The sequence below is a fragment of the Actinomycetospora lutea genome, from assembly GCF_028737205.1.
In the GTDB taxonomy this organism is placed as follows: domain Bacteria; phylum Actinomycetota; class Actinomycetes; order Mycobacteriales; family Pseudonocardiaceae; genus Actinomycetospora; species Actinomycetospora lutea.
In genome coordinates, this window is the sequence record NZ_JAQZAL010000016.1 from 1 (window position 1) to 55,948 (window position 55,948).

At 74.2% G+C, this 55,948-nt stretch carries 54 protein-coding genes, 2 tRNA genes and 2 pseudogenes (1 of these 58 cut by a window edge); 18 read left to right on the plus strand and 40 right to left on the minus strand.

The window, feature by feature from the left end; translation table 11 throughout:
* Positions 1 to 106: 106 nt before the first annotated feature.
* The 9 genes from PHK61_RS18025 to PHK61_RS18065 form a co-directional block, all read right to left on the minus strand.
* Positions 107 to 823 (minus strand): GltB/FmdC/FwdC-like GXGXG domain-containing protein, encoded by a 717-nt coding sequence (locus tag PHK61_RS18025; protein ID WP_274282395.1) that lies wholly within the window; start codon positions 821 to 823, stop codon positions 107 to 109.
* Positions 811 to 1,704 (minus strand): class II glutamine amidotransferase domain-containing protein, encoded by an 894-nt coding sequence (locus tag PHK61_RS18030; RefSeq protein ID WP_274282396.1) that lies wholly within the window; start codon positions 1,702 to 1,704, stop codon positions 811 to 813. The genes PHK61_RS18025 and PHK61_RS18030 overlap by 13 nt, the downstream gene beginning before the upstream one ends.
* Positions 1,705 to 1,779: 75 nt before the next feature.
* Entirely contained in the window at positions 1,780 to 2,049 is a 270-nt protein-coding gene (locus PHK61_RS18035) for a hypothetical protein (RefSeq protein WP_274282397.1), read from the minus strand.
* Positions 2,046 to 2,729 (minus strand): hypothetical protein, encoded by a 684-nt coding sequence (locus PHK61_RS18040; protein WP_274282398.1) that lies wholly within the window; start codon positions 2,727 to 2,729, stop codon positions 2,046 to 2,048. Before PHK61_RS18040 ends, PHK61_RS18035 begins: the two co-directional genes overlap by 4 nt.
* A complete protein-coding gene (locus tag PHK61_RS18045; protein ID WP_274282399.1) occupies positions 2,729 to 4,192 on the minus strand; it encodes an APC family permease in 1,464 nt (487 codons plus the stop codon). The genes PHK61_RS18040 and PHK61_RS18045 overlap by 1 nt, the downstream gene beginning before the upstream one ends.
* Positions 4,189 to 4,371, minus strand: coding sequence for a hypothetical protein (locus PHK61_RS18050; RefSeq protein WP_274282400.1), 183 nt, complete (start codon positions 4,369 to 4,371; stop codon positions 4,189 to 4,191). Before PHK61_RS18050 ends, PHK61_RS18045 begins: the two co-directional genes overlap by 4 nt.
* Positions 4,368 to 4,820 (minus strand): hypothetical protein, encoded by a 453-nt coding sequence (locus PHK61_RS18055; RefSeq protein ID WP_274282401.1) that lies wholly within the window; start codon positions 4,818 to 4,820, stop codon positions 4,368 to 4,370. The genes PHK61_RS18050 and PHK61_RS18055 overlap by 4 nt, the downstream gene beginning before the upstream one ends.
* Positions 4,817 to 5,128: a hypothetical protein gene (locus PHK61_RS18060; protein WP_274282402.1), complete on the minus strand. Its 312-nt coding sequence runs from the start codon at positions 5,126 to 5,128 to the stop codon at positions 4,817 to 4,819. Before PHK61_RS18060 ends, PHK61_RS18055 begins: the two co-directional genes overlap by 4 nt.
* A 194-nt stretch (positions 5,129 to 5,322) precedes the next feature.
* Positions 5,323 to 6,135 carry a FadR/GntR family transcriptional regulator gene (locus PHK61_RS18065; protein WP_274282403.1) on the minus strand — a complete coding sequence of 271 codons (813 nt, stop codon included), beginning with the start codon at positions 6,133 to 6,135 and terminating at the stop codon, positions 5,323 to 5,325.
* A gap of 173 nt (positions 6,136 to 6,308) precedes the next feature.
* Here PHK61_RS18065 and glnT point away from each other — a divergent pair, with 173 nt between their 5' ends.
* From glnT to PHK61_RS18090, 5 genes are read left to right on the plus strand one after another with little or no spacing between them, the layout of a single operon-like run.
* Positions 6,309 to 7,670: a type III glutamate--ammonia ligase gene (gene glnT, locus PHK61_RS18070; protein WP_274282404.1), complete on the plus strand. Its 1,362-nt coding sequence runs from the start codon at positions 6,309 to 6,311 to the stop codon at positions 7,668 to 7,670.
* A 10-nt stretch (positions 7,671 to 7,680) separates the two neighbouring features.
* Positions 7,681 to 8,967, plus strand: coding sequence for an FAD-dependent oxidoreductase (locus tag PHK61_RS18075; protein WP_274282405.1), 1,287 nt, complete (start codon positions 7,681 to 7,683; stop codon positions 8,965 to 8,967).
* 45 nt (positions 8,968 to 9,012) lie between these two features.
* Entirely contained in the window at positions 9,013 to 9,303 is a 291-nt protein-coding gene (locus tag PHK61_RS18080) for a sarcosine oxidase subunit delta (RefSeq protein ID WP_274282406.1), read from the plus strand.
* Positions 9,300 to 12,188: a 2Fe-2S iron-sulfur cluster-binding protein gene (locus PHK61_RS18085; RefSeq protein ID WP_274282407.1), complete on the plus strand. Its 2,889-nt coding sequence runs from the start codon at positions 9,300 to 9,302 to the stop codon at positions 12,186 to 12,188. Before PHK61_RS18080 ends, PHK61_RS18085 begins: the two co-directional genes overlap by 4 nt.
* On the plus strand, positions 12,181 to 12,813 hold the full coding sequence (locus PHK61_RS18090) for an aminomethyltransferase family protein (RefSeq protein ID WP_274282408.1): 633 nt from the start codon (positions 12,181 to 12,183) through the stop codon (positions 12,811 to 12,813). The genes PHK61_RS18085 and PHK61_RS18090 overlap by 8 nt, the downstream gene beginning before the upstream one ends.
* On the opposite strand, the gene PHK61_RS18095 is transcribed toward PHK61_RS18090, so the two are convergent.
* The 3 genes from PHK61_RS18095 to PHK61_RS18105 are packed head-to-tail and all read right to left on the minus strand — an operon-like array spanning position 12,705 to position 15,837.
* A complete protein-coding gene (locus tag PHK61_RS18095; protein WP_274282409.1) occupies positions 12,705 to 13,616 on the minus strand; it encodes a cyclase family protein in 912 nt (303 codons plus the stop codon). The genes PHK61_RS18090 and PHK61_RS18095 overlap by 109 nt on opposite strands.
* A gap of 11 nt (positions 13,617 to 13,627) precedes the next feature.
* Positions 13,628 to 14,569, minus strand: coding sequence for a fumarylacetoacetate hydrolase family protein (locus PHK61_RS18100; RefSeq protein ID WP_274282410.1), 942 nt, complete (start codon positions 14,567 to 14,569; stop codon positions 13,628 to 13,630).
* Entirely contained in the window at positions 14,566 to 15,837 is a 1,272-nt protein-coding gene (locus tag PHK61_RS18105) for an MFS transporter (RefSeq protein WP_274282411.1), read from the minus strand. The genes PHK61_RS18100 and PHK61_RS18105 overlap by 4 nt, the downstream gene beginning before the upstream one ends.
* A 126-nt stretch (positions 15,838 to 15,963) precedes the next feature.
* Between PHK61_RS18105 and PHK61_RS18110 the strand changes: the two genes are divergently transcribed.
* Entirely contained in the window at positions 15,964 to 16,623 is a 660-nt protein-coding gene (locus PHK61_RS18110; protein ID WP_274282412.1) for a TetR/AcrR family transcriptional regulator, read from the plus strand.
* A gap of 7 nt (positions 16,624 to 16,630) precedes the next feature.
* On the opposite strand, the gene PHK61_RS18115 is transcribed toward PHK61_RS18110, so the two are convergent.
* Together PHK61_RS18115 and PHK61_RS18120 are read right to left on the minus strand one after the other, a co-directional pair.
* Positions 16,631 to 17,329 carry a DUF3159 domain-containing protein gene (locus tag PHK61_RS18115; protein ID WP_274282413.1) on the minus strand — a complete coding sequence of 233 codons (699 nt, stop codon included), beginning with the start codon at positions 17,327 to 17,329 and terminating at the stop codon, positions 16,631 to 16,633.
* An 83-nt stretch (positions 17,330 to 17,412) separates the two neighbouring features.
* Positions 17,413 to 18,159: an enoyl-CoA hydratase/isomerase family protein gene (locus PHK61_RS18120; RefSeq protein WP_274282414.1), complete on the minus strand. Its 747-nt coding sequence runs from the start codon at positions 18,157 to 18,159 to the stop codon at positions 17,413 to 17,415.
* Between the two features lie 49 nt (positions 18,160 to 18,208).
* Here PHK61_RS18120 and PHK61_RS18125 point away from each other — a divergent pair, with 49 nt between their 5' ends.
* The 4 genes from PHK61_RS18125 to PHK61_RS18140 all read left to right on the plus strand — a co-directional run bounded on the left by PHK61_RS18125 (position 18,209) and on the right by PHK61_RS18140 (position 22,848).
* Complete coding sequence (locus PHK61_RS18125) at positions 18,209 to 18,439, plus strand: hypothetical protein (protein ID WP_274282415.1); 231 nt, start codon at positions 18,209 to 18,211, stop codon at positions 18,437 to 18,439.
* Positions 18,440 to 19,614: 1,175 nt separating this feature from the next.
* Positions 19,615 to 20,409, plus strand: a complete 795-nt coding sequence (locus tag PHK61_RS18130; protein ID WP_274282416.1) for an alpha/beta hydrolase family protein — start codon at positions 19,615 to 19,617, stop codon at positions 20,407 to 20,409.
* 155 nt (positions 20,410 to 20,564) lie between these two features.
* On the plus strand, positions 20,565 to 20,729 hold the full coding sequence (locus PHK61_RS18135) for a hypothetical protein (RefSeq protein ID WP_274282417.1): 165 nt from the start codon (positions 20,565 to 20,567) through the stop codon (positions 20,727 to 20,729).
* Between the two features lie 94 nt (positions 20,730 to 20,823).
* Complete coding sequence (locus PHK61_RS18140) at positions 20,824 to 22,848, plus strand: HNH endonuclease signature motif containing protein (RefSeq protein ID WP_274282418.1); 2,025 nt, start codon at positions 20,824 to 20,826, stop codon at positions 22,846 to 22,848.
* Positions 22,849 to 22,995: 147 nt separating this feature from the next.
* Here PHK61_RS18140 and PHK61_RS18145 read toward each other — a convergent pair whose 3' ends face one another.
* Together PHK61_RS18145 and PHK61_RS18150 are read right to left on the minus strand one after the other, a co-directional pair.
* A complete protein-coding gene (locus PHK61_RS18145) occupies positions 22,996 to 24,936 on the minus strand; it encodes a heavy metal translocating P-type ATPase (protein ID WP_274282537.1) in 1,941 nt (646 codons plus the stop codon).
* 2 nt (positions 24,937 to 24,938) lie between these two features.
* A complete protein-coding gene (locus tag PHK61_RS18150; RefSeq protein WP_274282419.1) occupies positions 24,939 to 25,298 on the minus strand; it encodes an ArsR/SmtB family transcription factor in 360 nt (119 codons plus the stop codon).
* Positions 25,299 to 25,381: 83 nt separating this feature from the next.
* Between PHK61_RS18150 and PHK61_RS18155 the strand changes: the two genes are divergently transcribed.
* Together PHK61_RS18155 and PHK61_RS18160 are read left to right on the plus strand one after the other, a co-directional pair.
* Positions 25,382 to 25,675, plus strand: a complete 294-nt coding sequence (locus PHK61_RS18155) for a hypothetical protein (protein WP_274282420.1) — start codon at positions 25,382 to 25,384, stop codon at positions 25,673 to 25,675.
* 230 nt (positions 25,676 to 25,905) lie between these two features.
* The gene (locus tag PHK61_RS18160; protein ID WP_274282421.1) at positions 25,906 to 27,525 is read left to right on the plus strand and encodes a DUF1996 domain-containing protein; all 1,620 of its coding nucleotides are present in this window, start codon (positions 25,906 to 25,908) and stop codon (positions 27,523 to 27,525) included.
* Between the two features lie 31 nt (positions 27,526 to 27,556).
* Here PHK61_RS18160 and PHK61_RS18165 read toward each other — a convergent pair whose 3' ends face one another.
* From PHK61_RS18165 to PHK61_RS18200, 9 genes and pseudogenes are all read right to left on the minus strand, one after another.
* Complete coding sequence (locus tag PHK61_RS18165) at positions 27,557 to 28,186, minus strand: trimeric intracellular cation channel family protein (protein WP_274282422.1); 630 nt, start codon at positions 28,184 to 28,186, stop codon at positions 27,557 to 27,559.
* A gap of 24 nt (positions 28,187 to 28,210) precedes the next feature.
* A pseudogene (locus tag PHK61_RS32090) lies at positions 28,211 to 28,486 on the minus strand (cytochrome P450); the annotation flags it as partial.
* Positions 28,455 to 29,366, minus strand: coding sequence for a cytochrome P450 (locus PHK61_RS18170; RefSeq protein ID WP_274282423.1), 912 nt, complete (start codon positions 29,364 to 29,366; stop codon positions 28,455 to 28,457). The pseudogene PHK61_RS32090 and the gene PHK61_RS18170, both read right to left, overlap by 32 nt.
* A gap of 11 nt (positions 29,367 to 29,377) precedes the next feature.
* Positions 29,378 to 30,511 (minus strand): cupin domain-containing protein, encoded by a 1,134-nt coding sequence (locus PHK61_RS18175; RefSeq protein WP_274282424.1) that lies wholly within the window; start codon positions 30,509 to 30,511, stop codon positions 29,378 to 29,380.
* A complete protein-coding gene (locus PHK61_RS18180) occupies positions 30,508 to 31,818 on the minus strand; it encodes an MFS transporter (protein WP_274282425.1) in 1,311 nt (436 codons plus the stop codon). Before PHK61_RS18180 ends, PHK61_RS18175 begins: the two co-directional genes overlap by 4 nt.
* A gap of 16 nt (positions 31,819 to 31,834) precedes the next feature.
* Positions 31,835 to 32,755, minus strand: a complete 921-nt coding sequence (gene dapA / locus PHK61_RS18185; protein WP_274282426.1) for a 4-hydroxy-tetrahydrodipicolinate synthase — start codon at positions 32,753 to 32,755, stop codon at positions 31,835 to 31,837.
* Entirely contained in the window at positions 32,752 to 33,666 is a 915-nt protein-coding gene (locus PHK61_RS18190; protein WP_274282427.1) for an ornithine cyclodeaminase family protein, read from the minus strand. Before PHK61_RS18190 ends, dapA begins: the two co-directional genes overlap by 4 nt.
* Positions 33,663 to 34,520, minus strand: a complete 858-nt coding sequence (locus tag PHK61_RS18195) for a fumarylacetoacetate hydrolase family protein (RefSeq protein WP_274282428.1) — start codon at positions 34,518 to 34,520, stop codon at positions 33,663 to 33,665. Before PHK61_RS18195 ends, PHK61_RS18190 begins: the two co-directional genes overlap by 4 nt.
* Entirely contained in the window at positions 34,517 to 35,659 is a 1,143-nt protein-coding gene (locus PHK61_RS18200; RefSeq protein ID WP_274282429.1) for an LLM class flavin-dependent oxidoreductase, read from the minus strand. The genes PHK61_RS18195 and PHK61_RS18200 overlap by 4 nt, the downstream gene beginning before the upstream one ends.
* 100 nt (positions 35,660 to 35,759) lie before the next feature.
* Between PHK61_RS18200 and PHK61_RS18205 the strand changes: the two genes are divergently transcribed.
* Entirely contained in the window at positions 35,760 to 36,683 is a 924-nt protein-coding gene (locus PHK61_RS18205; RefSeq protein WP_274282430.1) for a LysR family transcriptional regulator, read from the plus strand.
* Here PHK61_RS18205 and PHK61_RS18210 read toward each other — a convergent pair.
* Entirely contained in the window at positions 36,673 to 37,881 is a 1,209-nt protein-coding gene (locus PHK61_RS18210; RefSeq protein ID WP_274282431.1) for a cytochrome P450, read from the minus strand. The genes PHK61_RS18205 and PHK61_RS18210 overlap by 11 nt on opposite strands.
* Positions 37,882 to 38,017: 136 nt before the next feature.
* On the opposite strand from PHK61_RS18210, the pseudogene PHK61_RS32095 reads away from it, so the two are divergent.
* Both PHK61_RS32095 and PHK61_RS18215 read left to right on the plus strand, forming a co-directional pair.
* Positions 38,018 to 38,155, plus strand: a pseudogene (locus PHK61_RS32095) (hypothetical protein); the annotation flags it as partial.
* Positions 38,156 to 38,588: 433 nt separating this feature from the next.
* Complete coding sequence (locus PHK61_RS18215; RefSeq protein ID WP_274282432.1) at positions 38,589 to 38,954, plus strand: EamA family transporter; 366 nt, start codon at positions 38,589 to 38,591, stop codon at positions 38,952 to 38,954.
* On the opposite strand, the gene PHK61_RS18220 is transcribed toward PHK61_RS18215, so the two are convergent.
* From PHK61_RS18220 to PHK61_RS18230, 3 genes are all read right to left on the minus strand, one after another.
* The gene (locus PHK61_RS18220; protein ID WP_274282433.1) at positions 38,955 to 39,740 is read right to left on the minus strand and encodes an alpha/beta hydrolase; all 786 of its coding nucleotides are present in this window, start codon (positions 39,738 to 39,740) and stop codon (positions 38,955 to 38,957) included.
* 61 nt (positions 39,741 to 39,801) lie between these two features.
* A tRNA-Glu gene (locus PHK61_RS18225) sits at positions 39,802 to 39,874 on the minus strand.
* Between the two features lie 48 nt (positions 39,875 to 39,922).
* Positions 39,923 to 39,994, minus strand: a tRNA-Gln gene (locus tag PHK61_RS18230).
* Positions 39,995 to 40,170: 176 nt separating this feature from the next.
* Between PHK61_RS18230 and ileS the strand changes: the two genes are divergently transcribed.
* Positions 40,171 to 43,308, plus strand: coding sequence for an isoleucine--tRNA ligase (gene ileS, locus PHK61_RS18235; RefSeq protein WP_274282434.1), 3,138 nt, complete (start codon positions 40,171 to 40,173; stop codon positions 43,306 to 43,308).
* A 41-nt stretch (positions 43,309 to 43,349) separates the two neighbouring features.
* The gene (locus PHK61_RS18240; RefSeq protein ID WP_274282435.1) at positions 43,350 to 44,144 is read left to right on the plus strand and encodes a class I SAM-dependent methyltransferase; all 795 of its coding nucleotides are present in this window, start codon (positions 43,350 to 43,352) and stop codon (positions 44,142 to 44,144) included.
* A gap of 1 nt (position 44,145) precedes the next feature.
* On the opposite strand, the gene PHK61_RS18245 is transcribed toward PHK61_RS18240, so the two are convergent.
* The 10 genes from PHK61_RS18245 to PHK61_RS18290 all read right to left on the minus strand — a co-directional run bounded on the left by PHK61_RS18245 (position 44,146) and on the right by PHK61_RS18290 (position 54,067).
* Positions 44,146 to 44,937: an ABC transporter permease gene (locus PHK61_RS18245; protein WP_274282436.1), complete on the minus strand. Its 792-nt coding sequence runs from the start codon at positions 44,935 to 44,937 to the stop codon at positions 44,146 to 44,148.
* Positions 44,937 to 45,800: an ABC transporter ATP-binding protein gene (locus tag PHK61_RS18250; protein WP_274282437.1), complete on the minus strand. Its 864-nt coding sequence runs from the start codon at positions 45,798 to 45,800 to the stop codon at positions 44,937 to 44,939. Before PHK61_RS18250 ends, PHK61_RS18245 begins: the two co-directional genes overlap by 1 nt.
* A gap of 5 nt (positions 45,801 to 45,805) precedes the next feature.
* On the minus strand, positions 45,806 to 46,867 hold the full coding sequence (locus PHK61_RS18255; RefSeq protein ID WP_274282438.1) for an ABC transporter substrate-binding protein: 1,062 nt from the start codon (positions 46,865 to 46,867) through the stop codon (positions 45,806 to 45,808).
* Between the two features lie 101 nt (positions 46,868 to 46,968).
* Complete coding sequence (locus PHK61_RS18260) at positions 46,969 to 47,961, minus strand: LysR family transcriptional regulator (protein ID WP_274282439.1); 993 nt, start codon at positions 47,959 to 47,961, stop codon at positions 46,969 to 46,971.
* 32 nt (positions 47,962 to 47,993) lie between these two features.
* Positions 47,994 to 48,854, minus strand: a complete 861-nt coding sequence (locus tag PHK61_RS18265) for an alpha/beta fold hydrolase (RefSeq protein ID WP_274282440.1) — start codon at positions 48,852 to 48,854, stop codon at positions 47,994 to 47,996.
* Positions 48,851 to 49,918, minus strand: coding sequence for an amidohydrolase family protein (locus PHK61_RS18270; RefSeq protein ID WP_274282441.1), 1,068 nt, complete (start codon positions 49,916 to 49,918; stop codon positions 48,851 to 48,853). The genes PHK61_RS18265 and PHK61_RS18270 overlap by 4 nt, the downstream gene beginning before the upstream one ends.
* The gene (locus tag PHK61_RS18275) at positions 49,915 to 51,027 is read right to left on the minus strand and encodes an amidohydrolase family protein (RefSeq protein ID WP_274282442.1); all 1,113 of its coding nucleotides are present in this window, start codon (positions 51,025 to 51,027) and stop codon (positions 49,915 to 49,917) included. Before PHK61_RS18275 ends, PHK61_RS18270 begins: the two co-directional genes overlap by 4 nt.
* Entirely contained in the window at positions 51,024 to 51,461 is a 438-nt protein-coding gene (locus PHK61_RS18280; RefSeq protein ID WP_274282443.1) for a Rieske (2Fe-2S) protein, read from the minus strand. The genes PHK61_RS18275 and PHK61_RS18280 overlap by 4 nt, the downstream gene beginning before the upstream one ends.
* Before the next feature lie 60 nt (positions 51,462 to 51,521).
* Positions 51,522 to 52,835 (minus strand): MFS transporter, encoded by a 1,314-nt coding sequence (locus PHK61_RS18285; protein WP_274282444.1) that lies wholly within the window; start codon positions 52,833 to 52,835, stop codon positions 51,522 to 51,524.
* A gap of 47 nt (positions 52,836 to 52,882) precedes the next feature.
* Positions 52,883 to 54,067: a CaiB/BaiF CoA transferase family protein gene (locus PHK61_RS18290; RefSeq protein ID WP_274282445.1), complete on the minus strand. Its 1,185-nt coding sequence runs from the start codon at positions 54,065 to 54,067 to the stop codon at positions 52,883 to 52,885.
* Between the two features lie 120 nt (positions 54,068 to 54,187).
* On the opposite strand from PHK61_RS18290, the gene PHK61_RS18295 reads away from it, so the two are divergent.
* Entirely contained in the window at positions 54,188 to 54,937 is a 750-nt protein-coding gene (locus tag PHK61_RS18295) for an AIM24 family protein (RefSeq protein WP_274282446.1), read from the plus strand.
* Positions 54,938 to 55,054: 117 nt separating this feature from the next.
* Here PHK61_RS18295 and lysS read toward each other — a convergent pair whose 3' ends face one another.
* A protein-coding gene (gene lysS / locus PHK61_RS18300) for a lysine--tRNA ligase (RefSeq protein ID WP_274282447.1) crosses the window boundary here: on the minus strand, positions 55,055 to 55,948 show its 3' portion. 747 nt of this gene lie beyond the right edge of the window; the window shows 894 of its 1,641 coding nt (coding positions 748-1,641); its start codon lies off the right edge, out of view; it ends in the stop codon at positions 55,055 to 55,057.

Below are 55,948 nucleotides of genomic sequence, written 5' to 3' on the forward strand. Positions count from 1 at the left end.
GGATCGCCGCGATGCTCGCGCGGTCGAACGTCGCCGACTCGCGCAGGCCTCGTTCGACGGGGCTGTTCTGTCGGGTCGAGCTCCGCTCCGCTTCGTCTCCCGGCATCTAGTAGCTCCCCGAATGCTCGCTGGTGAAGTGGTACAGCGTCCGGCCCGACCCGTAGCGGCGGAACTCGTCGACGGAGTGCTCGAACCCGGCCGCCGCGAGCAGTTCCGCCAGCTCGGCGCGGTGCTCGTCGCGCATCGGCTTCTCGACACAGTCCGCACCCAGGGTCCCGACACTGCCGCGCACGTAGATCCGCGCCTCGTAGATCGAGTCGCCCAGCCCGTCGCCCACGTCGCCGCACACCACCAGGCGCCCGGCCTGCGCCATGAACGCGCCCATCGCGCCGATGTCGCCGCCGACGACGATGTCGATCCCCTTCATCGAGATGCCGCAGCGCATCGACGCCCGGCCCTCGATCACCAGCAGGCCACCGCGCCCCGTGGCGCCGGCCGACTGCGACGCGTCGCCGCGGACGCGCACCGTCCCCGACATCATGTTCTCGGCGACCCCGTTGCCCGCCGAGCCGTCGACGACGATCCGGCCGCGCTGGTTCATCCCCGCGCAGAAGTAGCCCGCGTTGCCGCGGACGTGCACGTCGATCTCGTGGTTCACGCCCGCGGCGATCGAGTGCGCCCCCAGCGGGTTGAGCACCTCGTAGGTCGCCGCGGTCGGCGCGTGCAGCTCGGCGTTGAGGGCCCGGACGCCCGTCTCGCGGAGGTCGACGGTGACGGGCTGCGGCACCCGCTCCTCGGCCTCCGACCGGCTCAGCGCTGCCATGTGTAGACCTTGCCGGGGTCAGGCTCGGTGACGCGGGCCTCGCCGATGCCCGGGAGGTCGGCGAGCGCCCGGAACTCCGAGGCCATCGCCACCCAGCGCGGGTGCTCGGCGATCACCGCGGGCTTGCAGGCGATCTCGTCGCGGACCACCGCGAAGCCCTCGTCGGTGGTGACGAGCAGCGTGTAGAAGCCGTCGAAGGTCTCCCCCAGCCGCAGGAGCGCCTTCTCGAGGTCGTCGCCCTCGGCCAGGCACGCCGCCACGAACCGGGCGCCGACCTCGGAGTCGTTCTCGGAGTCGAAGCTGACGCCCTGACGCATGAGGTCGCGGCGCACGGTGGCGTGGTTCGAGAACGAGCCGTTGTGCACCAGGCACTGGTTCGGGCCCACCGAGTAGGGGTGGCAGCCCTCGGGGATGATCGCCGACTCGGTGGCCATGCGCGTGTGCGCGAGCCCCTGCCAGCCGTGGACCTCGCGCAGGCCGTAGGTCACGGCGAGGTCCGACGGGTGCCCGACGCCCTTGTAGACGACGAGGTCGTCACCCCGCCCCACGACCAGGGACTCGGGGGCCGCCGCTGTGATCGCGGCGGCCAGCGCCTCGGCGGCCACCGGCGCCGTGAGCACCGTGGTGTCGCCGACGCGGGTCGCGGTGACGGTCGGTCGCCCCGGCAGGAGGCCACCGACCGCGACGTCGAGGTCCCCCGGCGCGCGCAGCACCGACACCGCCGCGTGGCCGGGCGGGTTGCGTCGCTCGTCGCCGTAGACCGCGACCCCCACCGAGTCGGGCCCGCGCTCGGAGACACCGCAGAGCATGTCGTCGAGCAGCGCGCCGAGCATCGGGTGGAGCTCGGGATCGCGGAGGTGCAGACCGATGATGCCGCACATGGGACTCAGCCTTCCTACGTCGGGAGAGGACCGGGTCGACCTACCGAGAGAGACCTTGAGCTGAAACTACGTTGCCTACGAGGAGACGTCGACCGGTGTCGCGTGCGCCCGGCGCACCGCCCACGTGTAGGCGTCGAACACGCTGACCGCGTACACGAACAGCCCGCCGGCCAGACGACCGACCAGCGAGATGTCCGGGCTTGTGAGGTTCCACGTGATCACGCCGAGCAGCAGCGTGTAGAACGCGAACATCAGCCCGCGCATCGGCAGGCGCAGCAGCACGTGCCCGCACCCCGGCAGCAGCACGGCGACGACCAGCACCGTCCACGGTCGGATCCGCATCATGACCTCGCCTCCACCACGACTCCCCCGGCCCGGTCGCCGACACGGCCGAGCACCGCGACCGCCCCGGTGAGCGCCTCGGGGCGCAGGCGCGGGCGGTCGAACACCGCCCGCCGGGTCGACCGGTAGCTCGCCTGCTCGGCCTCGGCGACCCGCAGCACGACGCGCAGCCCGCCGCGGCCCACCGCGAGCTCCTTGGTCGCCGGATCGCCCAGCAGCTCGATCGCCGGCGCCAGGACCTCGGGCGACGGGGCCCGCCCCGGGCCCGCGCATGACACGCGGACCGGCCGGGGCACGCCCGCGGGCGGCGCCAGCTCGTGGGCGAAGCCGGAGTCGGGCGAGAAGAACTCGGTGCCCGTCGGCCGGAGCAGGACGTTGAGCGTGCCCGGGACGTCGAGCGCCCGGTGCACCACGACCTCGGCCCACAGCACCGGCAGCTTGCGCAGCGCGACCGCGTCGACGATCACCCGCAGGGTCACCGGCCACCCGTCGAGCCGCCCGGTGAGCACCGGGTAGCCGCCCCGCTCGCCGACCAGCCGGGCGTCGGCGAGCAGGGGCACGACGTCGGAGAACAGCGCCCACCGCTGGGCGGCGTCCGCGCGCCGCGCCCGCCGGTGCTGCACGGCGAGCGCGACGAGCCCGGCCGCGACGAGGACGAGGACCCCGAGCGACGTCGGTGACATCAGTACCCCTGCGGCCGCGGCAGGTCCGCGGTGAACTGCGCGCCCCGGCGGACGTACTTGTAGCGCCGCGCCACGAACCAGATCGAGGCCAGCAGGTAGAAGGCCAGGATCGAGAGCAGCGCGATGCCGTACCCGAGGAACGTCGCGAAGAAGACCACCGCCGAGAGCGCCAGCAGCGCGACCGCCGGGGCCGGGTGCAGCGGCAGCGTGTAGGCCCGCGCGATCGTGCCGAGGGGCCACAGCTTGCGGAACCGCATGAAGCTCGGCCCCATGAAGCTGTACATCAGCAGGCCCGACAGGATCGAGAAGGTGATCACCGTCGAGAGCAGCGTCGGCTCGTCGAGCACCACCGGGAGCAGCGCGAACGCGATCGCCACCGGCACGAGGAACACGATCGCCCGGAACGGCGTGTGGTACCGCGGGTGCACCGCGCCGAACCACTCCGGCAGGTAGCGGTCGCGGCCCATCGAGAACCACGCCCGCGAGGCGTCGTTGATGCAGCCGTTGGCCGACGCGAGCGTCGCGCACAGCGTGCCCAGCAGGAGCAGCACCACGAGGACGTCGTGCCCGGAGACGAGCGCGGCGTCGAACAGCGGGGTGATCGCCGTGCCGAGGTAGTGCCAGGGCAACGTCCCGGCGCAGACGTACCAGGTCAGCGACGCCGCGATGATCAGTGTCATGATCCCGGCGAGGCTGCCCAGCGGGACCGACCGCGGCGCGGAGCGGCACTCCTCGGCGGCCTGCGCGGTGCCCTCGATGCCGAGGTAGAACCACATGCCGAACTGGAAGGCGGCGATGACCCCGATCCAGCCGTAGGGCAGCGCGTTCGTCGCGTCGCCCGCGAGGCCCGCCAGGTCCATCTCGGCCGAGGGCGACCACGCCTGCAGGCCGACGAACAGCACCAGGATCGTCACGAAGGCGAACCCGGTGATCACGAGGTTGAGCGTCAGCGACGCGAACACCCCGCGGTAGTTGAGGAACGCCAGCGCGAGGATCGCGAGCACCGCGAACGGGTACGGCGAGAGCTCCTGCTCGCTGCCCAGCAACCCGGACAGGGCGGTGAGCAGCGAGCTCAGCACGTTGGCGTTCGCGGCCTCGAGCATCGTGTACGCGAGCGTCAGGTACAGGCCCACGTTGAACGCCATGAGCGGCCCGACCGTGTGCTTGGCCTGCGCGTACTGCCCGCCGGCCGCCGGGATCGCCGAGGTGACCTCGGAGTTGATCATGACGATGCACGTGTAGAGCAGGCCGACCACCCAGCAGGCGACGAGCGCGCCGTACATGCCGCCCTTCTCGACGGCGAAGTTCCAGCCCATGAACTCGCCGACGAGCACGATGCCGACGCCGAGGGCCCAGATGTGCATCGGGGCGAGCACCTTGCGCAGGGCGGGGCGCTCGGTCCCGGGTCCGTCGACGGTGCCCGCCGCCGCGGTCGGGGTGGGGGTGTCCTCGGTGGCGCTCATGCCGACCTCACCTCGGTGCCGTCATCGGCCGCCGGCGGGTCCTCGAGCGGATCCGGGGCGTTGACCAGCGACGACTCGTCGTGCTGCCGGCCGATCCGCAGCAGGTCGGTCACCAGCCAGATCGCGATGATGCCGCTGAGCACCCAGGCGATCAGTTCCACCACGGCCACGGCACTCATGGCTGCCTCCCCGGATCGGTGTCGTGCTCGGCGGGACCGAACCGCTCCTCGACGACCTCGCGGTACTCGCGGAACGAGACGCGGTAGACGAAGCCGAGGTAGAGCGCCAGCAGGACGACCGTGCCGAGCAGCGCCAGCACGTCGATCTCGTACTTGTCGTCGGCCGGCTGGTTGGCCTGCACGCCCGCGGAGATCGTGTCGAGGTCGGCGACCCCCGCGTCGATCATCTTCTGGTACTGGGTGCGCTCGCCGGGCGTCAGCGGCAGCTCGGCCAGGGGCCGGGTGTCGGCCGGCGCCTCGTCCTCGGCGCTGGTGATGTAGGTCGTGGCGAAGAGCGTCACGAAGATCAGGACCAGCACGACGACGGCGTCGAGGAGCTGGCCGCCCACCGACTGCTTCGGGGGCTCGTAGGGCGCCCGCGGCGGGGCGCCTCCCCGGTCCGCGGTCACGACGTGCTCCGGGTGGCCTCGCGGGCGGCCCGCTGGGCGTCCAGGTTCTCGATGTCCGGGCGGTAGACCTGCTCGCGGGCCAGGCGGTAGCGGCGGATGAGGGCCGCCGCCGAGGCGGTGTTCAGGCCGCCGAGCAGGACGAGCGCGACGGCGAGCACCACGAACAGCCCCGTGCTCGGGACGGTCGGGGCGGAGGCGATCAGCACGAAGACCAGCACCACCCACATCGCGACGGTCGCCCCGAGGGCGAGCAGACGGTCGCGGCGCAGGAGCACCGCGATCCGGTCGTCGAGGCTCTTCATCGGCATGCCTCCTCATCCGGCGCACCGGCGTCACGAGCGGTCCGACGACGTCGTGCGTCGCACTCCGCGCTCCCAGGGTGGGCGCGGGTCGATGACGGTGTCCAGCTTTGGTCCGAAGTGAGGACCATGGACGAAGGGACAATAGGAGACCCGCGCCACACCGTGTCAACCCCGTGTGAGACGGACAGGTCCCGAACGGGTCAGGCGGGCGACCACTCCGCGTCGACACCCGGGTCGACATCGGGGCCGCCCTCCGGGTCGGCGCCGGCGGCCCCGTCGGGGTCGTCGAGGTCGTCGGGGTCGTCGGGGTCGTCGGGGTCGCCGCCGCCGAACACGATCGCCCGCAGCTGGCGGCGGGCCCGCTCGAGGTGAGCCCGCATGGCCTCGGCCGCCACGTCGGCGTCCCCGTCGCGGACCGCCTCGAAGATCGCCTGGTGGTCGCGCAGCGTCTCCTCGACCGGCTCGCGGAACGGCAGCAGGTCGCGCGGGCTGAACAGCTCGCCGCGGGCGGTCTCGACGGCGTCGGTGAGGCGCTCGTTGCCCGCGGCCCGCGCCAGCGCCACGTGGAACCGCGAGTCGGCCTGGCGGAACGCGGTGCGCCCGATGACGTCCCGCAGCGCCACGAGGGACTCCTGGATCGGGGCGAGCGTGGCCTCGGTCCGGCGCTGCGCGGCGAGCGCCGCGGTCTGCGTCTCCAGCGCGATCCGGAAGTCGACGATGTCGTCGATCTCGCCGGCCTGCTCGCGCATCCGGGCCCGCCACGCCTCGGCGGGCCGGCGCAGCTCGGTGACGTACGTGCCCCCGGTGGACCCCCGGCGGACCTCGACGTAGCCGTCCTCGCGCAGCTGCCGGATGGCCTCCCGGAGGCTGATCCGGGCGACGCCGAGCTGCTCGGCGAGCTCGCGTTCGGCGGGCAGGCGTTCCCCCGGGCTGACGTCGCCGCGGTGGATGCGCAGACGCAGGTGGTCGGCCACCGCCTGGGTCAGCGACGTGGAGGAGACCTGCCGGGCCATGGCCCGACCGTACCGCGCCTGGTCACCCTGCGTGTCGGACCGAGATCGAGGGCCCGTGAGGAGCCCGGCGGCACTGTGACGGGGTTGACACCTTTCCCCGTTCCCGGTTGCCTCTCCAAAGGTCCTAAGTCCACACCTTGATCCGCCGTCGTCGCGGCAGAGGGAGGCCCGACATGGGCAGTACTGACACCGCACGCGACGAGCTGCGGGAACGTGCGCAGGCCGACGGCATCGAGTTCTTCCTGGCGATGTTCGTCGACCTGCACGGCAAGCCGTGCGCGAAGGCGATCCCGTTCTCGTCGTTCGACCTGCTCATGGACGGCGGCGCCGGGTTCGCCGGCTACGCCGCGGGCGACCTCGGACAGTCGCCCGCCGACCCCGACGTCCTCGTCGTCCCCGACCCGCGCTCGTACACCCCGCTGCCGTGGAAGCCGGGGGTCGCGGTGCTGCACTGCGACCCGCACGTCGAGGGCAAGCCCTGGCCCTATGCGCCCCGCGTGATCCTGCAGCGCCAGCTCGCCGAGCTCGCGGACAAGCGCGGCTGGGTGTTCAAGACCGGCACCGAGCTGGAGTACAGCCTGCTGCGCCGCCGCGAGGACGGCACGCTCGATTTCGCCGACCCGCACGACACCGCGGCCAAGCCCTGCTACGAGGTCAAGGGCCTGACGCGGATGTGGGACCATCTCTCCACCGTGTCGCGCCACCTCAACACGCTGGGCTGGGGCAACTACGCGAACGACCACGAGGACGGCACCGGCCAGTTCGAGAACAACTGGGAGTACTCGGACGCGCTCACCACCGCCGACCGCACGATCTTCTTCCGCTACATGGTGCACATGCTGGCGCACGACGCCGGCATGGTCGCCACGTTCATGCCCAAGCCGTTCAGCACCGTCACCGGCAACGGCCTGCACATCCACCAGAGCCTCTGGACGCAGGACGGCACGCCGCTGTTCGACGACGACTCCGACGCCCTGGGCCTCTCGCCCACCGCGCGGCACTACCTGGGCGGGCTGATCGAGCACGGGCGCGCGGTCGCCGGGATCATCTGCCCGACGGTCAACTCCTACAAGCGCATCGGCGTCGGCGCCCCGACCTCGGGCTCGACCTGGGCGCCGGCCTACGTCGCCTACGGCGGCAACAACCGCACGGTGATGCTGCGCGTGCCCGAGGGCGGGCGCATCGAGCACCGCGGCGTCGACGGCTCGGCCAACCCCTACCTCGCCGCCACCGCGCTGCTCGCGGCGGGCCTCGACGGCATCGACCGCGAGATCGACCCGGGTGCCTGCACCGACGACAACCTCTTCACCCTGCACACCGACGAGGTGCGCGCCCGGGGCATCAAGCACCTCCCGAAGACGCTCGACCGCGCCGTCGAGGAGCTCGTCACCGACGACGTCCTGCGCGCCGCGCTCGGCAAGACCTCCGGCGGCGACTTCATCGACTACTACGCCGCGGTGAAGCAGCAGGAGTTCGACGAGTACCACGCGTCGGTGTCGGACTGGGAGGTCCGGCGCTACCTCACCCAGGCCTGAGAGGACCTCGTTGACGAACAACGGCAGTTCCCGGACCAACGGCCATCGCCTGTCGGGGTACTCGGCGTGGAGCCTGCTGCGGCACGGTGCCGTGGGCGGCACGTGGCCGCGGGCGTGGCGTGAGCACGATCTGGAGTCGTCCTACGACGCGGTGATCATCGGTGGTGGGGTGCACGGGCTGGCCACCGCCTACTACCTGGCGCGCGACCACGGCATGCGCAAGGTCGCCGTGCTGGACAAGGCCTACATCGGCTCGGGCGGCTCGGGGCGCAACACCGCGATCCTGCGCTCCAACTACCTCACCCCCGAGGGCGTGCGGTTCTACGACCGCTCGGTGAAGCTCTACGAGCACCTGGCCGCGGATCTGAACTACAACGTGATGTTCTCCCAGCGGGGACACCTCACGCTGGCGCACAACGACGCCTCGCTGCGCACGATGCACTGGCGCACCGAGGTCAACAAGCTGCAGGGCGTCGACTCCGAGGTGATCGGCCCGGACCGCATCAAGGACCTGGTGCCGTACCTGGACACCTCGCCCGACACGCGCTATCCGATCCTGGGGGCGCTGTACCACCCGCCGGGCGGCATCGTGCGCCACGACGCGGTGGTGTGGGGGTACGCGCGGGGCGCGGACGCCCACGGTGTGCACATCCACCAGCAGACCGAGGTCACCGGCATCGACGTCTCGCACGGCCGCGTGACCGGGGTGCAGACCAGTCGCGGGCCCATCTCCACGCCGGTGGTCCTCAACGCCACGGCCGGCTGGGCGACGCTGATCTCGGACATGGCCGGGGTGTCCATGCCGGTGCAGACCTTCCCGTTGCAGGCCGCGGTGACCGAGCCGGTGCGCCCGTTCCTGGACACCGTCGTGGTCTCCGGGACGCTGCACGTCTACGTCAGCCAGACCGACCGCGGCGAGCTCGTGTTCGGCGCCTCGGTGGACCCGTTCGCGTCGTACTCGATGCGCGGGAGCCTGGAGTTCACCGAGGGGATCGCCGGGCACGTGCTGGAGCTGATGCCCGCGCTGCACCGGATGAAGCTGCTGCGCCAGTGGGCCGGGCTCTGCGACATGACCCCGGACTACTCGCCGATCATGGGGCCGACCCCGGTCGAGGGCTTCTACGTCGACGTCGGGTGGGGGACCTACGGGTTCAAGGCCGGGCCGGTCTCCGGAGAGGCGATGGCCGCCACCCTCGCGACCGGCAAGCCGCCCGAAATCATCACGGCGTTCGGGCTCGACCGGTTCGCCGACGGGCGCCTGGTCGGGGAGAAGGGCGCGGCCGCCGTCGGCCACTAGCGGTTCCTGTCGGTCTTCTTCCTCTGGTTGCTGGGGTGATCGTTGATGATGTTGCTGCCGTGCCCGTGGTGCGGGCCGCGGAACTCGACGGAGTTCCGCTACGTCGGTGAGGCCGGACCCCGTCCCGACCCGGCCACGGTGACCCCGGAGCAGTGGCGCCGGTACCTCTACGTCCACGCCAACCCGTGCGGACCGGTGCGCGAGACCTGGTACCACCGGGCGGGCTGCCGGCGGTACCTGAGCGTGGAGCGCGACACGGCCACCAACGACGTCCGGTCCGCGGTCGACACGGCCTCGGCGGCTGCGGCGAGCTCGGCACCGGGGGACGCGCGATGAGCCTGCTGCCCACCACCCGCGGTCCCCGCGAGGCCGCCGCGCCCTCGGCGCGGCTGGGCCCGCAGCCCGGCGAGGTGATCGACCGCCGCCGCAGCATCCCGTTCACCTGGAACGGCGAGCCGCACACCGCGCACCCCGGCGACACCATCACCTCCGCGCTGGCCGCGGCGGGGGTGCGGGTGTTCGCCCGCAGCTACAAGTACCACCGCCCGCGCGGGCTGCTGACCGCGGACTACCTCGATCCCGGGGCGTTCCTGCAGGTCGGCGACGAGCCCAACGTGCGCGGCGCGCACCGGCTGGTCGAGGCGGGGATGGCGGTGTCCTCGCAGAACACCTGGCCCTCGCTGCGCTACGACCTCAAGGCGGTCAACCAGCTCGCCGGCCGGTTCCTGGCCACCGGGTTCTACTACAAGACCTTCATCAAGCCCGAACCGCTCTGGCCGCTGTACGAGAAGGTGCTGCGCCGCTTCGTGCACGCCGGGGCGATCACCCCCGAGCGCGGCGCCGCGGTCTACGACCACCGTCACGCCCACCCCGACGTCGTCGTCGCCGGCGGCGGCCCGGCGGGGATGGCCGCGGCGGTCGCCGCGGCGCGGGCGGGGGCGTCGGTGATGCTGGTCGAGGAGAACCACCAGCTCGGCGGGCACCTGCGCTGGGGCGACGCCGCCGACCTCACCGCGCTGGCCGAGCTGCGCGCCCGGGTCGCCGCCGAACCCGGCATCGAGGTGCTGCTCGACTCGGTGGTCACCGGCCGCTACGACGACAACTGGGTCGGCATCGCCCAGCGCGACCTGCCCGGCGTCACCGAGCGCCTGATCAAGGCCCGCGCCAAGACCCTCATCGTCGCGCCCGGGCTGATCGAACGCCCGTACGTGTTCGCCGGCAACGACCTGCCCGGGGTCATGCTCTCCACCGCGGTCCGCCGGCTGATCAACCTCTACGCGGTCCGGCCGGGTCGGCGGGCGGTGGTGATGAGCGCCAACCCCGAGGGCGACCTCGCCGTCGCCGACCTCGAGCGCGCCGGGGTGGAGGTGGCCGCGGTCCTCGACGCCCGCGACCGCAAGGGCGTGGTCCGCGCCCACGGGCGCGGCGGGCTGCGCGCGGTCGAGACCAACGAGGGCCGGCGCATCGAGGCCGACCTGCTGGTCACCGCCACCGGCTGGACCGCCCCGACCTCGCTGCTCAACCAGTCCGGCGACCGCCCGATCTACGACCCGCGATCGGCGCGCTTCGTGCCCGACCCGGCGCGGATGCCCGAGAACGTGCTCGCCGCGGGCGAGGTCGTCGGCGACGCCGGCGTCGAGGCGATCGTCGAGCACGCCGAGGCCGTGGGCCGCGAGGCCGCCCGCCGCGCCGGCCGGATCGCCCGGGCGTGGCGCGCGGCCACCCCCGCGCCCGCCGACACCACCGACCCGAGCGACGACGACCCCGTGACGATCCCGTCGCTCGCCCCGCAGCCGCACCCCGAGCTGTTTGCGGCCGGGACCGGTGGGTTCGTGGACTTCTGCGAGGACGTGTCCGCCAAGGACATCACGACCGCGGTCGCCGAGGGCTACGACTCGGTGGAGCTGGTCAAGCGCTACACCACGGTCACCATGGGCCCCACCCAGGGCAAGCTCGAGACCGTCAACGCCGTCGCCCTGGTCGCCGCCGCGACCGGCCGGAGCATCGCCGAGACCGGCACCACCACCTGGCGCCCGGTCTACTCCCCGGTGACGCTCGGGGCGCTGGCGGGCCGGCCGCACGAGCCGGTGCGGTACTCGCCGATGCAGAGCTGGCACGAACGCCACGGGGCGACGCCCCTGGTCGCGGGCCAGTGGATCCGCCCGGAGCACTACGGCGACCCGGCCGCCGAGGTCCGCGCCGTCCGCACCGGGGTGGGGATCATCGACGTCACCCCGATCGGCAAGCTCGACCTGCAGGGTCCCGACGTCCCGCAGCTGCTCAACCTGCTCTACGTGAACAAGTGGTCCAAGCTCGGGATCGGACGGGTCCGCTACGGGGTGATGTGCGCCGAGGACGGCGTGGTGATGGACGACGGGGTCACCGGCCGCCTCGGCGAGGACCACTACCTGATGTCGACCACCTCGTCCGGGGCGGCGACGGTGTGGGAGTGGGTCGAGAACTGGCTGCAGACCGCCCACCCGGACTGGCGGGTCCACGTCACCCCGGTGACGACCGCCTACGCCTCGATCAACGTCGCGGGACCGCGATCCCGGGAGCTGCTCGCCCGGCTCACCGACGTCGACCTGTCCGCCGACGCGTTCGGCTACATGAACGTCCGCACCGGCGCCGTCGCCGGGGTGCCGGACTGCGTGTTGTGGCGGATCGGGTTCACCGGCGAGCTGTCCTACGAAATCCATGTGCCCGCGTCCTACGGGCTGCACGTGTGGGAACGGCTCATGGCCCACGGCGCCGACCTCGGGGTGCAGCCGTTCGGGGTGGAGGCCCAGCGCATCCTGCGTCTGGAGAAGGGCCACTTCATCGTCGGGCAGGACACCGACGGGCTGACCCAGGGCTTCACCGCCGGCATCGACGGGCTGATCAAGCTCGACAAGGCCGACTTCGTCGGCCTCCCCGAGCTCGCCTGGCAGCGCGAGCGCGACGAGCACCCGCACCTGGTCGGGCTACGCCCCGTCGACGGGTCGGTCGTCCCCCCGGAGGCCAGCCAGATCCTCGACCGCTCCGGCGGCATCGCCGGGCGCGTGACGTCCAGCCGGATGTCGCCGACGCTCGGCCGCGCGATCGGGCTGGCCCAGATCGACCGCGAGCTCGCCGCCGTCGGCACCCGCGTCACGGTCCGCCTGCCGGACGGGCGCGACATCACCGCCGAGGTCACCGACACCGTCCACGTCGACCCCGAAGGAGAGCGCCAGCGTGTCTGACACCCCCATCGCCCGCGGTCCGGTCGCCGTCTCCCCCGCCACCGTGCGCGACGGCTGGGAGGTCGACGCCCGGGTCGCCACCGGGACGCTGACGCTCTCCGACGAGTCGCCGCTGGCCAAGGTGCACGTCCGCGCACCGTTCGACGGGGCGAGCCGCGCGGCGCTCGGGGTCGGCTTCGGCCGCACCGCGCGCGCCGACCTCGGCACCGGGGAGGTCCTGGTCGTCGGCTCCGGGCCCGGCGAGTGGCTGGTGCTCGGGGCGCCGAACACGGCGGGCGCGCTGCGGGCGGCGATCGAGGAGCGGCTCGCCGGCACCGGCGAGTTCACCACGGTCCTCGACCTCACCCACGGGCGCGGCCTGCTCCGGCTGACCGGACGCGAGGCGGCGACCGTCCTCGGGGGCGTCTGCGCGATCGACTTCGGCGACGCCGTCACCCCGGACGGCACCGCCCTGCGCAGCTCGCTCGCCGCCGTCGTCACCGACATCGTCCGCGACGACCAGGGCGGGACCCCGTCCTACCTCCTGCACGTCGAGCGCTCCTCGGGCCAGTACCTCGCCGACGCCCTGCTCGACCCCGGCCGCCCGTCCGGACTCGAGGTCACCGGGTTCCGCGGCCTCGCCTGATCAGTCGTCGACGAACGCCACCGCCCGCGCCGGGGCCGCGCTGGTGCCCGGCAGCTTGATCGGGAAGAAGCCGACCGTGAACCGGTCAGCGGCAGGGCGCCGAGGTTGGTCATCTGCTGGACGATGAACGCCTCCTTGTCGCGGATGGCGAAGTGCCCGTCCCAGATCTGTGCGGGGTCGCCGGTCTCCTCGAAGGCGCGTCGCATCACCGGGAAGGGCCGGTCCCACGCCATCGCGTCGGTGCCGAGGATCGTGGCGCCACGGGAGGTCAGCCAGCGGGTCGTCTCGCCGGTCATGCCCGGGTAGTCGAAGTACTCCGGGTCGGCGACCGTGTACCAGTCCTCCTGGCCGGTGCGCAGCAGCACGGCGTCGCCCTCGGCGATGTCGCGGCCGGTCGCCTTGACCGCGGCCTCGAGCCCCTCGATCGGGATGGCCGCACCCGGCGAGACCCAGTCGCGCAGGTCGAGCACCATGCCGGGGCGGAAGAGCTCGTCGAGGCCGATGTCGCTCAGCGTGCGCGCGGGCCTGCCCTCGATGCGGTTGCCGCTGTGCAGCGGGGCGTCGACGTGCGTGCCGCAGTGGGTGTTCATGTCGGTGAGCAGGTCCTCGCCCCAGCCCTCGCCGTCGGGGAGGTCGGAGGGCTCGCACCCGAAGATCGAGGTCATGCGCTCCAGCCCGCCCGCCTCGGGACGGAGGTACTCGATGCGCGGGGCGATCACGGTCTCGAGCGCGCGGAACGACTCGTGGACCTGCGCGCGGCGCTCCGGGTCCATGGTGCGGGTGAGGTCGATGAGCGTGGGCATGCCAGGTCCTCTCAGAAGCCCGACCGCAGCCGGGTGACGGGCGGCGCGGCGAGCACGGTCTGGGACGTCTCCCCCAGCACGGGCGAGCGCAGGGACACGACGTCACCGGGCGCGAGCCACCCGCCGAAGTCGGCGATGTCGGGGGTGTCGACGTGCTCGAGCAGGCAGCCGCCGGGCACCGTCCCGGAGCCGACGACGTCACCGGGACGGAGCTCGGTGCCGCGCGAGACGTAGGCGAGGATCTCGCCGAAGGACCAGTCGGCGTCGGCGAGCGAGCCGCGGGCGACCTCGCGGCCGTTGACGGTCGCCGACACCTCGACCGGGAAGCGGCCGTCGGCCGCGGCGCCGAGCTCGTCGACGGTGACCAGGGCCGGGCCGAGCGTGATCGCGCTGTCCTTCGCCTTGCCCATCCCGATGCCGTGGGCCATGTCGCGGATCTGCAGGTCGCGGGCCGACCAGTCGTTGAAGAACGTGAGCCCGACGATGTGGCCCGCCGCCTCGTCGGGGTGCAGGTCGCGCCCGGCCCGGCCGATGACGGCGCCGATCTCCAGCTCGAAGTCGAACAGCTCGCACGCGGGCGAGATGGCGACGTCGTCGTGGGGTCCGACGACCGCCGCGGGGTTGCCGAAGTAGAAGGCGGGCGTCTGCGACCACACCTCCGGGAGCTCCGGCGGGCGGCCCAGCGCGCGGTAGCAGCCGCGCAGGTGGTCGAGGAAGCAGAGCGCGTCGCGCACGGCGGGCGGGCGCGGGATCGGCGCGAGCAGCCGGACGGTGTCGAGCGGCCGCACCTCGGCGGGATCGTGCCGCGCGGTCTCCCCCGCCGCCGCGAGGCGCTCGCCGTCGTCGCCGAGCAGCGAGAGCAGGGTGGTGCCGGCGGCGAGGCCGTGCACCTCGTCGCCCTCGAGCAGGCCGGCGCGCTGCCCGTCACCCGCGCCGTAGGTCACCCACCTCATGACGTCGCTCCTCCTGCGGTGGTGGTCGCGGGGACCGGGGCGTCCGCCGCGGGAGTGGTGCCCGGGAAGCGCGGCGCGGAGAACAGCAGCACCACGGCCACGGCGAGCAGGGCCACCGCGCCGAGCAGCGGCGCGGTGTAGCTGCCGGTCGCGCCGCGCACGGCGGCCATGAGCAGCGGGCTCGCGCCGACGCCGAGGGTGAACACCGCGTAGAACACGCCGAACATGCGGCTGTAGGCGGCCATGCCGTAGTAGCGCGCGACCAGGTAGCCGACGACGTCGACCTCGGCGCCCAGCGCCAGCCCGACGCCCACGGCCGCGGCGCCGGCGAAGGTCGGCCCGCCGACGACGAGCGCGACGTAGCCGAGCCCGGCGACGAGTAGCACGCCGACCATGACCCGCGGGGCGAAGAAGCGGTCGACGAGCAGACCGCTGATGACCCGCCCGACGATCACCGCGATGCCGACGAGCCCCGCGGTGGCCGCCGCCGAGGACGCGGCCACCCCGGCGTCGCGCAGCAGCGGGACGAGGTGGACGGTCAGGCCGCCGACGGCCAGGGAGATCGCGAGGAAGGCGACCGCGAGCCGGGCGAACAGCGGCGTGCGCAGCAGGGGCCCGACCCGGAACGCCGGGGCGGTCGTGTCCGCCGGCACCGCGGCCGGTCGGTGGCGGGGCATGAGCAGCAGCACGAGCAGGGCGCCGACGAGGATCGTCACGCCGAGGATGCGGTAGCCCCCGCGCCAGTCCTCGGCGATCTGGCCCCCGAGGATCTGCGGGACGGCGAAGGCGACGAGCCCGGCGCCGCCGAGCGCGATGCCGAGGGCGAGCCCCCGCGCGCGGTCGAAGCGTTCGTTGACCGTGCGGGTGAACGCCACGGCGGTCGAGGCCGCGGCGAGCACGTACATGCCGACCCACACCGCCAGGTAGCCGGCGAACGACGGGCCGCTCGCGGACAGGAGGACGTAGGCGCCGGAGAGCACGACCAGCGAGACCACGCCGGGCAGGCGCACGCCGAAGCGGTCGACGATCACGCCCACGAATGGCGAGGTAAGGATCGTGATGACGGCACCGACCAGGGCCAGCGACGACAGCTGCGACCGGGACCATCCGAACTCGGCCTCGAGGCCCGGGATGAACAGGCCGTTCGTGGAGAAGGGCATGACGGCGACGCCGGTGCCGATGCCGACGGTGGCCGCCGTCAGCGCGGCCCCGTGCCGGCGCAGCTCGCCGAGGGGGCCCGGCGACGACGCGGGCGGTGCGAGGGACATGAGAGCTCCGCGGTTCGTGAATCCGTACTTGAGTACAACTTCGACGGCAGCGGACGTTAGAACGTTGACCTCTACGAAACAAGACCCGAGTACAACTTCGTGTGTGTTCGTGGTGTACTGGGGGCGATGAACCTCGACACCGCGCCGACGATCCGTGAGCTGGTGGCGGACTCGGACGTCACCCCCGGACCGCCGCCGTCCCGTCGCACCCGCGGCCGCACCGAGCGGCGCGACCGCATGTTCGAGGCCGCGGTGGACCTCTTCGTCGAGAAGGGCTTCGACGAGACCTCGATGGACGACATCGCCGAGCGCGCGGGGCTGGCCCGGACGACGGTGTTCAACCACTTCCCCCGCAAGGTGGCGTTCCTCGAGGAGTGGACCCTGCGCCGGCGCCAGCGGGCCGCGCAGTCGTTCAAGGACTCCGACCGCACCAGCCAGCCGGCGCGCGTGCTGCTCGGCAGCTACTTCCGCGCGCTCGCCGAGGTCAACCTCGAGACCCGGGTGGAGACGTCGGCGATCATGCCCCTCGGGGTCCGCCAGACCGACATCCTGCTCGACCACCCGCTCTCGCGGGACCTCGCCGAGCTGCTGTCGGACGCCGACACGGTGCTCGCGCCGTCCGCGACGCCGACACAGGTCGGCCGGCTCCTGGCGCTGGGCTACTTCTCGGCGGTGACCCGCTGGGTGGCCGTCGAGCCGGAGCCGTTCGACCTCGCCGCGGAGCTGGCGTCGATCCTCGACACCGTCCTCGACGGGGCGCTGGCGGGCGAGGACCCGCCGGCCTGACCGGCCGCTACACCCGTCGACCGCCCCTGACCAGTCGCTTCGTCGAGCGCCGGAACGCCCACACGACGACGAGCGCCATGACGGCGGTCAGCGGCATGCCCGTGACCACCTTCGCCACCGCGAGCCAGCCGGTCGCGTCGGCCAGGTAGAGGGTCTGGTTCACGGCGAACCGCCCGGCGAACACGACGGCCGCGAGCGTCGTGGCGAGGTCGTGGGCGCGCAGCACCGTGCGGTCCTCGCGCCAGGCGAACTGCTTGCCGTGGAACCAGCTCCAGGCCAGCCCGGTCAGGGGGCGGCGCGCCACGAGCGAGACCACGAGCGCGACCGTGGCGGCGAACGCGGCCCAAACGCCGACGAGGAAGAAGTCGCGCGGCGAGCCGGTCCAGACCGTCAGGGCGCCGGCGATCGCCACCCCGATGATGCCGCCCGACGCGGCCAGCACCTTCTCGCGGCGCACCGCCATCCGGTACACGGCCAGGGCCACCGCCGACGCGAGCGCGATCGCCGTGGTGACCAGGAGCGGGAACCACGCGTTGGCGATCGAGAAGACGATCGCGGGGATGTTCGTGCAGACGAACCCCCACCAGCCGCCCATCTGCGCGAGGATCACCGCGCCCGGCGACGCGGGCGCCGCCGGCCCGGCCACCGGCACCGGTGCGGTGTCGGCGTCGGGATCCCCGGACACGGGGCGAGGCTCGGTGATCATGTCGTCCCTCCCTGGTGCGCTGCCGTGTGCGCCACCAGGGCACGGTGTGCCGCTGCGGCACCCTCAAGCCGGTGTGGCCCGGGTCACCCGCCGCCCAGGGAACTCCGGTACGCGGCGAGCGCCGCGCGCGTGTCGGCGGCGGCGAACACGCCCGCGAACTCCTCGACGCTGCGCGCCGCGCCCTCGGCCAGCGGCGTGCTCTGCCAGGTCTCGAAGAGCCGCTTCTGGGCGGCGACGACGGTCCGGGTGTGGCCGGCGACCCGCCCGAGCAGCGCGGACACCGCCGCCTCGAGGTCGTCCGGGGCGACCGGGCGGGCGCACAGGGCGGCGAGCTGGGGCGCGTCGACGTCGTACACGTCGCCGGTCAGGATCATCTCCTTCGCGTGGCCGAGGCCGACGAACTGCTGGAGCAGCGCGGCGTCGATCACCGAGGGGATGCCGAGCCGGACCTCGGGCAGCCCGAACCGGGCGCGGGTGGTGACCACCCGCAGGTCGGCGGCGAGCGCGAGCTCGAACGCCCCGCCCAGGCAGGGCCCGTCGACCGCGCAGATCGTCACCGCGGGGACCGTGCGGACGGCGGCGAGCAGGTCCCGCAGGGCGGTGATGAACGCGCGGGCGGCGTCGGGCCCGTCGAGGGCGAGGAACTCGTTGATGTCGACGCCCGCGCTGAACGCCCGGTCGCCGGCGCCGCGGAAGACGACGGCCCGCAGCCCGCGGTCGTCGAGCAGGTCGGTGACCGCGTCGAGGTCCGCCCGGCGCAGCGCGTTGCGCTTCTCCGGCCGGTCGAAGGTGACGTGCAGGACGTCGTCCGTGCGCTCGGTGTGGACCATTCCGCGCTCCCGGGGTTCTCGGCATCATGGACGGGAAGGGGGGGTTGCCGTGTCCGACGAGGAGCTGATCGTCGCGTTCGCGCTGACGCGGCTCGACCACCCGGGTCTGGACCTCGACGAGGTCGCCGCGCTGCTCGTGCGGCGCCTGGGCCCGGAGCAGATGGTCGGCTTCGCCGCGCAGAACCTCGCCGACCGCGGTGAGCTGCGCGGAGCGCTGTTCGACGCGGCCGTCGAGCGGGTCGTGCGCGTGGTGCTGGCGCTGCGGGACGCGGCCGACTGAGGCATCGGTCACAGCTCCTTGAGCGTGCCGTGACGGCACACCGTGGTGTGGCGGCATGACACAGACCGCCGACACCGCCGCCCGCCCACGCCTCCGCGACGTCGAGGAGTTCTTCGCCGACCCGGAGTTCGCCCACGCCACGATCTCGCCCGACGGGACCCGCCTCGCCTACCTCGCGCCGCGCCACGGCCGGACGCAGGTCTGGGTCCGCGGGCTCGACGAGGACCACGAGCAGGCGGTCTGCGTCACCCACGACGCCCGCCGCGGCATCAAGAACTACCACTGGACCGACGACGCGCGCTGGCTGCTCTACGAGCAGGACACCGACGGCAACGAGGACTGGCACCTCTTCCGCGTCGACCTCGACGCCCCCGAGCAGGACGCGGTCGACCTGACCCCGCTGGCGCCCGGGTCGCGCGTGGTCGGGGTCCAGCCGCTGCCCTCGGCGCCCGGGCACGTCCTGGTGTGGATGAACCGGCGCCCGATGTTCTTCGACGCCTTCCGCCTCGAGGTCGCCACCGGCGCGACGACGCTGCACCACGAGCAGCCCGCGGTGGGGGCGAGCTACCTCGTCGACCGGGAGGGCCGGCCGGCGTTCCTCTCGCGGCTCGCCGAGGACGGGACGTACGAGTACTCCGCGGTCGACCCCGACACCCTCGAGACTCGCCTCCTGCGCCGGATCGGCGGCCCGGAGCACCCGCTGGGCGTCCACCCGCAGATGTCGACCCCCGACGGGCGCGGGCTGCTGCTCGGGCTCTACCAGGACTCCGACGACCTGCGCCTCGTGCGCGTCGACCGCGACAGCGGCGAGGAGGCCGTCGTCGCCGCGGTCGAGGGGCAGAGCATCGACACCATGGGGATGCTCTCGCCGCTCCTCCCGTCCACGGTCGTCGAGAGCGCCCGCACCGGCGAGGTGATCGCGGCGCGCTTCGTCGGCGACCGGCCGCGCATCGAGGTGGTCGACCCGGCCTACGCCGACGTCCTCGGCACGCTCGCGGCGCTCTCCGACGGCGTGCTGCACTCGGTGTCCTCGGACGAGGCGGAGCGGTACTGGGTGGCGAGCTTCGTCCCACGACCGCGAGCCCGGTGTCACCTGGCTCCACGACCGCGCGACCGGCGAGAGCCGCCTGCTGTTCCGCGCGTTCTCGCACCTCGACCCCGAGGAGCTGGCGCCCGTGACCCCGGTGCGGTTCACCGCGCGCGACGGGCTGCCGCTGCACGCCTTCCTGACCCTGCCCGTCGGGGTGCGCCGCGAGGGCCTGCCGCTCGTGCTGGTCGTGCACGGCGGGCCGTGGGCGCACGACACGTGGGGCTACGACCCGGAGGCGCAGTTCCTGGCCGACCGGGGGTACGCGGTGCTGCACGTCAACTTCCGCGGCTCGACCGGCTACGGGAAGCGGCACATCACCGCCGCGGTCGGCGAGCTCGCCGGCGCCATGCACGACGACCTGGTCGACGCGGTGCGGTGGGCCGTCGCCGAGGGCGTCGCGGACCCCGACCGCATCGGCATCTACGGCGGCTCCTACGGCGGCTACGCCGCGCTGGTCGGCGTCACGGTCACGCCCGACCTCTTCGCCGCCGCGGTCGACTACGTGGGCATCTCGGACCTGGCGAACTTCATGCGCACGCTGCCCGAGTTCGCCCGCCCGCACCTGACGACCAACTGGTACCGCTACGTCGGCGACCCGGCGGACCCCGAGCAGGAGGCCGACATGCTGGCCCGCTCGCCCATCACCATGGTGGACCGCATCCGCACCCCGCTGCTCGTCGCGCAGGGAGCCAACGACGCCCGCGTCGTGCAGGCCGAGTCCGACAACATCGTCACGTCGCTGCGGCGGCGCGGCGTGCCGGTGGAGTACCTCGTCGCTCAGGACGAGGGCCACGGCTTCGCGAACCCGGAGAACCAGTTCCGTCTGTACCGGGCGATCGAGCACCACTTCGCGCAGCATCTCGGAGGAGACCGTCTCTGACCCCCGTCTCCGGGTCTCTCGAGGAGCCAGCGTGCAGGTCGCCATCCCGATCTTTCCTCGGTTCACCGCACTCGACGCGGTCGGGCCCTACGAGGTCCTCCAGCGGCTGCCCGACGTCGAGCCGGTGTTCGTCGCCGAGCGGCGCGGGGATCGACATGGCGGTCCGTCTTGTCGCGCTCCTGGAGGACGACATCGCCGCGCAGGCGACCCCGGTGTTCATCGAGTACGACCCCGAACCGCCCTTCGACGCGGGCCACCCGAGCAAGGTCGGCGAGGAGGTCATGGCCCGGGTGCAGGAGTACCGGGGCGCGCGCCGCTGACCTGCGGATCGTTGTCTTCTCGTGACCTGGTGTCGGAGCCCGTCAGGGCCTTTCCGGGGCGGCGTTGTCAGGGGTCGGGCCTAGCGTTCCGGGTGTGAGCATCGAGCACGATCTGGAGGCCGGACTGGCGGCCGTGCTCGATGATCGCGAGCCCGACGCCGACCTGGTCGGGGTGCTCGACGACATCGACCCGACGATGCTGACCGGGGAGGCGCTGGCCTCCTACGTGCGGGCCCGCTGGCGGGTACACAACCGCGCCGAGGCCCAGCTGCTGACCGGGCTGCGCGAGATGGGCACCGCGCAGGACGGACGCACCACCCGGCTCGGGTCGGCCGACGAGTTCTCCGGCGACGAGGTCGCCGCCGTGCTCGGCTGGTCGCGGGCAATGGCGTCGCGCCGCCTGGGCCTCGCCGACGACCTGTTCGCGCGCCTCCCCGCGCTCGGGGCGGCGCTGTGGCAGGGGTGGCTGGACGAGCCCAAGGTCCGCGCGATCAGCGAGACGGTCGCCGACCTCTGTGACGACCACGCCCAGCACGCCACCCTCGAGGTGCTGCCCGAAGCGGCACAGCTCCCGGTCGGGGCGCTGCGCGACCGGGTCGAGGAGATCGCGATCGCCCTCGACCCCGACTGGGCCGACCGCCGCCGTCAGCGTGCCGAGGCGCGGGGGCGGGTGCTGCTCACCGCGAACCCGTCGGGGACGGCGACGTTGTCGTTCATCGACGCGCCCGGCCAGGAGGGCATCGACTCCGAGTCGCGCATCGAGACCCTCGCCGCGGCGGTCCGCCGGCTCGGGGTGCTCACCCCGATCGGGAAGCTGCGCATGCAGGTCGGGATGCGACTGCTCGACGGCTCCACCGAGGGCATGACCGACCGCGACATCGCCGTCCTGCTCGCCACCGAGTACCACGCCGCCGACGACCCTGACGGCCCCGACGACGAGGGCCGCGGCGACGGGCCGGACGACGACGGACCGGACGACGGCGGGCCGAACGACGACGGACCGGACGCCGGCGGGCCGGACCGCGGTCGAGGCGCTGCAGCAGACCGGGCCGCCGTCGGCAGCGACGCAGCGCCGACGCTGCCCGCGCCTCGCTCGCCTGCCGAGCAGGGCGCACTCGATCTGCCCGACCTCCCCGACCCCTCCGACCACGACGAGCCGGACGACACCGAGTCACGGGCACTCGAGACGTCCGAGCGACGCGCCGGAAGAGTGCGGCAGGGCACCGTCGAGGTGCGACTACGACTCACCACCGCGCTCGGACTCGACCAGCATCCCGCCACCGTCCCCGGCTACGGCACCGTCACCGCGCCGTTGGCGCGTCACCTGGTGGCCCGCCGCCACCACGGCGAATGGCGCGTGGTGCTCACCACCCCCGACGGCCACCTCCACCACGTCCTGCTCGCCCGGCGCCGACCACCCCGCCCCCGGACACGGGGGCGAGCACCGGGCGCGGCCCGGACCGGCGCGATCGTCGAACTCCAGGTTCCGACGACGATGCTGGCCGCGCTCGACCCCGACGATCACCCGGCCTGGGCGCCGCTGCTGCGCGAGCTCCAGCAGCGCCTCGCCGACCTCGTCGCCACCGGGCAGCTCGGGCGCCCACCCGACGCCGACACGGGCCCCGACCGCTGGGCCCGTCGCCGCGCCGGCGCCGAGGCCGAACGCTGGGTCCGCGCCCGTGATCGGACCTGCGTCGCCCCCTGGTGCGGACGCCCCGCCCACCGCGCCGAGATCGACCACACCCACGACCACGCGCGCGGCGGCGCCACCCTGACCTGGAACCTCGGCGCCTGGTGCACCCACGACCACCGCGCCAAGCACCAGGCCGGCTGGACCGTCCGACAGCCCCGACCCGGCCACTTCGTCATCCGCACCCGCGCCGGCATCACGCACTCCACCGGGCCGAAACGGATCCTCCGCCTCCTCCCCCACCCGCGACCCGCCGCCGAACCCCGGCCCTTGCCCTACGACGGCTGGCCCGACACCACATCCGAGGACGACGACGCCGACCGGCTCGCCGAGATCGGCCCCGAGCCCGCCGCCGGCCCGAGGACGACGACCGCGCCACCCCGGGAGCCGCCACCCGTCGACGACCTCGACGACCCGCCGCCCTTCTGAGCGATCACGTGCCCGCTGGAGATCGCCGTCCGGACGGAGCGACCGTGAGCTGCGCCGACGGGCGCCGGTCTCGGTCGTCGTCGCCATGCCGGCGCGACACCGGCTGGTCCGGCGCAGCCCTCCGCAGCGCCCGCATCCGCGTCGCGCTCAGCAGTGGTCGCAGCAGCCGTCACCCTCTCCCGCGGCGACCGGGACGAGCGCAGGGGCAGGTACGGGCGGCATCTCCGGCAACCCCGCGATCCGGGCGGCACGCAGGGCGTTGCCGATGACGAGGACCTCGGCGAGCTCGTGCACGAACACGACCGTCGCCAGCCCGAGGACGCCCAGCGCGGCGAGGGGGATCAGCACCAGGATGATCGCGAGCGACAGGCCGACGTTCTGGAGCATGATCCGCCTCGCCCGCCGGGCGTGGGTGAACGTCTGCGGCAGGTGACGCAGGTCGTCGCCCATCAACGCCACGTCGGCGGTCTCGAGCGCGACGTCGGTGCCCATCGCGCCCATCGCGACGCCGACCCGCGCGGTCGCCAGGGCCGGGGCGTCGTTGATGCCGTCCCCGACCATGGCGACGGCACCCGCGGCCACGAGCGACGCCTTGTCCTCCGGCAGCAGGCCGGCGTGGACGTCGGCGATCCCGGCCCGCCCGGCGAGGGCGCGGGCGGTCCGCGCGTTGTCGCCGGTCAGCACCACGGTGCGCAGCCCCAGGGCCCGCAGGGACGCCGTCGCCGCGGGCGCCTCGGCGCGCAGGTCGTCGCGGACCGCCAGGGCACCGAGCACGACGCCGTCGCGGGCGAGGACGACGACCGTGGCGCCGGCGTCCTCGAGCGCGGCGACCCGCGCGGCCAGGTCGCCGGGCGCGACCCAGTCGGGGCGCCCGAGCCGAACCCGCGCGCCGGCGACCGTCCCGACGAGCCCGCGGCCCGCGACGGTCTCGACGTCGGCGGCCTCGAGCGGGTCGGACCCGGCGGCCGCCGCGACGATCGCCGGCGCCAGCGGGTGCTCGCTGCGCCGCTCGAGCGCCGCGGCGACGGCGAGGACGTCCTCGCGGGTCCCGGCGCCCGCCACGACCTCGACGACGCGCGGATCGTTGCGGGTCAGCGTCCCGGTCTTGTCGAGCGCGACGGTGTCGACCCGGCCGAGCTCCTCCAGCGCGGCGCCGCCCTTGATCAGCACGCCGTGCCGGCTCGCGGCGCCCACCGCCGCCACGACGGTCAGCGGGACCGCGATCGCGAGCGCGCACGGCGAGGCGGCCACGAGCACGACGAGGGCGCGCTCGATCCAGCGCAGCGGGTCGCCGAGCAGCAGTCCCAGCCCCGCCACCAGCACCGCGAGGACCAGGATCGCGGGCACGAGCGGGCGCGCGATCCGGTCGGCGAGACGCTGGCCGGTGCCGCGGTGCTCCTGGGCCTGCTCGACCATGTGCACGATCCGGGCGAGCGAGGAGTCCTCGGCGCGCGCGGTGACGGCCAGCTCCACCGCGCTGCCCGCGTTGATCGCGCCCGCGAGCACCCGATCGCCCGGGCCGACCTCGACGGGCACCGACTCCCCGGTGATCGCCGAGACGTCGAGGATCGTGGCGCCCTCACGGAGCGTCCCGTCGGTGGCCGCCCGCTCGCCGGGCCGCAGCAGCAGGCGGTCACCGACGACGAGCTCCTCGGGCGCGACCCGGTGCTCCCCGCCGTCGCGGAGAACCGACGCCGTGCGCGGCACGAGCGAGAGCAGCGCGCGCAGGCTCCGACGGGTGCGGTCGACCGCGTGGTGCTCGAGGCCCTCGGCGGTCGAGAACAGCACCCCGAGCAGCGCCGCCTCCTCGAACCGGCCCAGGGCCACGGCGCCCACCGCCGCGATCGTCATCAGCAGGCCGACGCCCAGGCGCCCGCGACGCAGCCCCCGCAGCGCCCCGGGCACGAAGCTCAGGGCCCCGACCACCGCGGCGAGCAGCTGGAGGCCGTCGCCGACCGGGTCGGGGAGCAGCCACCCCAGCCCCAGCAGCACCGCCGCGGCCGCTGCGAACTGCAGCTCGCGGACCCGCCACCACCCCCGGGCGGCCGGCGCCGGCGTCTCCTCGGGACCGCAGCACGCATCGGACACGGTCACACCTCCTCGACCACCGCCGGCCCCAGCACGGCGCGGACGAGCTCCCCGCCGACCGGCGTGAGCCGGTACATGACGAGCTTGCCGTCGCGCCGCGAGGTCACCAGCCCCGCCGAGCGCAGCGCCCGCAGGTGGTGCGACGCGAGGTTCTGCGCAGTGCCGACCACCCACGCCATGTCGCAGACGCACAGCTCGTCGCCGGCGAGGAGGGCGGCGGCCACGGCCAGGCGCGTCGGGTCGGCGAGCGCCCTCCCCAGCGCGGCCCGCGACGCCAGCGCCTCGAGGTCGGGCAGCGTCGTCCGGATGCGCTCGGCGTGCGGCAGGTCGAGGCACAGCAGGTCGCACCGGTCGTCGTTCACGCCAACACGCTAACGAACGTTGGAGCGTCAGGACAGGGCCGGCGGCGGTACCGTGCGGGCACGGCCGACGGCGAGAGGACCACGTGGACGAGCCCGACGGGACAGCGACCCGAGCCGCGGCGCGACGCCGCGCTCTCGCCGCGGCGAGCGGACGCGCGGCCGGCGGGCGGGGCCTCGCCGATCGGGTCCGGCCCGACGAGCGCCGGCGCTACGTGTTCCAGGTCGCGACCACGTCGGCCTTCGCCGTCGCCTGGCTCGTGGTCTGGTTCCTGACCGGCTCCTGGATCTTCCTCGCGCTCGCCGGCGGCTTCCTGCTGCTCACGGCGCTCGCCGTGGTCGCGCTGCGCGTGCTGGGAAGACCGACGGACCGGACCTGAGAGCCCTGAGGGTCTCTCTGCGCCCGATTGCGACATCCAGGGCATTCGCGACGTTGTTCGGCGCGGCCGGCGGTCCGGTGGGCGGTGCCGCGGTCCACGAGCTCTCAGCTACGCGGTCGCCGGATCGGCCCGTCCCTAGCGTGATCGTCCGCAGGACACCCCTGCCCCGGCGCCGACCCGCGGACGAGCTCCCCCGTCCCCGGCGTCGCGGGCACCGTCAGGAGGTTCCCGTGCCCCGACGCGGACGACACCGCTCCAGCCTGCCGACGCGCCTCATCGCGGTCGTCGCGGCCCTGCTCGTCACCGCCGGCGTCGTCGTGGTGGCCGGCTCCGCCGCCGCCGAGGACTCCGGCGACAGCGGCGGGGGCGGCATCCTCAGCTCCCTGACCGGCGGCGACTCCTCGGACGGCGACTCCTCGGCCGGCGACTCGGACAGCTCGGGCGACGACAGCTCGGGCGACGACGGCTCGGGCGACGACGGCGGTTCCGACGACGGATCCGGTGACGAGAGCACCGGGAGCAGCGACGAGGGCGCGGGCGAGAGCACCGAGGACGGCGCCGGCGGCGAGGACGAGCAGACCGGTCAGGACGACGGCGACGGCACCGGCGACGGCTCCGGCGACGGGTCCGCCGACGAGCGGGGCGAGGACCCGGGCGCCGGCCAGGAGCAGGGCGACGGCCAGGAGCAGGGCGACGGCCAGGAGCAGGGCGACGGCCAGGACAGCCGGAGCGCGCAGGACGGCGACCAGGACGCCCGGGCCGACGAGACCGGCGGCGAGACCGGCGACGAGACCGGCGGCGAGACCGGCGGCGAGACCCAGGACGCCGGCGCGGACGGCGACGCTGCGGACCGTCGCAGTGACCGCGTGGACCGCCGGCGGCCCGCCGAGGACGTCGGAGAGGTCGAGGGCACCGACGGCGCCGCCCAGGCCGCCGCCGACCCGTTCCCCGGTCGCGCCGACGCCGCGCCCGCCGGTCCCGAGGACTACGTCGACATCGCCGATGTCGAGCCCTCCGGCACCATCGGCGAGGGCGGCGTGTTCAGCCGCGGGTCGTACACCGTCGACTGCGGGGTCAGCGACCACAACAACTCCGACAACTACATGGCCGCGCCGGGCAAGCGGAACGGCGCGCAGCACGTCCACGACTACGTCGGCAACCGCACCACCGACGCGGACTCCGACGAGCGCTCGCTGGAGCAGGGCGCCACGACCTGCGTGAACGGCGACCAGTCCACGTTCTTCTGGCCGGTCGTCCGCGATCTCGACGGGACCGGTCCCGACGTCGGCGAGGACGGCGGCAGCCTCGACGGCAACGTCGGCGCGATCATGAAGCCGCGCTCGGCGCAGCTGAGCTTCCACGGGCACGGCGACCGCCCGGTGGAGGCCATGCCCGCCCACCTCATGATCATCATGGGCAACGCGAAGGCCGGCGCGCAGGACCAGAAGAACGTCAACGCGAAGTACACGTGCACCGGGCAGGAGGACCGGGTCACCGACCGGTACCCGATCTGCGGCCCGGGCTCGCAGCTGGTGCGGCTGCTCGACTACCCGAGCTGCTGGGACGGCGAGAACCTCGAGACCGAGGACCTCCGCTCGCACATGACGTTCCCGGACGCGCAGGGCAACTGCGAGAGCGACGAGGTGCCGGTGCCGGCGCTGCGGATCACGTTGACCTACGACCAGCCCGCGGGCCGCTCGTTCTCGATCGACAGCTTCCCGAACGAGCAGCACGACCCGCGCACCGACCACTCCGACTACGAGAACCTCGCCACCGTGGCCCAGTCGGAGCGCGGCGCGGAGTGCATCAACGCCGGCGAGCAGTGCGCGAACATCCCGCGCGAGGGCTGAGCACCTGACGCACCCGCCGGGCCGCCCGGGCTCACTCGGCCCGGCCCGGCGGGTGCGGCGCGTCGAGGCGGAAGCGCAGCCCCACCAGCCGGACGAGCAGGCACACCCCCGCGCCCGCGAGGGCGGGCAGCAAGGGGCCCGCCCCCACCCGGATCCCCAGGACGACCACCCCCGCCCCGAGCAGCGCCGGGATCGCGTAGAGCTCGCTCGACAGCACCGTGGGCACCCGGCGCACGAGCACGTCGCGGATCGTGCCCCCGCCCACCGCGGTGATCGCACCGAGCAGGATCGCCTGGCCCGCGCCCGCCCCCAAAGCCATCGCCTTCGCCGCGCCCGTCACCGCGAACAGGCTCAGCCCGAGGGCGTCGAAGATCTCGATCGGCGTCGCGAGCCGCTCGAGCTGGCGGCTCAGCCCGAAGGCGAGCAGGCCCCCGCCCGCGGCGACGGCCAGGTAGCGCCAGTCGTTGAAGGTCGCCGGCGGCAGCGCGCCCAGCAGGATGTCCCGCACGATGCCGCCGCCCAGCGCGGTGATCATCCCGAGGGTCACCACGCCGACGATGTCCAGCCGCGCCGTCCGCACCGCGGTGAGCGCGCCGTTGAGGGCGAAGGCGAACGTCCCGGCGAGGTCGAGGACCAGCGCCGTCACCGCGGCCGTCGTCATGCCGACATCCTCGCCGCCGGCGCGTCACCCCTCGAAACGCACCGGCAGCTCGGTCGGACCGAGGTGGTTGCCGCCCTGCAGCCCGCTCCAGCGCACCTCGCCGGCCGGGCGCAGCGGCGGGTGGGCGCACAGCGTGGTGAGCAGGATCGTCAGCTCGGCACGCGCCAGCGCGGCACCGGGGCACTGGTGGATGCCCCACCCGAAGCCCAGGTGGCCGCGGACGTCGCGGTCGGGGTCGAAGCGGTCGGGGTCGGGGAACCGCGCCGGGTCACGGTTGGCCGCCGCGAACGAGAGCAGGACCGCATCGCCCTCCTCGACGCGCTGCCCGGCGACGGTGACCGGGCAGGTGGCGCGGCGCGCGAAAGTTCTGCGCCGGGCTGCGGTGGCGCAGCATCTCCTCGACGAAGCGCGGCGCCAGCGAGGGGTCCGCCCGCAGCCGCTCCTGGCGTGCCGGGTCCTCGAGCAGCAGGTGCACCAGGGTGCTCGCCGCGTTCATCGTCGTCTCGTGGCCGGCCACCGCGAACGTGGCGAGGATGCTGATCCGCTCCTGCTCGTCGAGCTCGGCCGCGAGCAGCGTCGTGACGAAGTCGTCCGCGCCGTGCTCGCGGTGCGCGTCCAGCTCGGCCGCCATCAGCTCGGCGATCCGCCGGAACGCGCCGGCGAAGTCGACGGCCTCGCCGTCGGCGGTCAGCCCCGACCACATCTGCTCGGTGACCTCGCGGAAGCGCTCGACCGTGCCCGGCGCGAACCCGACGAGCTCGGTGAGCACGGCCAGTGGGAGCGGCAGCGCCACCGCGCGGACGACGTCGCCGCCCCCCTCGGCGGCGAACCGCCCCACGAGGTCGGCGATGGTGCGCTCGAGGAACGGGCGCATCTCCCGCACGCGCGCGGTGGACAGCGGCGGGCCCATCAGCCGGCGGTAGGCCGTGTGCACCGGGGGGTCGAAGTCGATGGGGATGGACCGCTGGGTGCCGTCGGTGGGGATGCGGTGCCCGGAGGCCGACGAGAACGTCCGCGGGTCGCGCAGGGCCGCGCGGACGTCGTCGTGGCCGGTGAGCACCCAGAACCCGCCCCGGCGTGCGGAGCGCGCCACCGGCCCCGCCGCGCGCGCCGCCGTGTAGGCGTCCCAGACGGTGGGCTCGGTGAGCCCCGGGTCGTAGGGATCGAGATCGACCCCCACGTCGCGGCAGCTCACTCCCCGGCCTCGCGCGGCCCGACGTACCCGGTCTGGCCCGCCTCGGAGCCCAGGGCCAGCACCGGCCCGCCCATCTTCTCCTGCCACACCAGCGACTCCATGCCGATGTGCAGGGGGTGGTCCTGGACGGTGTAGACCGCGAGGCCGTCGGGGCCCTCGTAGTGGGCGTGCTCGAGCCAGCCGGGCGCCGAGAGCAGCAGGTCGCCGGCCTCCCAGGCGATGTCGACGCCGTCGACGGTGCTGACCCCGGAGCCGGCGACGTGGTAGTTGATCGCCACCGAGGAGTGCCGGTGACCGCGGCCCCGCGGGCGGGGCGGGCGGCCCGCGGGCATCGCCGAGGCGGTGACGAAGAAGTTGTGCGTGGCGCCCTGCCGCCGCTGGGTCGCCGGGTTGTAGTACGCCATGATCGTGCGCTTGCCGTCGCCCGCCTCGCGGGACAGGTGCGGCGCGACCTCGGCCCACGGCCAGTGCAGGGCGCGGGACTCGACGACCTCGATGTCGACGAGGAACTCGTAGCCCCGCAGCCGGGCGCCGTGGGTCCCGATGGCGACGTCGGGGGCGGTCGCGCGGGTGTAGGCGACCTTCTCGCTGTCCTCGGTCGCCGCGGCCGGGGCGTCGTCCGGGGAGGGGCGCCAGGTCAGCGGCAGGTCCTCCGCGTAGTGCACCCCGAGCTTCTCCAGCAGCGGGGCGTTCGAGTAGCTCAGCCGGGCCCAGACCTCGGCGGTGTCGTTGCGGAACCGGAACGGCTGCATCGACGGCAGGTTCGCGACGTCGAGGTGCGCGAGGTCGATCGCGGTGTCGGCGACCTCGATGCGGCCGCTGCCGCGGATGCCGATCTCCACCCGGTGAGCGTTCTCCCGCAGCGGCGCGGTCTCCTCCCCTGGGTTGAGCACCTCGATCGTCACGGCCACCCCCGGCGCGAGCCCGAGGCCCGGGGCGACCGCGGACGGGTGCACGATCCGGCTGCCGCGGCGCCCGTTGGCCGGACGCGGGGCGGCGGCGAGGCGCTCGATCTCGGCCTCGATCTCGGCGCGTGCGATCTTCAGCGGGGCCCAGGGCTGCGGCGTGGCGGCGGGCGCGCCGCTGACGTCGACCAGGGGCGTGGCGGTCTGGATGTCCGTGAGGCTCATGCGGGCTTCCTCTCGAGGGGTGCGTCGGCCGGGACCGGCCGGTCCGGGTCAGAGGCGGGGTGGGGGCTGCGGAGGGCGAGGGTCGCGACGAGGCTGACCAGCCCCAGGACGACCACGTAGCCGGAGATCGCCGTGCCGGTGCCGGTCGCGGCGAACAGGACGGTGGCGACGATCGGCGCCAGCGCGCCGCCGAGGACGCTGCCGAGCGCGTAGGCGACCGACGAGCCGCTGTAGCGCACGGCGGTCGGGAAGGCCTCGGCGAGGTAGGCGCCGTAGGGCCCGGAGGCCACGGCGAAGCCCGCGCCGGCGACCACGCAGGCCACCAGCGTGCCGGGCACCGTGCCGGTGTCGATCAGCCAGAAGTACGGGAAGGCCCAGAGGGTCAGGGCGACGACGCCGACGAGCATCACCGGGCGCCGTCCGCGGCGTGCCGCCCACACCGCGGCCAGCGGGATCACCCCGGCCCAGACGAGGGCGGTGACGACGGTGATCGCGAGCATGATCGGGGCGCCGACCAGCTGGCGCGCCGCGACGTAGCTCAGCGTGAAGACCAGCAGGACGTTGGCGAGCCCGGACACGAGCACGTTGAGCCCGGCCGCGGGCACGAGGACCCGCGGGGCCCGCAGGACGTCGGCGAGCGGTGCGCGCCGCACCTCGGCGCCGGCGCGGACCCGCTCGAACTCCGGGCTCTCGTCGAGCCGCAGCCGCAGGACCAGGCCGAACACCACGAGCACGGCGCTGAGCAGGAACGGCACCCGCCAGCCCCACGCCGCGAAGGCCGTCTCGTCGAGGGCGAGCCGCACGACGAGGAACACCAGGCTCGCGAGCACGACCCCCAGCGGCAGGCCGACCTGCGGCAACGAGCTGTAGAGCGTGCGCTTCGAGGGCGGCGCGTGCTCGAGGGCGAGCAGGGTCGCGCCGCCCCACTCCCCGCCGACGCCGATGCCCTGCACGAAGCGCAGGAGCACCAGCAGGACCGGCGCGGCGACGCCGATGGCGGCGTAGGTCGGCAGGAGCCCGATGAGCAGGGTGCCCACGCCCATGATCAGCAGGGACGCGACGAGCATCCGGCGGCGCCCGATGCGGTCGCCGAAGTGGCCCATGACGGCGCCGCCGACGGGGCGGGCGACGAAGCCGATGGCGTAGGTCGACAGGGCCGCGAGGGTCCCCGCGACCGGCGACACCTGCGGGAAGAACTGCGGCGCGAACACCAGCGCGGCCGCGGTGCCGTAGATGAAGAAGTCGTACCACTCGATGGTCGTGCCGATGAGGCCCGCGAGGGCGACCCGGCGGGGGCGGTGGGGCATCGTCGTCTCTTCTCGGTCAGGTCTCGTCGAGCAGGGCCGCGCCCTGCGCGAGCAGCGCCTCGACCCGGGGGCGGGCCTGCGCGGTGAGGGGGATCAGGGGCGGGCGCACGTGGTCGGAGGCGATCCGGCCCTGCCGCGCCAGCACCCACTTCGCGGGCGCCGGGTTGGTCTCGACGAACAGCAGGTCGACCAGCGGGTGCAGCCCGTAGTGCAGCTCCCGGGCGGCCTCGTGGTCGCCCGCCTCCCACGCCTCGTACATGCGGGCGACGGCCCACGGGGCGAGGTTGCTGACCGCCGAGATGAACCCGGCGCCGCCGAGCGCGAGCAGGGGCAGGCCGAGCAGCTCGATGCCCGACCAGACCATCAGCTCGCGCCCGCAGAGGTGCAGCACGCGGGAGAAGTGCTCGAAGTCCTTGGTCGTCTCCTTGACCCCGACCACGTTGTCGAGGTCGCGGTGCAGGCGGGCCACGGTCTCCGGGGCCACGTCGACCGCGGTCCGCGACGGCACGTTGTAGATCACGATCGGCAGGTCCGGGAACTCGCCCGCGACCGTGGCGAACCACCGGTACAGGGCCTCCTGGGTGGGCCGCGCGTAGTACGGCGTGATCACCAGCACGGCGTCGGCGCCCGCCTCGTGGGCGGCCGCGGTGATCTCCAGGGTCTCGTCGAGCTTCGCCGACCCGGTCCCGGGCAGGAACGGCACCGCGTCGTCGACCTCCGCGGCCACGGCCCGGATGGCGGCGATCCGCTCGGCGACCGACTGCGCGGACGGCTCCCCCGTCGACCCGCCGATGGAGACGCCGTGGGCCCCCGCCGCCAGCTGCCAACGGACCAGGCCGCGCAGGGACGCGAGGTCGAGCGCGCCCTCGGCGGTGAACGGGGTGATCACCGGCGCGATCGAGCCGCGGATCCGGGAGGGGTCGCTGCGGAACTTCATCGTCGCTCCCCCACCAGCAGCGCGGCGACCGCCAGGTCCGCCAGGCCCATGCCCATTCCCTTGAACACGGTCAGGCGCGGCGCGGCCGGACGGGTGACCGCGCCGGCGACGACCTCGGCGAGCGTGCGGACGCTCGCCCAGTCGTCCCGTTCGCGCAGCTCCCGCGACCCGCGACGGGCGTTCGGCTCGCTGTCGACGACCGTGAGCGCGGACGCCGCGAGCACGTCGCCGGCGAGCTCGGCGTGCGTCGGCAGGATCGCCCCGACGGCGTTGAGGTGGGCGCCGGCGGCGAGGTGCCGGGCCGCGAGGAAGGGCTCGTCGGCCCGGGTGATCGCGGTGACGACCGGGGCGTCGCGGGTCGCGTCCTCGACGCTCGCCGCGACCTCGGCGCGCAGGCCCAGATCGACGCGCACCCGCTCGGCGAGGGCCTCCGCGCCGGCCGGCGTGCGGTTCCACAGCCGGACCCGGCGCAGCGGGCGCACCGCGGCGACGGCCTCGACCTGGCGCAGCGCCTGGCGCCCGGCGCCGAGCACCGCGAGCTCGTCGGCCGCCGGGTCGGCGAGCCGGCGCGTCGCGACCCCGGAGACACCCGCGGTGCGCAGCGCCCCGGCGGCACCGGCCTCGGCCACGCCGAGGGTGGCGCCGTCGGCGGCGGCGAACAGCGTCATCAGCGCGCTCGCCCCGGCCGGCGTGTTCACCCAGGTCTTGAAGATCGTCAGGTCGGCGGCGAGGTCCACCGCGCCCAGCGCGTGGGCGCTGCCGCGCCCGGCGTCGGCCGGCCAGGTGCTCATCGTCTTGTCGACGTTCCACGCCGTGCCCTCGGCCTCGTGGGTCAGCACGCGCTCCAGGGCGTCGATCACGGTGGGCACCGACGGCCCGGAGCGCACGTCGTCCTCGGTCCAGAGCTTCACGCGCCCACCCCCGCCGGCGCTGCGACCTCGGCGACCTCGTCCACGACTCCGTGGCGCAGCACGCCCACGCCGGAGACCTCGACCTCGAGCTCGTCGCCCGGACGCAGGAACCGGGGCGGCTCCCGCCGCAGCCCGATGCCCGCCGGGGTGCCCGTCGCGATGAGGTCGCCGGGGCGCAGCGGCGTGAACGTGCTGACGTAGGCGACGAGCTCGGCGAACGAGAAGGTCAGCCGGTCGGTCGTGTCGTCCTGGACCACCGCGCCGTTGAGCCGCGTGGTGACGCGCAGCGGGCCCTCGCCGACCTCGTCGGCCGTGGTCAGCCACGGCCCGACGGCGCCCGACCGGTGCCAGTTCTTGCCGGCGGTGGCCTGGGTGGAGTGGAGCTGCCAGTCGCGGACGCTGTTCTCCGCGACGCACGTGACGCCGGCGACGTGCGACCACGCCGCGGCGGCCGGGATGCGCCGTCCCGGACGGCCGACGACCAGGGCCGCCTCGCCCTCCCAGTCGAGCGAGTCCTCGGCGGCGGGGCGGACGACCGGCGTCCCCGCCCCGACGAACGAGTCGCCGAAGCGGGCGAACAGGGTGGGACGCGCCTGCTCGGCGGGGCCGCGCGTCGACTCGGCGGCGTGCGCCGCGTAGTTGAACCCGACGCACACGACCTCCGGCTGGTCGCCGATCGGTGGCAGCCAGACGAGGTCGGCGACGGGCAGGCGGGGGTCGTCGGGCCGCGGGGTCACGGGCTCGGTGAGCAGGTCGGCGAAGGACGGGACACGGTGGTCGAGGCGGGCGACCTCGTCGCCGAGCACCACGCCGAAGCCCACCGAGTCCCCGGCGCGGAAGCGGGCGAGCCTCATCCCGCGGCCACCGGCTCACGGGTCGCGGCGGGCGTCCCGACCGGGGCCCGCAGCCCGGCCCGCTCGAGGCGGGGCAGCACGTCGCGGGTGAAGTCGGCGAGCCCGGCGTCGTAGTCGACCCAGGTCAGCAGCGCGCCCTCGATGCCGGCGGCGCTGAGCATCTCGAGGCGCTCCGCGATGGTCGCGGCGGTGCCGACGAGCGGGAAGCCCCCGGCGCCGGCGGCGAACCGCTGCCGCATCGCGGCCATGACCTCGGGCGGCACGACCTGCGTGTTCGCGCCCTGCAGCCGCATCCAGGCATCGACGCTCTCGGCGTCCTCGTACTCGCCGGAGAACCGCCGCAGGTACGCCTCGGCGTCGGCGTCGGTGTCCCCCTGGACGACGACGGTGTGGGTCCAGAGCCGGACCTCGCGGCCGAACTCCTCCCGCGCCATCCGCCGGTAGCCCTCGACCTGCGCGCGGATCGCGTCCTCCTGCTCGGACTGCACGATCACGAAGCACAGGTCGGCGTGCTCGGCGGCGAACCGCATGCCGCGCGGCGACCCGCCGGCGTTCATGATCGGGATGGTGGGTTGCACCGGCTTGGGCTGCGAGACGCCGCCGACGACGTCGAAGAAGCGCCCGTGGAAGTCGAACTCCTCGGTCTCGGCCCAGAGCTTCCGGATCACCCCGAGCCACTCGGCGAGGTGGTCGTAGCGCTCGTCGTGCTCGCGCATCGGGGCGCCGAACATCTCCAGCTCCGGCGGGTTCCAGCCGCCCACGACGTTGAGCGCGAAGCGTCCGCGCGAGATGTGGTCCACGGTGGCGGCCTGCTTGGCGGCGACGATCGGGTGCATCGTCGGCGCGTGCGACGTGGCGAACACGCCGATGTCCCGCGTGGCGGCGGCGATGCCGGCGGCCCAGGTGAACGGCTCCATGACCCGCCCGGACCGGTGCTCGGGCCGGCCCTCCGGATAGCCCTTCCAGCGCGCGAAGGGCACGACGGCCTCGAGGCCCGCGCGGTCGGCCGCCCGGGCCGTGCGCAGCGACATGTCCCAGTCCATCTCGTGCGCCTCGGGCACCAGCGTCTGCGACGCCCCCGATCCGTTCGTGCAGAACAGCCCGAGCTTGAGCGTGTTGGCGCGCAGCAGCGGATGCATCGCAGACCTCCTCGTCGGTGGTGGTGTGCTGCTCGACGCTAGAGAGCTGGAACACATAGCACCATGACGAGTAACCCGAGCCTTCGATAGGCTTTCTCGTATGAGTCTCTCGGACCACCTGCGCCGCTACGAGATGTTCTGCGCGGTGGTCGACGAGGGCGGCGTGACGCGGGCGGCCGAGCGGTTCCAGGTCGCGCAGCCGTGGGTGTCGGCCCAGCTGCGGACGCTCGAGAAGGCGGTGCACGCCCCGCTGTTCGTCCGGGAGGGCCGCCGGATCGTGCTGACCGAGGCGGGCCGGCGCTTCTACGCGTGGGCCAAGGAGGTCCTGGCCAGCGGCGCCCAGGTGCAGCGCGACATCGAGGACCTCAACACCGGGGCGGCGGGCTCGCTCTCGGTCGCGACGAGCATGGCGATCGGCACCTACCTGATCCCGCCGCTGATGACCGACCTGCGCCGCCGGCGCGAGGGCGCGGACATCACGATCTCGATCAGCGAGCCCGCGGTCGCCATGCGCCGGGTCGAGATCGGCGAGGTCGACTTCGCCGTCACCACCTGGTACGACGACGTGCCGCCACCCGGCGTGCAGGCCGAGAAGCTGTGGGACGAGGAGATCGTGCTCTGCGCGGCGCCCGGCGGGCCGCCCGCCGGCGACGAGATCGACCTCGCGGACGCCCTCGGGCTCCCGATCGTCGGGGTCCCCGCCGGCGTCGCGATCGAGCGGGTGCTCGACGACGGGCTGCGGGCCCGCGGTCTGCCGGCCCCGACCTACGTCATCCGGCTCGGCCACGCCGAGGCGCTCAAGCAGGCCGTGGCCGCCAACGACTGGGTCTGCTTCGCGCCGCGGTACTGCGTCGCCGACGACGTGGCGTCCGGGCGGCTGCGCGCGGTCCGCCTGCGCGACGCGGACCTCGCCGAGGGCATCGGCCTGTTCTCCCGCGACAGCAGCTGGTTCTCCCCGCTGCAGCGGGCGGCCGTCGCGTCCTTGCGCGACGTCGCGGAGCAGAAGCGGGTCGTCAGGCGCTGACGCGCACCGGCAGGGTCGAGAGCGACGGGAACATCAGGGACGGGTGGCGCGCCGACGGGCCGTCCGGCTCGATGCGCCTGACCGCCCGGGCGAGCCCGGCGACGGTCTCCTGGAGCTGCACCCGCGCCAGCGGCGCGCCGAGGCAGTGGTGCAGCCCGCCGCCGAACGCCAGGTGCTTCGCGGCGTTCGTCCTGGTCAGGTCGACGCGCTCCGGCTCGTGGAAGACGCGCTCGTCGAGGTTCGCCGACCCGACGGCGCACAGCGTCGCCGCCCCCGCGGGCACCGTGGTGCCGTCCGAGGCCGTGTACTCCGCGCCCAGGACGCGGGGCACCACCTGCACGGGCGCCCGCAGCCGCAGCGTCTCCTCCACCATCGGCGTGACCCGTCCGGGGTCGGCCCGGACCCGCTCGAGCAGCCCGGGCACGGTCGCGAACAGCTCGACGGCGTTGGCGATCGACGTGCGGGTGGTCTCGAAGCCGGCGTCGAGCACCGTGTGCACGAGCGAGAGCACCTCGTCGCGGGAGAGCTCGCCGCGCTCCTCGGCGTCGAGCAGGCGCCGGACGAGGTCGGTCGGTGCGGCGGTCCGCCCGAGCAGGCCGTCGAAGTAGTCGAGGTAGAACTGCGCGACCTCGTCGAGGCGCGCCTGGTGCTCCTCGTCCAGGGGGAACGGCGAGAAGATCATGAGGAAGTCGGTCTGGGCCCGGAGCACGGGCTCCCAGTCCTCGTCGGGCATCCCGATCAACAGCCGCAGCACGCCGCGGGGCACCCGCGCCGCGAGCTGGGACACCGCGTCGAGGCTCCCGCCCGCCGCCGTCAGGGCGGTCAGCTCGTCGGCGACCTCCCTCGCCGCGGCCGCGCGGAGCTCCTCGACGCGGCGGGCGGTGAACAGCGGGGCGACGACGCCGCGCAACCGGGTGTGGATCGGGCGGTCGGTCTGCACCATGTTGGCCCGCAGCCGCCGCCGGGCCGGCCCCGGCGCCATCCACGGGGGCGCGTCCTGCCCCTCCGGCTGCATGCGCCCGGTGGTGTCGCGCAGGACCGCGTGGGCGTCCTCGTGGCGGGTGAACACGGACGTCGGGTGGTCGGGACCGCCGACGACGAGCACGGCGCCCCGGTCGCGCATCGCGCGGTACCCGGCGTGGCGGTCGCCGGTGAGGAAGGCGGGGTCGTCGAGGACGGACGGCGTCGTCGCGGTCATGGCGGCTCCTCGGTCGCGGAGGGACCCACGCTAGGAGCGGGCGATCCATCAGCACCAATACCGGAAAGGCGAGGAACCCATCAGGGAGTCGTGATGGCTTGCCCGGGTCGACGCACGCCTGCTCTGATCAACGATCGTGAGCGCCGGGGCCGAGCAGCGTCGTGCCCGCACCGCCCCCGGGCTCGCGATCGCGCTGCTCTCGGGCTTCTCCTTCGGCCTCGCCGGGCCGTTCGCGGCCGCCCTGCTGGCCACCGGCTGGTCGCCGCTGGCCGTGGTGCTCGGCCGACTCGGCGGGGGCGCGCTGCTGCTCGTGGTGCCGCTGGCGGTCATGGCCGCCCGGGGCCGCTACCTGCGACGACGCCACCTGCGCCCCGTCGTCGTCTACGGAGTCGTGCCCCTGGCCGGCGCGCAGATCTGCTACTTCAGCGCGGTCGGCCACCTCTCGGTCGGCGTCGCGCTGCTCATCGAGTACACCGCCCCGGTCCTGCTGCTCGCCTGGACGTGGGCGCGCACCGCGGCCCGCCCCCGCCCGGCGACGCTGCTCGGCGCCGCCCTCGCGATCGCCGGCCTCGGGCTCGTGCTCGACGTCGGCCGGGGCGCGGACGTCGACGTCGTCGGCGTGCTGTGGGGGCTGGGCGCGGCGGTCTGCCTCGCGGCGTACTTCCGCCTCGGCCGACGCCGGCGGCGACGACGGCCCGCCCGCCCTGGTGCTGACCGCGGGCGGGGCGCTGGTGGGCAGCGTCGTGGTCGTGCTCGTCGGGCTCGTCGGCCTGCTGCCCCTCGAGGCCACCACCGCCCCGATCGACCTCGCCGGCGCGACCGCGCCGTGGTGGGTCGGCGTCGTGCTGGTCGCCGCGCTGTCGACGGCGCTGGCCTACCTCACCGGCATCGCCGCGGTCGGGCGCCTCGGCGCGCGCCTGGCGTCGTTCGTCGGGCTGAGCGAGGTGCTCTTCGCCGTCCTCGGGGCCTGGTACCTCGTGGCCCAGGAGCCGACGGCCACCCAGGTCGCGGGCGGCGTGCTCGTCGTCGCGGCGATCGCGCTGATCCGGTGGGCCGAGCCGCCGGAGGCCTGATCACAGGCCCGTCAGCACCGCCACCAGGCGCTCCGGCCACAGCTGGATGCCGACGTGCGAGGTCGGCACGTCGACGACGGTGAACGGCAGGGCCAGCGCCGCGTCCGCCTCGGCGACGAAGCGGTCCTGCAGCTCCGGCAACAGAGCCCGGTCGGCGGAGAGCCGCACGTAGGTGTGCGGCAGCAGTCCCCAGGCCGCCGGGTCGACGCGCACGGCGTCCTCGTCGATGGCGAGGGTCTCGCGGACGTCCATCGACGCGAGCACCGCGAGCAGCTCGGCGCGGGTCCCGTCGGCGAGCAGGGCGTCCTGGAGCGCGTCGAGGGACCTCCGGTCGGTGGTGTGGAGATCGACCCGCAGCTCGCCGACCTCGGCGGGATCGGCGGTGACGAGGCCCGGGGCCAGCTCGTCGAGCGCGGAGGGGCCGGTCTCGGCCAGGTAGGTCGACGGCCCGGTGTCGACGCAGCACCACGCCGAGACGTAGACGACGTGGGTGAGCAGCTCGGGCACGGCGTTCGCCACCGCGGTGACGGTCATCCCGCCGCGGCTGTGGCCCACGAGCACCACCGGGCCGTGCTCGTGGGCCGCGCGCACGACGGCCACCACCGCGGCCACGTCGTCGGCGGTCGAGAGCCCGACCATCCCGGTCGGGCGGGCGTCGAGCCCGTGCCCGGGCAGGTCGACGGCGACGGCCCGGTGGCCGTGCAGCGCGAGCGCGCGGGACACCGGCCCCCAGTGCGCGGCGTTGGCGAAGGCGCCGTGGACGAGGACGTAGGTGGTCGGCGCCATCGGTCCTCCCCGTCAGACGACGAGCGCGGTGCACCGTGACCGGTGCACCGCGCTCGTGGTGTAGCCCCGAGGGGATTCGAACCCCCGCTACCGCCTTGAGAGGGCGGCGTCCTAGGCCGCTAGACGACGGGGCCCTAGGAGAACGGCGCCGAGCCTAGATCACGCTCCGCCACCGCTCACAGCTGGGGTACCAGGACTCGAACCTAGAACAACTGAACCAGAATCAGCCGTGTTGCCAATTACACCATACCCCAAGGCGGTCACCGAGCGTGACGAGAACGTCTGCCCGATGACGACGACCAGTCTAGGACATGCTCGCGCGCCGGTTCGACACCCCCCGCGGGGTCCCCGGACCCGCAGGTCAGGAACCCCACCCGCGGCCCGGTAACCTGGGTGAGTTCGGCTGCCGCACCACCAGGAAGATCGAGACGTGAGCTCATCGCCGTCCCCCGGTCCCGCGGGCAAGCCCGCGTTCGCTCCCCTCCCCGCGAGCGTGGACCTGCCCGCGATCGAGCGCGAGGTCCTGGCCCGCTGGTCCGACCGCGACGTGTTCCGCCGCTCCCTCGAGCGCACCGCCGACGGCGAGCCGTGGATCTTCTACGAGGGCCCGCCGACGGCCAACGGCCAGCCGGGCACCCACCACGTCGAGGCCCGCGCGTTCAAGGACCTCTTCCCCCGGTTCAGGACGATGCGCGGCTACCACGTCCCGCGCCGCGCCGGCTGGGACTGCCACGGCCTGCCCGTCGAGCTCGCCGTCGAGAAGGAGCTCGGCTTCACCGGCAGGGCCGACATCGAGACCTACGGCATCGCCGAGTTCAACGCCGCCTGCCGGGAGTCGGCACTGCGCAACGTCTCGGCCTTCGCCGCGATGACCGAGCGGATGGGCTACTGGGTCGACCTCGACGAGGCCTACCTGACCATGGCCCCGCGCTACGTCGAGAGCGTCTGGTGGTCGCTCAAGAAGATCTTCGATGACGGCCTGCTCGTCGAGGACCACCGCGTGACGCCCTACTGCCCGCGCGACGAGACGCCGCTGTCGGACCACGAGGTCGCGCTCGGCTACGAGGACGACGTCGACCCCTCGGTCTACGTGCGCTTCCCGCTCACCGACGGGCCGTGGGCCGGCGCCGACCTGCTGATCTGGACCACCACGCCGTGGACGCTGCCCTCGAACACCGCCGTGGCCGTGGCGCGCGACATCGCCTACGTCCGCGCGACCACCGCGGACGGTGACGACCTCGTGGTCGCCGAGGACCTGCTGTCGGTGCTGGGCGAGCGCGCGACCGTCACCGATCGCGCCACCGGCGCCGACCTGCTCGGCAGCCACTACCGCCGCCCGCTCGACCTCATCGACGGTGAGCGCTTCGGTGACGCGCACCGCGTCGTGCACGGCGACCACGTCACCACCGACGCCGGCACCGGCCTGGTGCACATGGCGCCGGCCTTCGGCGCCGAGGACCACCTCGTGGCCAAGGCCGAGGGCCTCGAGATGGTCAACCCGATCGGGCCGGACGGGCACTTCCACGCCGACGTCCCCCTCATCGGCGGGATGTTCTTCAAGGGCGCCGACCCGACGCTGGTCGAGGAGCTGCGCGCCCGCGGCGTGCTGTGGCGCTCGGAGTCCTACGAGCACTCCTATCCGCACTGCTGGCGCTGCCACACCCCGCTGATCTACTACGCGCTGCCCTCGTGGTTCATCCGCACCACCGCGGTCCGCGACCGCCTGGTCGAGGAGAACGAGCGGACGAACTGGTACCCGCCGCACATCAAGCACGGCCGCTACGGCGGGTGGCTCGAGAACAACGTCGACTGGGCGCTCTCGCGCAACCGCTACTGGGGCACGCCGCTGCCGATCTGGCGCAACGACGCGGATCCCGCGGAGATGGTGTGCGTGGGGTCGCTGGCCGAGCTCTCGAGCTGGGCCGGCGAGGACCTGTCCGAGCTCGACCCCCACCGCCCCTTCGTCGACGACGTCACGTTCCCGGCCCCGAGCGGGACCGGCACGATGCGCCGCGTCACCGACGTCATCGACGTCTGGTACGACTCGGGCGCGATGCCGTTCGCCCAGTGGGGCGCGCCGCACCACCACGAGGCCGACTTCGAGGCGGCCTACCCCGCGCAGTACATCTGCGAGGCGATCGACCAGACCCGCGGCTGGTTCTACTCGCTGATGGCCGTGGGCACGCTGGTGTTCGACCGGTCGTCCTACGAGAACGTCGTGTGCCTGGGCCTGCTGCTCGACGAGCAGGGCCGCAAGATGTCGAAGCACCTGGGCAACGTGCTCGACCCGTTCGAGCTGTTCGACTCCCACGGCGCCGACGCCGTGCGCTGGCTGATGCTCGCCCAGGGCTCGCCCTGGGTCGACCGCCGCGTCGGGCACGAGGCGCTGCGCGAGATCGTCCGCAAGATCCTGCTGACCTACTGGAACACCGCGTCGTTCCTGGTCACGTACGCGAACGCGGCGAACTGGACCCCCGGCGAGCGGGTCGCGTCCGACCACCCGATGGACCGCTGGGTGCTCGGCGAGCTCGCCACGTGCGTCCGCGAGGTCACCCGCGCGCTCGACGACTTCGACTCCTCGAGCGCCGGGCGCGCGATCGCGGCGTTCGTCGACGAGCTGTCGAACTGGTACGTGCGCCGCTCGCGCCGCCGCTTCTGGGCGGGCGAGCCGGCGGCCCTGAGCACGCTGCACCGCTGCGTCGAGACGCTCTCGCGGCTCATGGCGCCGTTCACGCCGTTCGCCACCGACTACCTGTGGACCCTGCTGCAGGGCGACGTGGTCGAGGGCGCGCCCGACTCGGTGCACCTCGCCGACTGGCCCGAGATCGACGAGTCCGCCATCGACCCGGGCCTGGCCGAGCGGATGGCGCTCGTGCAGCGGATCGTCGAGCTCGGCCGCTCGACGCGCGCGGCCAGCGGGGTGCGCACGCGCCAGCCGCTCGCGCGCGCCGTCGTCGCCGCCCCGGGCTTCGCGGCCCTGGACGACGAGCTGCTGGCCGAGATCGCCGAGGAGCTCAACGTCGGGCGGGTCGAGGCCGCCGGCTCGGACCTCGTCGAGGTCGCGGTGAAGCCCAACTTCCGCGCGCTCGGCAAGCGCTTCGCGAAGCGGACCCCGGTGGTCGCGGAGGCCGTCAAGGCGTCCACCGCGGCGCCGGTCGACGGGGCGCTCACGGTGGTCGTGGAGGGCGAGGAGATCACGCTGTCCGGCGACGAGATCGTCGTGGAGGAGACGCCGCGCGAGGGCTGGGCCGTCCGCTCGGAGAGCGGCCTGTCGGTCGGGCTCGACACCGAGCTCACCGACGAGCTGCGCGCCGCCGGGCTCGCCCGCGACGTGGTGCGCGTCGTGCAGGAGGCCCGCAAGACCCGCGGCCTCGAGGTCTCGGACCGCATCGCGCTGACGTGGGCGGCCGAGCGCACCGACGTCGCCGACGCCGTGCGCGCCCACGCCGGCACGATCGCCGAGGAGGTCCTCGCGGTGTCGATGACCGAGGGGGCCGTCAACGGTGACGCGGCGGCCCGCTCCGACGACCTCGCGCTCGACGTCGCGATCACCCCGGCCGAGGTCTGACGGCCCTTGGCACGGTCGGCGCCCGGGCCGACACTGCTGCCATGGCCGTGACCACCCACGACTGGACCGTCGTCGACGAGGGCTGGGGCCGCCGGGCCGTCGACTTCGCGACGCTGTCCGAACCGAGCAACTGCCGCGAGTACGTCGCGATCCACCACCGGCTCGCCGTCGACGACGGCGACCGGGTGCTCGACGTGGCCTGCGGCTCCGGGCTCGCGCTCGAGCTCGCCGCGTTGCGCGGCGCGACGTGCGCCGGCATCGACGCCTCGCCGCGGCTGGTCGCCGTCGCCCGCGACCGCAACCCCGACGCCGACGTGCGGACGGGCGACATGCACGCCCTGCCGTGGGACGACGGCAGCTTCGACGTCGTCACCAGCTTCCGCGGCATCTGGGGCACCACGCCCGAGGCCCTCGCCGAGGTCCACCGCGTGCTCGCGCCGGGCGGCCGCGTCGGCCTGACGGTGTGGGGCCACATCAAGGTCTCGGCAGGGGCGTGGGCGCTCGGACCGTTCCGCCTGGCCGAGGCGCCGGCCGTGGCCAACCAGGCGGCGATGGTCGCGCTCGGGCGACCCGGCGCCGGCGAGGAACTGCTCGCCTCCCACGGGTTCGCCGACGTCCGGCGCGTCTCGCCGCGGTTCGCCTGGGAGTTCCCCGACCCGCAGGCCTTCGCCCGCACGCTCGCCTCCACCGGCCCCGCCTGGGAGGCGATCCGCGACGCCGGCGAGGAGGCGTTCCACGACGCCGCGGTCCGCGCCGCCGAGCAGCACGTCCGCGACGGCCTGCCGCTGCGCGCCGAGATAGACCTGGTGGGCTACCTCGCCCGCAAGCCCGCGTGAGTCACGCGAACTCCTTCTCGCTCACCGACTCGTGCCACGGGATGACCAGGCGCTTGGCCAGGTTGACCGCGAAGAACAGCACGGAGCCGACGGCGGCGAGCAGCACGATCACGGCGAAGAGCGCCGGGGCGTCGAGGGCGTTGAGGCTCGAGACCACGAGGAACCCGAGGCCCTCGTTGCCGCCGAGGTACTCCCCCACGATCGCGCCGATCACCGAGAAGACGATCGCGACCTCCATGCCCGCGAACACGTAGGGCAGCGTGCTCGGCAGCTCCAGGTTGCGGAACGTCGACCACCGGCTCGCCCCCAGCCCGCGCATGACGTCGCGGTGCCCGCGGTCGACCGAGCGCACGCCGAGCAGGACGTTGAGCAGGATCGGGAAGAACGCCAGGATCGCCGCCATGATCACCTTCGAGGTGAGGCCGAACCCGAACCAGATGACGAAGATCGGGATGAGCGCGACCTTGGGCACCACCTGGAAGGCGACGAGCGCCGGGCGCATGGCCACCTCGAGCCACGCGATGCGCCCGAGCACCACCCCGCCGATCACCCCGAGCGCCAGCGCGATGGCGAAGCCGGAGAGCACCTCGGTGACGGTCACCTGCACGTGACCCCACGTCGCCGGGTCGACGAGCAGCTCGCCCAGCGACGCGGCGACCGCGGACGGCGGCGGGAGCACGAACTCCGAGATCCCGAACACCGAGACGACCAGCGACCACACGACCACCAGCAGCACGAGCATGAGCGGCGCCGAGACCCACGGCAGCCACTTCGCGACCCCACGCTGTTCCATCAGGCCTCCTCCCATGGTCCAGCTCCGCTGCGCTTCGTGTCCTCCTCGTCCAGGCCGCCCCGCAGCGAGCGCACCGTCTCCCGGAACGCCGGCTCGACGTCGATCTCGAGCTCGCGGGGGCGGGCGAGGTCGACGTCGACGACCGAGTGGATGCGCCCGGGCCGCGGCGAGAGCAGCACGACCCGGTCGGCGAGGAAGACCGCCTCCGGGATCGAGTGCGTCACGAACACCACGGTGGCGCCGGTGGTCGACGCGATGCTCTGCAGCTCGAGGTTCATGCGGTCGCGGGTCAGCGCGTCGAGGGCGCCGAACGGCTCGTCCATGAGCAGCACGCTGGGGTCGCAGCTCAGGGCCCGGGCGATCGCGGCGCGCTGGCGCATGCCGCCCGAGAGCTCGCGCGGCAGCGACTTCTCGAACCCGCCGAGCCCGACCAGGTCGCACAGCTCGTGGGCCCGCGCCCGCCGTGCGTGCCGGTCGACCCCGCGCAGCTTCAGCGGCAGCGCGACGTTGTCCTCGATGGTGAACCAGGGGAAGAGGTTCGGCTCCTGGAAGACCAGCCCGAAGCGGCTCACGGTCTCCTCGTCGCGCCGCGCGCCGCGCCAGACCGGGCGACCGCCCGCGCGCACCTCGCCGCCGGTCGGCGGGAGCAGGCCCGCGAGGATCCGCAGCAGCGTCGTCTTCCCGCAGCCGGAGCGCCCGACCAGCGCGACGAACTCGCCCGCGGCCACCTGCAGGTCGATGCCGCGCAGCGCCTCGGTGGTCCCCCGCCGCGAGCTGTAGACCTTGTCCACGGCGGCGAGCTCGAGCTCCGGGGTCGTCGTGTCCGCGGCCGCGGGCGGCGTCGCCAGGAGGTGGTCGGTCATGCGGGTCAGCTCCCGAGCAGCTCGTTGGTGAACCAGGGGTCGGGCGCGAGACCCCCGGGCATGACCCCCGCGGTGCTCAGCTCGGCGTAGGTCGCCTGCCAGCGCGCCGGGTCGGTGCGCATGAGGTTCTGCGGCCCCGCCGCCTGCCAGTTGGCGCTGTAGGCCCGCAGGCTCGTCTTCGCCAGCTCGGTGTCCCGCAGGATCGGGAAGTCGAAGCGGCTGCGGATCGTCGCGAGCGTCTGGTCGCCGGTGGGGTCGGCGAGCACCGCGTTCACCGCCGACCGGATGCCGCGCAGGTAGCGGGTCATGAGGTCGCGGCCGCGCGGGTCGTCGAGCTGCGGGCGCGAGGTCGCGTAGAGCTGGGCGCCGCTGGCGATGACGTCGGCGGGGTTGAACACCACCGCGTCGGGGCGCTGGATGCGCAGCTGCTCGGAGGTGTCGAGCGAGGCGACGTAGGCGGCGATGCGGCCCTGCGCCACGAGGTCGAACACGCCCGGCGCGAGGCCGACGACCTGGCGCTGCACGCTCGCGGGGTCGACGCCGCCGCGGGCGAGCACGAGGTCGAGCGTGGTCTCGCTGGTGCCGCCCTGCGAGGGCAGCCCGATCGTCTTGCCGGCGAAGTCGGCCGGCGTGCGGATCGGCGCGCTCGCCGCGGACACCATCCGCACGGTGACCTGCTGCAGCATGGTGCTGACGTTGACCAGCGGCGCGTTGCGCTCGCCGACGGCGATCATCGTCTCGATGTCGCCGATGCGGGACACCAGCGCGCTGCCCGCGATGAGCGTCTGGATCGCCTGCGCCGAGCCGCGGGTGGTCTGGAACTGCACCTCGAGGCCCTCGCGGGCGAAGTGCCCGCCCGCGGAGGCGACGAGCTCGGGGGTGAACGACAGGGTCTCGAGCGGCAGGACGTTGAGGAACGTGACGCTGTCGCTCGACCCGCCCGGGCCCGACGAGCACGCCGGCACGACCACCGCGGTGGCGCCGACCGCGGCGGCCAGCCCGGCCCGGTGCAGGAAACGACGGCGCGAGAGCCCCGGCGTCGAACTGATCGGGAGCGACGTCGTCACCCGAGCCTCCTCGTCAATTCACCGCACTTCGGCGGCGCGCGGAAAATCACACTACGAACGATTCCGCGCCGGCGGCCAATCAGTAGTTCGAATTCACGTCATCACCCCGGTGTATGGCTCGGCGCCGTGATCACTCCGTGATCGGGCGTCGGGATCTCGGGAGCGTTCCGCGCCGCCTGCCGGATGACGCCGCGCAGCCACCGGTGCGCCGGGTCGTCGTCGAGGCGCTGGTGCCACCACAGGCACTCCACGATCTCGGGCGGGTCGCCCGGGCACGGCACGATGCGCAGGTCCGCGCGGTCGGCGAAGGTGACGGCGAGACGCCGCTGCATCACCGCGACGCGGTCGGTGCCGGCCACGAAGTAGGGCGTCGCCCGGTAGCTGTCGACGCGGACGGCGACGTGCGGGCGCCGCGACAGGCGCGCGAGCAGCGGGGTCAGCGGGTAGCTCGCGGGATAGCCGCCGTCGGGGTGGTGCGGCACCACCCAGGGCAGCTCCTCGAGGTCGCGCAGCCCAAGCCCGTCGGCGGCGGGGTTGTCGCGGTCGAGCACGCACACCCACCGGTCGCGGAAGAGCTCGAGGTCGCGGATGCCCGCCGTGCGCAGCGCCTGCGTCGGGGCGGACAGGATCCCGTCGATCACGCGCAGGGTGTCCAGCGGGTCGGCCGGCAGCGCCTCGTTGACCAGCTTGACGTGCAGCCGCGTGCCCGGCGCGGCCGCGTGCATCGTGCGCGACAGCGTCTCGCCGAGGGCGCACACCACGTAGTCGGGCATGAGGAGCGTGAACTCCCGCCGCGAGTCGTCGGCGCGGAAGTCGCCGGTGGTCACGAACAGGGCCTCGAGGCCCTCGCAGACCGGCTCGACCTGCCCCGCGAGCTGCTCGGCCAGCGGCGAGAGCACGAACTGCGCGCCGTTGCGCACCAGCAGCTCGTCGGAGAAGTGGCGGCGCAGGCGCAGCAGCGCGGCGCTGGCGGCGGGCTGGGTGACCCCGATCCGCTCGGCGGCACGGGTGACGTTGCGTTCGCGGAGCAGCTCCCGCAGGAAGACCACGAGGTTGAGGTCGAGGTTGGCCAGCGACGCGCGGGGGCGGCTCATGCCCGATTCTGCTGGGGGGAGGCGCGGCCCCGTCAACGGTCGTTCTCGGTGGGCGAGAAGCTTCGCCCCAGGAGTCGACGCAGCTCGGCCAGCGTCTCCGCGGGGCGTTCCTCGGCCGGGTGGTGGCCGCAGGCGAGGGCCCGGCCGGTCGCCGCGGGGGCCCAGCGCCGCCAGGTCCCGACCACGTCGGGCGCGCGGCCGAGGGGTCCCGCGGCGCCCCAGAGCACCAGGGTGGGGCACCCGATCCGGCGACGCCCGCGGTCGGCGTCGTCGTCGGCGGCGTCGACGGTCGCGCCGGCGCGGTAGTCGGCGCACATGGCCGCGACGACCTCGGGACGCCGCCACGCCTCCCGGTGCGGCGCGGGGTCGGGCACGTAACGGGCGAAGAAGGCGTCGGGGTCGGCCAGGATCATCCGCTCCGGGACGCCGCCGGGCTGGGCGAGGAAGAACCAGTGCCACGCCGAGAGCGCGAACGCCGCGTCGACGCCCGCGACCACGTCGCCGGTCGGCAGGACGTCGAGCACGGCGAGCCCGGTGACGGCGTCGGGGTGGTCGAGGGCGAGGCGGTAGGCGCAGCGCGCGCCGCGGTCGTGGCCGACGACGGCGAAGCGCTCGTGGCCCAGGGCGGCCATCACCGCGAGCTGGTCGCGGGCCATCGCGCGCTTGTCGAACCGCGCGCCGGACGGGGCGGTGCTCGCCCCGTAGCCGCGCAGGTCGGCGGCCACGACGGTGTGGTCGCGGGCCAGGTCGGGCGCGATCGCGTGCCACATCGCCGAGGTCTGCGGCCAGCCGTGCAGGAGCAGCACCGGCGGCCCCGAGCCCGCGACGTGGGCCCGGATGCGCACGCCCGGCTCGGTCTCGACGTCCTGCTGCGCGAAGCCCGGCAGGGTCACAGCCCGTACCACGCGACGGCGTTGTCGCGGGTCACCGCCGTCCGCTCGTCGTCGGTGAGCGCGTCGAGCAGCCACTGCCCGCCGGGCCCGTGGTCGTGGGGGTGGTCGCTGGCCCACAGCAGCGCGTCGGTGCCGCCGAGGAGCTCGAGCACCTCCCGGATGCGCGCCGGGTCCTGCGGGAGCGCGGCCGGCGCGGTGGTGAACCGCACGTGCTCGCGCACGATCTCCGACGGCCGGCCCGCCACCCACGGCACCTCGCGCCAGACGCCCTTCCAGTCCTTGTCGAAGCGCCACAGCAGCGCCGGGAGCCAGGAGAAGCCGCACTCCAGGAACGTCACCCGCAGCTCCGGTACCGCGGCGAACGCGCCCTCGGCGACGAGGCTGGTCAGCTGGGCCTGGGCGGCCACCTGGGAGTTGGTCAGGTAGTCCTCGATGTAGGTGTGGGTCAGCCCCGACGGGGTGCCCGCGTGCCCGACGCGCCCCCAGGCGTGCAGGCCGACGACCAGCCCGTGCGCCGCCGCGGCCTCGAGCACGGGACGGTGGCGCACGTTGCCCCACGGCGCGTCGGTGCGCACCGGGAGCAGGACCTGCACGACGCCCGGGTGCGACCCCACCCGCTCGATCTCCGCCACGGCCGCCCGGGTGTCCAGGGTCGGCACGACGATGCTCGCGCGCAGCCGGGGCTCGGCGGCGAGCCAGTGCCCGAGCAGCCAGTCGTTGACCGCCCGGGTCAGGGCCGCCTCGTAGTAGGGGTTGCGGTTGACCGGGAACGCGCTGGTGCAGCTCAGCACGGCCGTGGCGAGGCCGGCCGGGTCGAGCAGCGCCTCGCGCAGCGCGTCGACCGTGCCCGCGGCCGGCAGCAGGCCCGCGGCGCGCGCCTGCGGCGTCGCGCTCGTCGGTGCGGCCGGCGGGTACGCGCCGGCCTGGGTCGGCGAGAGCGCGAGGCCCGCGTCGACGACGTAGCCGCGCCAGTAGTCGTCGAAGGAGCCGGCGAGCACGTCGAGGTGCGCCGGCGCGACGTGGACGTCGGTGTCGACCCAGCCGGTCAGGGCCGGCGCGCTCACGCGCTCCCCCGCACCGGCAGGCCGTAGAGGCGGCAGGCGTTCGCCCCCATGACGGTGTCGCGGATCGCCGCCGGGAAGGCCCGGGGCGCGTGGCGCGGCGAGTCGAAGTCCCAGTGCGGGTAGTCCGAGGCGAACAGGATGCGGTCGTCCATGTCGAGGTGGCGCAGCGCGATCTCGAGGTGCCCCGGGTCGTCGGGCTCCTCGATCGGCTGCGTGGTGAACCAGACGTGCTCGCGCACGATCTCCGACGGCGGCCGGGTCAAGTGCGGGACGTCCTCGCGCAGCGTCGACCACGCCTGGTCGAGCGCCCAGAGCAGCGGCCCGGCCCACGCGATCCCGCCCTCGACGAGCACGAGCTGCAGGGACGGGAACTCCTGGAAGACGCCCTCGAGCAGGAAGCTCGTCAGCAGCGACGCCATGGTGTTGCCGTTCCAGACGTGCTCCTCGAGGTAGAACGACGGCCAGCCCGCGGAGCGGTGCTGCGCGAGCCCGCCGGTGTGCGCGGCGAGCGGGAGGCCGGCCTCCGCGGCCGCGGCGTAGATCGGCCAGTAGTTGCGGCGCCCGAGGGAGAGCTCCGTCCCGGTCGAGAGCAGCACCTGGACGAACCCGGGGTCGTCGGCGTGGCGCCGGATCTCGTCCGCGGCCAGGTCCGGGGCCTCGTGCGGGATGGCGATCGAGCTGCGCAGCCGCGGCTCGGGGTCGAGCCACTCCTCGCGCAGCCAGGTGTTGAGCGCCCCGCACAGCGCGGCCGCGTACTCGGGCGCCTCGACGCCCCAGCTGTGGCCCTGCAGCGGGATGAGGACGCCGTGGTCGACGTCGAACTCGTCGAGCAGCTGGCGGCGCACCATCCCGAGGTCGCTGCCGGGGAACCCGCCGGGCGGCCAGGCGTCGATGCGGAACCCGGCGTTGCGCACCCGCGGGTAGATCTCCGGCGGCGCGAGCACGCGGCTGCCGAACATCTCCCAGCGCCGCCGGTGCGCCGGCGCGAGCCGCGCCGCGATGTGCGGGGCGAGCGCGTGCGGGTGGATGTCGGCGTCGACCAGGGTCCGGGACGTGCGCGCCCGCGCGGGCCGGTCGGTGGGCTGGGCTGTCGTGTCCGTGACGGTCATGCGGATTCCTCCCCGCGGGTCGCGGTGTCCACCACGACCCAGGCGTCCTCGACGTGCACCGGGTACGTCTCGACCACGTACGGGCCCGGCTCCCGGCCGGCCTCCCTGGCCCCCACCGAGACCCCGTAGGTGCGGACCGGCGGCTCGCCCGGGCCCAGGAACGACTGCCCGGTCGCGAGGTCGTACTCCCATCCGTGCCAGGGGCACGCCACCAGCGCGTGGTCGCCGTCGACGCGGTAGTCGCCGGGCGCGGTGGACCGCACCCACGGCGCGGTGCGTCCGAGGCAGAGCGGCCCGCCCTGGTGGGGGCAGTGGTTGTTCAGCGCGTAGAAGCGGTCACCGACGCGGAACACGCCGATCGACTTCCGACCCGCCTCGACGATGCGGCGTTCCCCCGGGGGGAACTCGTCGAGCCGTGACACCGGGATCCGCACGGGATCGATCGTAGGAATGGCGTCACCGGGCGGAGAAACTGCGATCGAGAATGATCGACATCAATTCGGCTGATGCCGTGTCCCCCCGGTGGCGACCTCCTGCGTGCGCGCCGAGCCCTCCCGCAGACCGAACACCGCGAGCAGGGTCAGCAGCGAGAGGGCCGCGACGTAGAGGGCGATCGGGGTCGACGAGCCGGTGGCGCCGAACAGCGCGGTGGCGACGATCGGGGTCACGGCGCCGCCGACCATGCCGCCGATCTGGTAGGCGATGGAGATCCCGCTGTAGCGCACGCGCACCGGGAAGATCTCGCTGAACAGCCCGCCCTGCGCGCCGGCCATGATGCCCTGCACGACGGCGGCCACGGCGAACGCGAGCCCGGCGAGGGCCGCCGAGCCCGTGTTGACCAGCGCGAACATCGGCAGCGGCCAGAGCACCGCGGTGATGGCGCCGGCGACGTACACCGGCCGCGAGCCGATCCGGTCGGAGAGCACCGCCGCCCCGACGATCGTCGCGACCCACACCACGGTCGAGAGCATGATCAGCGTGAGCAGGGTGGTGCGCTCGTAGTCGAGGACCGTGGTGCCGTAGCTCAGCATGTAGACGATCACCGTGTAGCCGATCGCAGGCGGCGCGATCGAGGCCAGGCTCGCCAGCACGAGCGTCCGCGGGTGCCGGCGGACGAGCTCGGCGACGGGCACCGTGCTCGTCTCCCGGTTGCGCTTCACCGCCTCGAACTCCGGCGCGTCCTGCAGGCGGCTGCGCACGACGAAGCCGACCACCACGAGCACCACCGAGAGCAGGAACGGGACGCGCCAGCCCCACGACCGGAACGCCTCGTCGGGCAGCCCGGCGACGGCGAGGAAGGCGAGGTTGGAGGTCAGGACGCCGATCGGCACGCCGAACTGCGCGAAGCTGCCGTAGACCGCGCGCCGGCGGCTGGTCGCGTGCTCGGTGGCGATGAGCACCGCCCCGCCCCACTCGCCGCCGACCCCGAAGCCCTGCAGGAGGCGCAGCAGCACGAGCAGCAGCGGGGCGCCGATGCCGATGGCCGCGTAGGTCGGCAGCAGGCCGATCAGCGCGGTCGCGCCGCCGGTGAGCAGCAGGGTCAGCACGAGCATGGCCTTGCGGCCGAGGCGGTCGCCGTAGTGCCCGATGACCGCGGCGCCCAGCGGGCGGGCGATGAAGCCGACCGCGAACGTGGCGAACGCGGCGAGCGTGCCCGCCACCGAGGAGAACTGCGGGAAGAAGAGGCTCCCGAACACCAGCGCCGCGGCGGTGCCGAAGATGTAGTAGTCGTACCACTCGATCGACGTGCCGACGAAGCTCGCCGTGAAGATGCTCCTGCGCGACGGTGCTGCTGTCCGGTCGGCCATGGGGTGCGAGGGAAGCGCACCCGACCCGCGAGGACAACCGGGAGTCGTCAGTTCTTCCGGAACTCGGAAAGGACGGCGTCGGTGTGCTCGCCGACGTCGGGGACCGGGCCCATGCGCAGCGGGCGCCCGGTGCCCCCGCGGCCGAGCCCGATCGGCGGCACGAGCGCGGGGACCTCGCCCGCCGGCGAGCCGACGGTGCGCCAGCGGTCGCGGGCGAGGTGCTGGGGGTGGGTGAGCACGCCGTCGTCGCCGACGAGGTCGCGCCGGCGGGCGTGGGCGATGTCGGCACGCACGAGCCGGGCGACGACCTCCTCGCCGTCGAGCCCGCCGAGCACCGCGTCGATCACCGTGTGCAGCGCGGGGCGGTGCTCGACGCGGGCGGACCCGGTGGCGAAGCGCTCGTCGGTCGCGATCCCCTCGTCGCCGAGGACCGCGGCGCAGAACCGCACCCACTCGCGCTCGTTCTGGATCGCGAGCACGACCTCGGTGCCGTCGCCCGCGGTGAACGAGCCGTACGGGGCGATCGCGGGGTGGGACGTGCCCGCGCGCTGCGGCGCGCGCCCGGCGCCCGCGGCGTAGGTGAGCGGGAAGCCCATCCACTCGCTCAGCGCGTCGAACAGGCTGACCTCGAGCGCCGTCCCCTCGCCCGTGCGCTCCCGCTCGTAGAGCGCGGCCAGGATCCCGGAGAACGCGTACATCCCGGCGCCGATGTCGGCGGCGGGGATGCCCGCCTTGGCCGGGTGCTCGGGCGTGCCGGTCATCGTCACGAGCCCGGTCTCGGCCTGGATCAGCAGGTCGTAGGCCTTGGCGTCGCGGTACGGGCCCGCCGACCCGTAGCCCGAGATGCTGCAGTGCACGAGCCGCGGGTGCTCCCGGCGCAGGTCCTCGGCGCCGAGCCCGAGGCGCTCGGCCGCGCCGGGCGCGAAGTTCTGCACGAAGACGTCGGCGCGCGCGAGGATCCGGTGCAGGTCGGCGATCGCGTCCGGGTCCTTGAGGTCGAGCGTCACGCTCTCCTTGCCGCGGTTGAGCCAGACGAAGTGGCTGGAGAGCCCGCCGACGACCGTGTCGTAGTCGCGGGCGAAGTCCCCGCGCCCCGGTCGTTCGACCTTGATGACGCGGGCGCCGAGGTCGGCGAGGTGGCGGGTCGCGAGCGGGGCCGCCACGGCCTGCTCGCAGGCCACGACGAGGACGCCGTCGAGGGGCAGGGCGGGGTCGCCGGCGGGGTCGGGCATGGCGGTGATCGTGCCGTGCGGTCCGCGTCCGCGCGCGCCACCGCCCGTCGTGGCGCACGTCGTCGCTCGTCCGTCGACGAGGCCGTCGTCTTCGCGGCGCGGCACTGACACACTCCCGGCGTGCGCAGCAACCTCTTCGCCCCGGAGAACCAGGAGCAGGAGTCGGCCCAGCCGGGCCTGCGCCTGCAGAACTCGAAGATGCTCAAGGTCGAGCTGGCGGGCGAGTTCCTCGCCCGGCAGGGGTCGATGGTCGCCTTCCAGGGCGACGTGCGGTTCGAGGCCCTGGGCTCGGGCGGGATCGGCGGCTTCCTCAAGAAGCAGCTCACCGGGGAGGGCGTGCCGCTGATGAAGGTCAGCGGGCGCGGCGACGTGTTCCTGGCCGACGCGGCCCAGGACGTCCACCTCATCGACCTCGAGGGCCCGCACGACGCGCTGTCGATCAACGGGAAGAACGTGCTGGCCTTCGAGCCGGCGCTCTCCTACGACATCCAGATGGTCTCCGGTGCCGGGTCGATGTCGGGCGCGGGCCTGTTCAACTGCGTCTTCTCCGGCCGCGGGCGCCTCGCCATCACGTGCAAGGGCACGCCGGTCGTGCTCAACGTCGACCAGCCGACCTACGCCGACCCGCAGGCCGCCGTCGCGTGGTCGGCGGGCCTGCAGGTCGGGGTGCACCGCGCCGACCAGGTCGGGCTCGGCACGCTGCTCGGACGCACCACGGGCGAGGCGTTCACGATGACCTTCGGCGGCCACGGCTTCGTGATCGTCCAGCCGTCCGAGGAGGTGCCGGTCGGCGGCGTCGGCGGTCAGGGCGGCGGCGAGCAGGCCGGCCACGGCGGCGTGGGCGGCGTGCTCGGCGGCTTCCTGCGGTAGCGAGCGCGCCCCGGGACCGGGGTCCCTCGGGGTGCGGGGTACCTCGGGGAGCGAGGGACTCCCTCGCTGCGTGGCAGGCAGCGAGGGACTCCCTCGCTGCGCCGACGCGCGCGCGGCTCAGCCCCCGAGCAGGGTCCGGACGCGGTCGGGGCCCGCGGCGAGCAGCAGCGTGGGCAGGCGCGGGCCGGTGTCGGCGCCGACGAGCAGCTGGTAGACGACGACGAAGAAGCGGCGCTGGGCGGCCTTGAGCTCGTCGGTCGGCTTGACGTCCAGCGGCAGCCCGGCCTGCTTCTTGGGCACGCCGTAGACCAGGGTCGTCAGGCCGTCGAGCGACCAGTCGTCGGTGAGGTGGTCGCGCAGCATCGCGACGGCCTCGCGGTCCTGGTCGTCGAGCGAGGCGAGCAGCGCGGTGTCGGGCTCGTCGCGCAGGCGCGTGTGGGCCTCGTCGGGCATGTAGTTCTCGACCCACCGGATGGCGCGGTCGAGGCGCGGGCGGGCGCCCTCCGGCGTGGCGCCGAGGCCGGCGAGGATGCGCTCGAGCTGGGCCGGGTCGCCGGCCGTGACGTCCACGACCGAGGCCAGCGTCCGGTACGCCACCGGCTCCGGGGTGCGGGGCAGCTCGCGCTCGGCGGTGGTCACGGCGCGGACGTGGCCGGTGGTCTCGATCCCGCCCGCGGTCCCCGCGGCGACCTTGCGCTCGAGGGCGTCCCACTCGTCGTAGAGGCGGTGGATCTCCTGGTCGAACGCGACCTTGATGGCCTGGTTGGGCCGGCGGCGCGCGAACTGCCAGCGCAGCACCGGCACCTCGAGGATCTCCAGGGCGTCGCCGGGTGTCGGCACCGAGCCGCGCGAGCTGGACATCTTCGCCTGGCCGGTGATCCCGACGAACGCGTACATCGGCCCGATCGGCGCCTCGCCGCCGAAGACCTCGTCCACGATCAGCCCGCCGACCTGGTACGACGACCCGGGCGAGGAGTGGTCGACCCCGGAGGGCTCGAAATGGACGCCCTC

Coding starts and splice junctions, on each gene's coding strand:
- PHK61_RS18025 (WP_274282395.1), bottom strand. CDS start 823: ATGGCAGCGCTGAGCCGGTCGGAGGCCGAGGAGCGGGTGCCGCAGCCC.
- PHK61_RS18030 (WP_274282396.1), bottom strand. CDS start 1,704: ATGTGCGGCATCATCGGTCTGCACCTCCGCGATCCCGAGCTCCACCCG.
- PHK61_RS18035 (WP_274282397.1), bottom strand. CDS start 2,049: ATGATGCGGATCCGACCGTGGACGGTGCTGGTCGTCGCCGTGCTGCTG.
- PHK61_RS18040 (WP_274282398.1), bottom strand. CDS start 2,729: ATGTCACCGACGTCGCTCGGGGTCCTCGTCCTCGTCGCGGCCGGGCTC.
- PHK61_RS18045 (WP_274282399.1), bottom strand. CDS start 4,192: ATGAGCGCCACCGAGGACACCCCCACCCCGACCGCGGCGGCGGGCACC.
- PHK61_RS18050 (WP_274282400.1), bottom strand. CDS start 4,371: ATGAGTGCCGTGGCCGTGGTGGAACTGATCGCCTGGGTGCTCAGCGGC.
- PHK61_RS18060 (WP_274282402.1), bottom strand. CDS start 5,128: ATGCCGATGAAGAGCCTCGACGACCGGATCGCGGTGCTCCTGCGCCGC.
- PHK61_RS18065 (WP_274282403.1), bottom strand. CDS start 6,135: ATGGCCCGGCAGGTCTCCTCCACGTCGCTGACCCAGGCGGTGGCCGAC.
- glnT (WP_274282404.1), top strand. CDS start 6,309: ATGGGCAGTACTGACACCGCACGCGACGAGCTGCGGGAACGTGCGCAG.
- PHK61_RS18080 (WP_274282406.1), top strand. CDS start 9,013: ATGATGTTGCTGCCGTGCCCGTGGTGCGGGCCGCGGAACTCGACGGAG.
- PHK61_RS18085 (WP_274282407.1), top strand. CDS start 9,300: ATGAGCCTGCTGCCCACCACCCGCGGTCCCCGCGAGGCCGCCGCGCCC.
- PHK61_RS18095 (WP_274282409.1), bottom strand. CDS start 13,616: ATGCCCACGCTCATCGACCTCACCCGCACCATGGACCCGGAGCGCCGC.
- PHK61_RS18100 (WP_274282410.1), bottom strand. CDS start 14,569: ATGAGGTGGGTGACCTACGGCGCGGGTGACGGGCAGCGCGCCGGCCTG.
- PHK61_RS18105 (WP_274282411.1), bottom strand. CDS start 15,837: ATGTCCCTCGCACCGCCCGCGTCGTCGCCGGGCCCCCTCGGCGAGCTG.
- PHK61_RS18110 (WP_274282412.1), top strand. CDS start 15,964: ATGAACCTCGACACCGCGCCGACGATCCGTGAGCTGGTGGCGGACTCG.
- PHK61_RS18115 (WP_274282413.1), bottom strand. CDS start 17,329: ATGATCACCGAGCCTCGCCCCGTGTCCGGGGATCCCGACGCCGACACC.
- PHK61_RS18120 (WP_274282414.1), bottom strand. CDS start 18,159: ATGGTCCACACCGAGCGCACGGACGACGTCCTGCACGTCACCTTCGAC.
- PHK61_RS18135 (WP_274282417.1), top strand. CDS start 20,565: ATGGCGGTCCGTCTTGTCGCGCTCCTGGAGGACGACATCGCCGCGCAG.
- PHK61_RS18165 (WP_274282422.1), bottom strand. CDS start 28,186: ATGACGACGGCCGCGGTGACGGCGCTGGTCCTCGACCTCGCCGGGACG.
- PHK61_RS18175 (WP_274282424.1), bottom strand. CDS start 30,511: ATGAGCCTCACGGACATCCAGACCGCCACGCCCCTGGTCGACGTCAGC.
- PHK61_RS18180 (WP_274282425.1), bottom strand. CDS start 31,818: ATGCCCCACCGCCCCCGCCGGGTCGCCCTCGCGGGCCTCATCGGCACG.
- dapA (WP_274282426.1), bottom strand. CDS start 32,755: ATGAAGTTCCGCAGCGACCCCTCCCGGATCCGCGGCTCGATCGCGCCG.
- PHK61_RS18195 (WP_274282428.1), bottom strand. CDS start 34,520: ATGAGGCTCGCCCGCTTCCGCGCCGGGGACTCGGTGGGCTTCGGCGTG.
- PHK61_RS18200 (WP_274282429.1), bottom strand. CDS start 35,659: ATGCATCCGCTGCTGCGCGCCAACACGCTCAAGCTCGGGCTGTTCTGC.
- PHK61_RS18205 (WP_274282430.1), top strand. CDS start 35,760: ATGAGTCTCTCGGACCACCTGCGCCGCTACGAGATGTTCTGCGCGGTG.
- PHK61_RS18210 (WP_274282431.1), bottom strand. CDS start 37,881: ATGACCGCGACGACGCCGTCCGTCCTCGACGACCCCGCCTTCCTCACC.
- PHK61_RS18220 (WP_274282433.1), bottom strand. CDS start 39,740: ATGGCGCCGACCACCTACGTCCTCGTCCACGGCGCCTTCGCCAACGCC.
- PHK61_RS18240 (WP_274282435.1), top strand. CDS start 43,350: ATGGCCGTGACCACCCACGACTGGACCGTCGTCGACGAGGGCTGGGGC.
- PHK61_RS18245 (WP_274282436.1), bottom strand. CDS start 44,937: ATGGAACAGCGTGGGGTCGCGAAGTGGCTGCCGTGGGTCTCGGCGCCG.
- PHK61_RS18250 (WP_274282437.1), bottom strand. CDS start 45,800: ATGACCGACCACCTCCTGGCGACGCCGCCCGCGGCCGCGGACACGACG.
- PHK61_RS18260 (WP_274282439.1), bottom strand. CDS start 47,961: ATGAGCCGCCCCCGCGCGTCGCTGGCCAACCTCGACCTCAACCTCGTG.
- PHK61_RS18275 (WP_274282442.1), bottom strand. CDS start 51,027: ATGACCGTCACGGACACGACAGCCCAGCCCACCGACCGGCCCGCGCGG.
- PHK61_RS18285 (WP_274282444.1), bottom strand. CDS start 52,835: ATGGCCGACCGGACAGCAGCACCGTCGCGCAGGAGCATCTTCACGGCG.
- PHK61_RS18290 (WP_274282445.1), bottom strand. CDS start 54,067: ATGCCCGACCCCGCCGGCGACCCCGCCCTGCCCCTCGACGGCGTCCTC.